This window comes from Secundilactobacillus kimchicus JCM 15530 (assembly GCF_001433995.1).
Taxonomy (GTDB): domain Bacteria; phylum Bacillota; class Bacilli; order Lactobacillales; family Lactobacillaceae; genus Secundilactobacillus; species Secundilactobacillus kimchicus.
This window is the reverse complement of record NZ_AZCX01000013.1, coordinates 1-57,671: the sequence shown is the minus strand read 5'-3', so window position 1 is coordinate 57,671 and position 57,671 is coordinate 1. Positions and strand designations below refer to the sequence as shown.

The window sequence follows — 57,671 nt, the reverse complement described above, 5'->3', positions numbered from 1 at the left end:
ACGCGAGGGCAACTTGACCAGTGTACGGTTCTCCAATGCCCGAATCCTTGGTCACTGCCAAAAAGCCGTCTCGACCGACTGCCTTGCCGACATCAATCTTATGGTTGGGATTCAGTGGTAAGTTGACGTGGGGGTTTTGAATGTATCCCTTCACCGTGCCCTTGGCGTTACCATCCACAACAAGTCCTCCGACTGGACCACCCCCGTTAATACGAACCGTCAGTTTTTCGTCACCCTTCATTACGGATTCTGATAAAAGTAACGTGGCCACTAGTGACCGCCCGAGAGCCGCAGAAGCAGCCGGCCAGGTATCATGTCGCTGTTGGGCCTCACCAACTAAGGCAGTCGCATCAACGGCATATGCTCGAAATTGTCCATCGTCTACGACACTTTTTATTAAATAATCAGCCATTCAAGTTTCTCCTTTATTTAAATCGTCTCAAGTCCGTCTGACATCATACCACAAAAATTGACGCCAACAGCCTGGATGCTACTTGGCTATTGGCAGAAAAAAAGTGTGAGCTCGCACTCACACTTTTTAGTCGTTAAGGTCGACCAAACGGATTACTATCATCAAAATGCGAACTGTCATCCGTATCATCCGGTGTCTCAGCTTCATCCGAGGCATCTGATGATGGCGTCTGATCGTCATCTTTTGAGGTCATCTGCCGTTGTCGTTCAGCCTCACGGCGTTCCAACTCACGCTTTGATTCCTCAAACGTGGCGGCTTTTTCGCTCGGAAATTCATTTTCCTTGTCATCGGATGGCATCTCGCCAGTTTCCCACAAACTTAGAATTTGCTTTTCATCGAGTGTTTCATACTTCAAGAGTGCTTCTGCAATCAACTGATGTTTATCGCGGTGCTCAGAGATAATCTGACGCGCTGTGTCGTGAGCTTCATTGATAATTCGCCGAACCTCGTCATCAATTTTAGCCGCAGTGGCTTCAGAGAAAGCTGGGCCTTGACCGTAAGCAGCGCCTGCAAACGGTTGGCTACCGGCACTTTCAAGGGCAACTGTCCCAATCTCGTCACTCATCCCGTACTGGGTTACCATAGCGCGAGCAATCTGAGTCGCCTGTTCAAAGTCATTAGAGGCGCCTGAAGATTCCGAATCGAAGACGATTTCTTCGGCAGTCCGACCACCCATTAAACCAGCGATCTGTTCCATAGCGTCCTTCTTGCTCATGAGCATTTGGTCCTCACGCGGTAACATAATCGCATAACCGCCAGCACGGCCACGAGGAACAATTGTCACCTTGTGGACAACCCGAGCGTCATTTAAGACCAGCCCCACGACCGTATGACCGGCTTCGTGGTAGGCAACGGTTTCCCGTTCAGTTTTACTGATAACACGATTTCGCTTAGCTGGTCCGGCAATGACCCGGTCCTCAGCTTCATCCAAATCGGTCGCATCAACTTGGGTCTTGTTTCGACGAGCAGCCAATAACGCCGCTTCGTTTAGCAAGTTTTCCAAATCAGCCCCAACGAACCCGGGCGTCTGTTTCGCAATTTCTCTTAGGTCAACATCGTTGGCCAATGGCTTGTTTTTAGCATGCACTTTCAAGATGGCTTCACGGCCATTCACGTCAGGGCGACCAACCAAGATCTTTCGGTCAAATCGACCAGCCCGTAACAGTGCGGGATCCAAAACATCAGATCGGTTCGTAGCGGCCATCACTATGACCCCTTCATTCCCCGTAAATCCGTCCATTTCGACCAACAATTGGTTCAAAGTTTGTTCCCGCTCGTCGTGGCCACCGCCCATGCCAGCGCCACGTTGGCGACCAACTGCATCGATTTCATCAATAAAGATGATTGAAGGGGCGTTCTTTTTAGCTTGTTCAAACAGGTCACGAACCCGGCTAGCACCAACCCCGACAAACATTTCAACGAAGTCCGAACCAGAAATTGAGAAGAATGGAACCCCGGCTTCACCCGCAACGGCTTTAGCCAACAGAGTTTTACCAGTTCCTGGAGGCCCCTCAAGCAGAACCCCCGACGGTATCCGGGCCCCTAAGGAAATAAACTTCCTAGGATCCTTCAAAAACTCGACAACTTCCACAAGTTCTTGTTTTTCTTCTTCCTCACCAGCAACATCGGAGAACCGAATTTTGTTTTCCTTGCTATCCGCTGGTTTCGCTTTGGATTTACCAAAGTTCATCACTCGGCCATTACCGCCACCTTGGCCAGCTTGACCCATCATCATGTAGAAGAAGAACACTAACAAAACAAGTGGCAAGACGTAGACTAAAATGTTTAACCAAAAGCCGCTTGATTCCTCTGCTTTGGTGTTCATCTTAATGTCATTCGCCTGTGCGAACTTGGTAATCTCGCTGACAGTTGAGTTGTTCTGTAAGACCATCGTCGAGAAGTTTTTAACCTCCGACGTCGTCTTATTGCCCGGAATCAACCCACTCGTCGTTGTTGTCTTCTGTGCTTGACGATAAGACCCAGTAATTTTGTAGACGCCGTTACTTGGCTGAACTGAAAAGTCCTTAATCTTATCGTTCTTCAAGTCTGAGACAAACTCGCTTGATTGAATTTCCTTTGATTGTGAACTCGAATTGTTGCCTTGGAAGAAGTAGAAAACCCCCATGATTAACAAAAAGAGCACAATATAAAATAGACTGTTGCGAAAAAGTCCATTTCTCCGATTGTTCATTTAGTGCCTCCTTACTCACAGTCCCCCACAACAAGGGCCGCTACGGGAATATCCCGGCTTGATAAAATTTAGTCTATCACATCTGACTATGTTTGACCAATTATTTATTCGCTATAAACATCCGGTTTTAAAACGCCAACATAGGGTAGGTTTCGATAGAATTCTTGATAGTCCAACCCGTAGCCGACAACAAATTCATTAGGCACGTTAAACCCGACATAATCGGCCTTTGCCGTGACCTTCCGGCCCTCCGGTTTATCAAGTAATGTACAAACTTTAGCAGAAGCGACGTGGTGGGCATTGAGATAATTGAGCATGTATTGCAACGTTAGGCCCGTATCGATGATATCTTCGACGATAATCACATGACGGCCGCTAATATCCGTCTCAATTTCCCGGTTTAACGTAATGCTACCGGTCGACGCCACGCCCCCATGGTAACTAGAAACGTCCAAAAAGTCGACCTCGGTCATGATATCCATCTCTTTGATGAGATCCACCATAAATAAAATGGCACCTTTCAGAACGCCAACAACCACGGGCTTTTTCCCTTCATAATCCCTTGAAATCTGCGCGCCGAGTCGCCGGCAGGCCTCTTGAATGTCTTCTTGGCTAAACAAAACGCGCTCGATATCGTTATTCATCAGCTTCTCCTTTACCCTTTTGTTTAAATTGGATTTGAAAAATTGATTGACTCGGTTCAATGGGTCGCGCTGATCGTTGAACTCCTAAAACCCATAATACTTCACCATTTGCAGTGGTCACAACCGGTATTGTTGACCGGGTTTCGACAGGTAAGTGCCGGTCAATCCAGAGCCGCCGAAGGGTTTTATGCCCCCCCGTTTTAAGCGTAATCTGATCGTCAGCCACCCCCGCCCGAACCACGAGTGGAAAATCACTAGGTGCTAAACTCACCGTCATTGTGTCGCGGGCTGATTCCTTCCAACCACTATCGACTTTTAGAACTACCCTGACCGCGCTGTTCATTAACCGAGTCCATTGCTTAGATACTACCATATTTTGTTGGTCAAAATCGGTCTTTTTACCAAGTTTTAACCCCTTGGAAAGATAAAAAGAGTTGTACCGTTTTACAAATTGCCAGCCTGCAGTTAAGCTCAACTGTCCTTGTGGCCGATCCCGATTTCTTAATAACTGGCCCATCTCAGTGAGTTGATCGTTCTTAACCACTAATTGATGACGCATAAGTAACTCTCGTAGAACCGCCCGTTGCTTGGTCATCGATAGCATAGACCAATTAGCTACTCGCCCCTGGTCCTGATCGTTAAAAATCTGCGGCCAATCAGCAGCAACCGCTTCTTGAGCAACTGCCATCGTTTCAGCCAACTGCTTTTGATAATCCAAAATATGCGCCTTAACCTGCGGATTAATTTTTTCCAGAGCGGGAATTAATTCGGTTCGAAGCTCGTTTCGAACCGTCGTCGGCTCGTGATTTGTGGCATCCTCATACCATTTAAGTCCCGCTTTTTTAGCCGCCGCTAATAACGTCTGCTTGGGTTCTGACAAAAAGGGACGGACCAACTGACCGTCGCCAAATGGTCGCTGACGATCAATCCCGCAAAGTTGACTCAAATCGCCCCCACGAATCAGTTTCATCAAAATGGTCTCTACTTGATCGTCCGCATGGTGGGCGGTAACAAGAACTTTAGCCTGGTGGCGACGCATCACCTGGTCAAAAAATCGGTACCGAAAATCACGGGCAGCCGCTTCAATTCCCGTTTTAGGATGGTCAGCCAGTGACCACACCCCCGTTTCAAGGGTCAGGTGGTGGCGATGACAATAAGCTGCCAAAAAAGCTTGCTCCTCGGTGCTTTGAGCTCGTAACTGGTGGTTGACATGGGCCACAATCAACCGTGGCCGAACAGTGTCTGGTAGCTGTTGCAAGCTCGTTAACAGCATCATTGAATCAACTCCCGTTGACACCGCTACGATAACCGGCGCCCCCGCCGACCACCATCCCGCTGTCAAAACAGTTTGTGTTAAGCGCTGTAAAAGTGTCATTTTAATCACCTAAAAAGGGCCGCGCAACCCGCGCGACCCCTCCCCTTTAACTTCTAGCTACGTCGACCGCCACGGCCGCCGCGTTTTCCCTCGGTGTTTCGTTTCAAGGTGGCTAATCGGTCTTCACTTTCTTTTAAGAAACCCGACATTAGATCGTCGAAACTCTCCTTATGGTTGGCCGAATGACTACCAGAATTGCCACGTGAATTATTACTACCACGCGAATGAGAAGCATTACTACCACGGTGGTCATTGTGATGTTCCGTTCGGGGTCGTTTTTCAGTCTGAGCAGGCTTGTCTTGAGCCTGACGAATCGACAGTGCAATTTTACCGTCGTCGCCAATGGACAATACCTTAACCGTCACCTCGTCACCAAGGCTTAACACATCGTGAATGTCTTTAACAAAGCCGTCAGAGACTTGACTGATGTGTACCAACCCGGTTTTGTGGTCACCTAAATCAATAAATGCGCCAAAGTTTGTAATTCCGGAAACTTTACCAGGAACTTTCGTCCCAACCTCGATTGCCATAAAAAAGAATTTCCTCCTTCAAATATGTACCTTACAGTATAGCACATCTCCAAAAAATCTTAGTGATTTCTCCAACGAATTTTTAATCTTAACGTCACTTTTCTCTATAACTCAACGGAAACTCCACGATTTACCAAAAAAGTTAGGCGCAACGACGCCTAACTTCGTGACCTCTAAATGGACTTGATTATTTGACCGACACATCCGTCGTTTTATCCGACGGTAAGCTATAAATGGTTTCGTTTGATTTTGAATAGTAATATTTCGCCCGAATCAGTTTATCTAAGTAATCCCGATCGTTTAATAACGCCACTTTCTGGGTCAGTGCTTTATTGTCAGCTTTAGCCTCAGTTAAGTTTTTTTGAGATTGGGTAATGGCCTGCCGGGTGTCGCCCAACGCCATTTTGGTCCGCACAATTTGAACGCCAAAAATTAAAACAAAAACTAAAAAAAAGCCACCAATTATCAGCGCCCGTTTTTTTCGTCGGGCTGTTAACACGGTCTTTTTCTGGTGTGATTGCCGCACTCGTTTTGTATAGTCGTTGTCTAATTGCGTAATTTTCCCCGGTTTTGCCATGCCAACCCCTCCAAATTATTCTTGGTTTTAGTATAGCAATCCGGCTGGAGCCTGTCATTACATTTTACAACTCATTAAAAACTTGTCACCAAACCGTAATATTTTTTTAGCCACCAATCTAGCTGTTAAATGAACCGCCTCAATTTCAAGCATCGGCCACTAATAAAACCAGCGTCAGACTTGGCGCGAACGCCAATCTACCGCTGGTTTAATTGATTCTATATTTAGAAAGACCAAGTCTTAGCGCTCGCTAAAATCTTGTTCATAATCCTCACTGATGATTTTGTACATGTTTTCAGCATCCTGCTTTTTAGTGGTATCTAATAGCTGCAGGACCTGAACCGTCAGCGTCTTGTTACCGAACTTAATCACCAATGTATCATTAGCGCGAACGTCCGTTGACGACTTAGCTTGCCGATCGTTAACTAAAATCCGACCCTTATCCGCAATTTCTTTAGCAACCGTTCGGCGCTTAATAATTCGTGACACCTTCAAAAACTTATCTAATCGCATAATTTCCTCCGTTCGTCTACCGGTGTAGACGCTTCAATAAGGTGGGCACGTATGGCACCATCAACCATTCCCGGGGTGTGAGTAAGTCACTTTTCACAGCTAGCCAAATAAATAGGGCCACGCCGACCGGAATACCAACGACAATCACCACCAACGCGTCAAGGCGACCCGAGTTAAAGGGGGGCAGCCCTAAACTTTGAACAAGTGTCACGGCCAGGCGGACCCCTAAAAGCATGCCACCGCTCGTCACAATCAATTTCGTGATAAACGGCCGGTCAAGCAAAGCGGACTTGAGCGCTGGAACCCGTTGTAATAATAACGTGGTCATGGCTGCTAGTGCAAGGACCGTCGCCCAACTGGCGCCGGCAATTCCGAAATGAACGACCATGTAGTGGTTCAAAAAAGCTTTAACAACCAAACCGATACTTAGGGCAATCACGGTCTCTCGGTAATGATTCATACTTTGTAAAATACTATTTAAAATCGTAATCAACGTCGCAAAAATGACACTTAAGGCATACACGTCAAGTGCGGCCGAACCGCTCGTATCCCCGAATAAGACTTGATTAATCTGAGGCATCAATGCCATCATGCCAACGGCCGCAGCAGTTGCGATAACAAGACTGATGCGCAGCACTGTCTTGGCTAATCGTTCAAACTGCAATTGACGTCCCCGGCCCAAAGCTTCAGTCAACGAGGGCAGTAACGACGATGCAAAAGCTGATGCAACCACTAGCCCCAACTGAACGAGCGGCTGGCCCCGGTCAAAAACACCCTTTAACGCTTTAGCCGCCATGGCGGGTAAGCCCCCATCAACCAGCCCCCGCATGACTGAAAACGAGTCCACCAGCTGTAGCAACACCATCATTGACGCCAGTAGACTAATTGCGCCACCTTCAATTAGCACCCGTTTCGCAATGACAGTGTTACTAAACTGCTGAACGGGGGCTGCTTGTGAGACAACTTTTTTAACCACACTCCGACGCCAGTAATAGATCATGACAGCACTTGCAAACACCGCAGCGACGGGAGCACTACTCATCGCCCAACTGCCCATTCGATAGACGTTCCAATGCAACTTCATCGCAATAAACGCCACGGATAATATCACACTAACCCGGACCACTTGTTCAATTAACTGTGAAACGGCTGTTGGAACCATATCAAAGTGGCCCTGAAAGAACCCCCGACTAACAGACAGAATTGGAGCAAACAAAAACATCCAGCTCACTGATTGAATAATCGGCGTCAATCCAAGGTCGCCCATGCCGCGAGCGATTGTCGCCGAAAACAATTGGAGTAGTAAAAAGGCTCCAACTGAAAACCCGCTCAGTAACCAGGTCACCTGCTGCAATAAGGCACGCTGTTCCCCCGGATTGGTCGTTTCAGCAACCAGTTTTGAAATAAACATTGGTAGCCCACTGAGGGCAATCGTCATCCCAATCCCGTAAATCGGGTAGACCTGTTGGTAAACGTAAAACCCAGTATTGCTGACCATGTTTTGAAAAGGGACCCGGTAGACTGCACTTAGAATTTTGGCAATGAGGGAGGCGATGGATAACAGTGCGGCTCCCTGCATCACATGGCTTATACTTCGTCTTTTCATGAGTCACCTACTCGACCGAAAGCTCGGTCACCATGTCGCTTAAACCATTAACAAACAACGTCACTTCAGCCAACCAATCTTCGGCTGTCATCTTCGGTTGAATCACTAACCGAACAACTAGTCGGTCATTTTCAACGCCTACCGTGGCTTTAAGGCGCGTTTTAGACAGTGCCTTGAAAACATCTTCCCCACTGAATCGGTCCGTTCCCTTAGCCGAAAAGGCCACGATTACTTTGTCGTGATTCCGGTGGATTTTGCTAATCAGAGCCGTATCCGCCTGCACTTTTACCTGACTCACAGCTAACAAGTTAGCGACCTCTTGCGGATAGTCGCCAAATCGATCCATTAAATCATCTTGAATTTCAACCATATCATCATGCGATTCAATTTGACGGATTCGTTTGTACATCTCAATTTTTTGTTGCTGATCAGCGATATAATCGTCTGGTAAATAAGCCTCCAGCCCGAGTTCAACGGTTGCATCTGTCTTCGGCTTTGCTTTCTTCCCCTGCTTAGTTGCCACGGCATCCGTCAGCATCTGGGTATAGAGATCATACCCCACCGAATCGATAAATCCGTGTTGTTGTTTACCCAACAGATTACCAGCCCCGCGAATGGAAAGATCGCGCATCGCAATTTTAAAGCCGGATCCTAACTCCGTAAAGTCTTTAATGGCTTCAAGGCGCTTTTCACTCACCTCGGTCAACACCTTATTAGGTTGGTACATGAAGTACGCATAAGCTACTCGGTTACTCCGACCAATTCGACCCCGGAGTTGATAGAGTTGTGACAGCCCCATCCGGTCAGCATTCTCAATAAACATGGTGTTCACATTTGCAATGTCGATCCCCGTCTCAATGATGGTTGTCGTCACCAAAACATCGTAAGTGCCTTGAACAAAATCATACAAGACGCCTTCCAACTGGGCTTCGGTCATCTGACCGTGAATATACCCAATTTCAGCATCAGGGACCAATAGTTTCAACTGATCGACCGTTTTTTCGATGTCATCTACTCGGTTGTGCAGGTAAAAGACCTGACCGCCACGGGCCATTTCTCTGTGAATGCCATCTTGAATGGCGCCCGCATTTTGTTCCATCACGTAAGTCTGTATCGGAAACCGGTTAGCCGGTGGCGTTTCAATCACTGACAAGTCCCGCACGCCAAGCATTGACATGTGCAATGTCCGTGGTATCGGGGTTGCCGTCAGCGTCAAGACATCGACCTGCGACTTCAATTGTTTGAGACGCTCCTTATGCTTAACGCCGAACCGTTGTTCTTCATCAACGAGCAAGAGGCCTAAATCATTGAACGCAATGTCCTTCGACAACAATCGATGGGTCCCCACCACAATGTCTACACTACCGTCCTTTAACCCCGCAACAGTTTGCTTCACTTCGGCGGTGGTTTGGAACCGTGACAAGATGGCCACGTTGATCGGGTACCCATCAAATCGCGTCGCCATTGTGTCATAGTGCTGTTGCGCTAAGATAGTTGTCGGCACGAGAAAAGCCACTTGTTTGCCGGCCTCCACTGCTTTAAAGGCTGCCCGTAGCGCCACTTCTGTTTTCCCGTAGCCAACGTCACCAACCAACAAGCGATCCATTGGCCGGGAACGCTCCATATCATGTTTTATTTCTTCGATACTCCGCAATTGATCCGGTGTTTCAGTGTACGGAAACGCGTTATCAAACTCGTTTTGATAGTCGTCGTCTTTTGGAAAAGCAAATCCCTTTTCTGCTTCCCGCGCCGCGTAAAGCGCCACCAGATCATCTGCAATATCCTCAATTTTGGCGGCAACTTTTTTCTTTGTTTTCTCCCAGTCGGCGCCCCCCAAGCGATTCACGTGAGGCGTCTTATCTTCTGAAGAAACGTATTTTTGGATAAGATTGAGCTGGGTCACCGGGATAAAAAGCTTTGCATTCTTCTGGTAGGCAATCGTCATATAATCCTGATGGACCCCGTCGACCGCCATCGTTTGCATGCCTTCGAACCGGCCAATCCCGTGATTAACGTGGACCACATAATCGCCCGGCTTTAAGTCGGTATAACTCTTCAACCGTTCAGCATTGGCTAACGTCTGACGGCGCTTGTGATGCTTGGCGACCTTCTTGAACATTTCTGTTTCCGTCACAACAACAAGATTGGCTGCCGGTAATTCAAATCCGGCTTGAAGTTGACCAGAAATTAGCTGAACCGCGCCCGGCTGCAGATTACCATCCTTGGTCAACACGCTAGTGATGCCGAAATCGGTGAGCGTTTGGCCCACCTTATTTAATCGTTCGGTATTGGCCACCATCATCACAACCGTCTGTTGCGTCGTCTGCCAGCGCTTAACCTCCTGCTTTAACAGCGGCATCTGGCCAAAGAACTGTTGCATTGTCCGGGTCACAAAGTTGACAATCTGGCTGAATCGCATATTACCCATTCCTTTTTGAAAAAGGGCGAAAAAGGCCTGAGCATGCTGGTCTTTCTTTAATACTCGCAGAAAGTCCAAGCCAAACACCTGATTGGCAAAAACCTGATGAACCGCCAACTTATCAGTCGCCCAGTTGGCTTCATCTTCTTCCAATTGGTGGTTTGCTTCCCGAATACGCGGGTAGTCGTCAATGAGCAGTAGACCGCTCTCATCGAGATAATCCAATAACGTGTGGTGATCAAACAGATAGTCCTGAAAGAGCAGCAGTTCGGAATTCACGCCACCGTGTTGCAGATCTTCTAGTAACGGTGTGACCGTATTTTCAAGTTGTTCAAAATCAGCTTCTGACAGTCCCGCTTTTTGTTCGGTCAACGCCGCATTGAGTCGGCTAACCGCTGCCGTTCGCTGGTCATCATCAAGCAACAAATCCGTCACCGGTAAAATGGTCACCGATTCAATATTTTCAACGCTCCGCTGCGTGCTAGCATCAAAGAATCGAAGGGAGTCGATTTCCGTATCAAAAAAATCCACCCGAACTGGGTAGCTTAAATCCAACGGGTAAATATCTAAAATAGCGCCCCGAACCGCAAAGTCTCCCGGCGTATCCACTAACTTTTGCCGGTGGTACCCCATCTTTTGGAGGCTCACTATTAGGTCGTCCAACTCAATGTCCATTCCGGTTGTCAGTTGGATACGCGCAGCATCAAAATCAGTGGGAACTGGCAGCTGACGTCGAATCCCCGATACCGAGGTCACAACAACCACGGGTTGGTCGGATCTAAGAGCGCTTAGTGCTTGAATCCGTTGAGCCAAAAAATCTGGTGAACTCGTCGCCACTTCGGCTGCTAAAAGTTCCTCTACTGGAAATTCGTATAATTGATTATTATCTAGGACGTTGCTCAAATCGTCAACGAGCTGGTCAGCATGAAACATGGTATCCGTCACAAAAACAATCGACTGCGCCAGCGCCTGATCAGCAAGGAGTGACTTGATCAAAAGGGTTCTTGCAGACCCTGCGATCCCAGTGACAAGTTGGCGTGAGGCTGGTCGTAGTCCCTGAGCCAACTCTTGGTAGGCCGCCGTTTGCGTTATAAAATCGGTTAATTGCATCGCCCTTTTCTCCCTTCTAGTGCCGTCGTAACTAGTTGTACTGATTCATCAAGTCCGAAAATTGTGCACCAGCCACCCAGTCACCGAGGGCCGAAACGGCCTTATCTCGAACCTGGTTAAACGTTGCTTGCTGATCAGTATCAAACTTTCCTAAAACGTACTTAACCACACTTTGCCGCGCCGGATGAGCAATGCCCACCTTTAAGCGCCCAAAATTACTATCGCCCAACGCTTCAATGATGCTCTTAATCCCGTTATGCCCACCAGCAGATCCCTTATCTCGTAAGCGCAGTCGCCCTAGTGGCAGGTCCATATCGTCTTGAATCACCATCAAATCATCAATTTCAAGCTTATAGAAATCCATCAGCGGGCCAACCGCTCTGCCAGATTCGTTCATAAACGTGGTCGGTTTAACAAGCAGTACTTTTTCACCGTTCATTGTGCCGTTCGCTAGCTTAGCGTCCATTTTGCGGGTGGTAAACTCGAACCCGTTTTCAGCAGCAAATGAATCTAAGACCATAAATCCCGTATTGTGCCGGGTTTCTTTATATTGTGGGCCAATATTACCCAATCCAACAATCATCTTCATTATTATCAAAACTCCAAACTAACAATTTAATCGGTATTTTCTTTAAAACATGCAAAAGAGCTGAACGGTATGAACCTCCGTTCAGCATGACTATTTTTTACGACTCTTAATCCTAAAAAGTATAGCACAAAGCGCCCGGCCATGCATCATTAGAGCTTGATTTGAATTTCCTTTAAATCCGGCTTTCGGCTAGGCACAATTAAATTTTTCATGATACAATTAGAGCGGTTTCAAATATCACTTATAAAGGAGTGGCTGTCTTGTCAAAATTTAACCAAAAAGTTGTTTTAGTGGGTGACGGTGCCGTTGGTTCCGCTTACGCATTTGCTTTAATGCAACAAGGTTTAGCCGAAGAATTAGTGATCGTGGACGTTGTTAAGGAACGGACTGAAGGCGACGCATTGGACCTCGAAGATGCGCAAGCTTTCACCGCCCCTAAAGTAGTTCGTTCAGGTGACTACAGTGATGCAAAGGATGCCGACTTGGTTGTGATTACAGCCGGTGCCCCTCAAAAACCGGGTGAGACCCGTCTGGATCTCGTGAACAAAAACTTAAAGATTTTGTCTTCAATCGTTAAGCCAATCGTGGACTCCGGTTTTGATGGCATCTTTGTCGTTGCTGCTAACCCCGTTGACATCTTGACTTACGCAACTTGGAAGTTTAGTGGCTTCCCTAAGGAAAAAGTGATTGGTTCAGGAACTTCTCTGGACACCTCACGGCTTCGCGTTGCATTAGGCAAGAAGTTTAACGTTGACCCACGGAACGTTGAGGCTTACATTCTTGGCGAACACGGGGATTCAGAATTTGCCGCTTATGCCGAAGCAACAATTGGCTCTAAGCCACTATTAACCATTGCTAAGGAACAAGGGGTTTCTGACGATGAACTCGCAACCATCGAAGATGAAACACGTCACAAAGCTTACGAAATCATCAACCGGAAGGGCGCCACTTACTATGGTGTGGCTACCGCATTAATGCGGATTACCCGGGCAATACTGCGTGATGAAAACGCCGTATTACCAGTTGGGGCTGCCTTGAATGGTGAATATGGTTTGGACGACATCTTTATTGGCACACCGGCTATTATTAACGCTGATGGACTTGCCGGAGTCATTGAAATTCCACTGTCAGACAGTGAAAAAGACCAAATGGCAAAATCAGCTGAAACGCTTAAGCAAGTCACTAAAGACGGCTTGGCCGCCCTCGACTAATCTCACCACCGACTCAACTTTTAAAGCTCACGGCAAATGCCGTGAGCTATTTTAATTTATCCGAACAAAAGTTTGCAGAAGCCGTCAGAATGCTGTAATCTTAATCAGTGTTAACCTAATCTAATCGGGGGATTCTTATGAAACGATCAACAAAAACAATTCTCGGCCTTGTCTTGTTCTTGGCTGCGGCTTACGGCATTCGGAGTGCCCATTATAATAGCCATTTTTTAAGCGATACCGTCATTGGTGGCGTCCATGTCGGTGGTAAAACGACAACCGAAGCCGCTCAGATGTTGAAGGGTCACTTAGCTGATGAACGATACACCGTGGTCGAAAATCACAAAAAGATTGCGACATTCACTTCTCGGCAAGCTGGTGTGCATACGCCAACCCAAACTGAGTTGTCACACGTCATGGCCCAACAAAATAATTGGGCATGGCCATTGCATTTGACCACGGCGACCGCCAGCACACATGGCGTCGATAGTGCCAATGTCAACCAGGCTCGGTTCAACAATGTTGCCCGCCAAATTGTGGCCACTGCAAGTCAGGCGCCGCGAACGACTTCTAAAAACGCGCATTTAACCTATCGCAACGGCCAGTTCACTGTCACGAAGCCCGTTTACGGCACAGCCGTTACGCTGACCAGTACCAAACAAGCGTTAATGCAGGCATTGGAAGCAGACACCCAGCAACTTCAACTCAGCAACGCCTATGTTAAGCCAAGCGTCACGGCTAAAAGTGCCAGTTTGAGTCGGGCCGAGGCCAACGCGCAAAAAATCGCGGGTCACACGCTGACCTTTAAACTTGCTGGCAAAGCACACCCTGTCAGCACGAAACGCGTCGCAAGTTGGTTGACCACTAAAAATGGCCAATTGGCCCTTAAAACCGGCGCTGTCACCAAATACGTTAGCGCCTTAAGTAAAAAGTACGGCACCGTCTCAAAAACCCGCCGCTTCAAAACGACAAATAGCGGGACTGTCGCTGTTCCAGCTGGTCTATACGGCTGGAGCATCAAGGTTGCTGCGACAGTTAAGCGTCTGAAGCCCGCTGTTCTCACCACCATGCGGACCCAAAACGTCACTCAGACCCCAACCATTCAGGGAACCGGTTACCATAAAAATGGCGCCGATATTGGAAAAACCTACGTTGAGGTCTCCAAGGCCAAACAACACATGTGGATTTACAAAAATGGTCAATTAGTCATTTCAACGGCCGTCGTTACTGGTAAGCCGCCGAAGGGCACAACGCCTTCTGGGGTTTACGTCGTCTGGAGCAAGCAGCGCAATGCAACGTTACGCGGGCTCAACGATGACGGGTCTAAGTACGCATCCAAGGTGAGTTACTGGATGCCCGTTGATAATACCGGCGTCGGCATTCACGATTCTCCATGGCAACCCCAATACGGTGGCACTTGGTATAAGAGTCACGGTTCTCACGGTTGCGTGAATACCCCGCCAGCCGTTATGAAACACGTTTTCGCGACTGTTGCGCTCAACACACCAGTTGTCATCTACTAGCTTGATTAAAAAGTTCCGAACCTGATTGAGATAAAATCAGGTTCGGAACTTTTTTTGCTAGCCGCACGCGTTCGATCACGCAGAAAAGCGATGGGCCTGATAAGTACCAAGTCCACCGCTCTTTTCATCGCGCATTCATTTTAATCTTCAGCCATTGTTTTGGCGAGCAACCCAACGTAGGCGTTGGCGCCGGCCTCTTCCAAGTGAATGTGGTCTGGCGCAAACCACTTCGTGTGGCCCTTACTTAAGGTGTGCCAATCAACAACGTGAACGTTGTCGTTATCCTTGGCTGTTCGATCAATTAACGTGTTCGTTTGATGCTCCCATTTTTGGGTGGGAACGTGTGTATTGATCCAGTAAACCTGCCGTTTGGGACCCACAACCTTCAAAAACTTTGCAACATCCGCTTTTTCCGGTGGTCCGTTCGTGCCGAGGTTAACCACGACGTTTTGGGCCAGACTCCCCTGAGCCTTCAACGTTCTAGCAATCCCCGGTAGTTCATAAAACTGACGGCCAACTTGACCATTCACGTGAACTCGGGGAAATACCTGCTTTAATTCTGGAATGATGTCAACCATCACCGAATCACCGATTGCTGTGACAGGCGCCACATGTGCCAGAGCCGTGGCTTGCGCTGGTATTTGATACTTTGCGGCCACTTTTTTCTCATAGGGCGTCAATTTTACCGGTTTCGGTTTCGGCTTTGGTTTCGGCTTAACCGTCTTTGTTGTATGGGGCGTTAACCAACCCGAAATAGTGCCCCGGCCAACCGTTGCAGCCCCAATCAGCACAACCAAAATAATCGCGCCAATCCAAAAACTAGACCGGCGCATCAAAGGCGGCTTTTGTTTTGTATGTTCTCCCATTACAATTCCTACTTCCCTCTAGACTAGGTTCATTTTACCACCTAACTCCCAGAGAATTAAGCGAAAATACCTCCCAACGCCCCTTAATGACCAGATTTGTGATATGATATTGGTAGTTTATTAGAGAGTTCTAATTTTTAGGAGGTACCACTCACCATGCTGTTGAAATCCTTAGTCAAGCCAAAAGAACGCCTTGTCACTGTGCGCGAGGACGTCACCTTAGAGGATGCTTTGAAGGTGCTAGAAGACTCTGGCTACCGGTGTGTTCCCATCTTAGACGAAACGGGGACCATGTTTCGGGGCAACATTTATAAGATGCACATCTACCGCCACAAATCACGGGGTGGTGATATGCAATTGCCCGTTACAACCCTATTAAAAAATGCAACAAAGTTTGTTTCCGTTAACGCGGCCTTTTTTAACGTTTTCTTCTCTATCAAAGATTTACCGTTCATTGCCGTTTTAGATGCTAACAATAAATTTTACGGGATTTTAACGCATACTCGTCTTTTGGATATGCTATCCCAATCCTGGAACGTCAATGTCGGTTCATACGTTCTGACGGTTGTTTCCCCAGGCGATCGCGGTGACTTAGCCGCCATTGCCAAAGTGATCACGAAGTATACGAACATCGCCAGCGTTATTAGCCTGGATGCTCAAGAGGGCGAACTTGTCCATCGAATTATGTTCACACTACCAGCAGACGTCGATGAAGAAAAACGCGATCGGATCGTTAAAGCCCTTCATCGAAAGGGGTACCAAGTCCCTGAAATCGAAGATCTAAACCACGAAGTTTAGTGAAAAAACACCGACCACGTTTAGTTTCGTGATCGGTGTTTTATTTATGTAACTAGGCGTGTTTCTTATGCTTATTATCGTTTCGGGCTGACCCCTTGTTAAGCCCAATACTGACTAGTAACGCTGTATCAACCTTGCGCATTGTTGTGTCATCAAGATGCGCCACCCGGTCTTTAAGTCGTTGCTTGTCAATCGTTCGAATTTGTTCTGTTAAAATAACCGAATCTTTTTCGATCCCCGCGTGCTTCGCTGCTATCCCAACATGAGTTGGCATTTTGGGCTTTGAAATCCGAGCCGTAATCGCAGCGACAATCACGGTTGGACTGTAGTGATTCCCAATGTTGTTTTGAATAATTAACACCGGTCGCATGCCCCCCTGTTCAGAGCCGACGACCGGCGATAAATCAGCGTAGTAAATATCACCACGCTTGATGTCGCTTTTTGCCATCCACGATCACCCCCGATCAATTGATAGGCCAGACGAGATTAGCTGATTTAGCCACGTAGTTGCAGCCTCCTCTTCAACGGGTGCATACTCGCGTACAATTGAAATGTTCAGGCTACCCATTTCCTGATATCCCGCAATCAACGACTCGATAGCGACAATGTCGTCTCGTCTAAGTTCCAGACTCGAGCGTGACCGCAAGGAAGCTAAGAATTGAATGCCACCAAACGTTTCGGTTAATTGACGCTTGCGATTTCTTGAAATGGTGCGTTTCACCACATTGTAACTTCTCATAATTTGACCTCTAAATAACGTCCTATGTTGCCATTATTTTAGCATATTTTTATAAAACATAACAGTTTGTCACATTAATTGCGGTAATCCCGTGGTAAGCGAGCAGTAAAGCCACAAGCAATTTCGTAATGAATGGTGTCACAGTAAGTGGCCACGTCCTGAAGAGAAATGCGCTGCCCTTGATCTGTTCCGACCATGGTGACCTTCGTTCCGACTGGATATTCTCGTGGGAGTCGAATCATTAATTGGTCCATGCAGATCCGCCCCACAATCTCGCAGAACTGGCCATCAACTAATACATGAAATCCCTGTAAGCGGCGCTCGTAACCGTCTGCATACCCAATCGGCAACGTCCCAATCCATTCATCTTCGCTTGCAGTATAAGTGGCGCCATAACTAATAGAGCGGCCTGCTGCAATCTTCTTTACATACACTAACTGACTCGTTAAGCTCATTGCGGGATGCAATTGATATGGAACCGTCAATTCGCCCCCTGAAGGATTAAGCCCGTAGCCAGCTACGCCATAACGAATTATATTACCGTTGCAAACGGCATGCCAAATACTAGTGGCTGAATTGGAAACGTGGACATACCGAGGCCGCTTCTCAAGAACCGCCATAAAAGCGTGCCAGCGTGCCAACTGCTCTTCAAAATAAGCTGTATCTGCAGAGTCGGCCGTCGCAAAGTGGGTAAAGATCCCTTCAAAATCAAAAGCGGGGTCTTCGGTCATGAGCGTAACAGCCGCCCCCAAATCAGCGGGATCTTGAAGGCCAATGCGGCCCATCCCCGTATCGAGGGCCATATGAACGTGCAGGGGCTCTTCTACGCCAGCCTTTGCCAGTGTGTCCTTTGCTTGTCGTAACCACTCGACATCGCCCACCGTTGCCGAAATTTGATGGCCGGTCATGATTGCAGCATGCTGAGGTGCTGTAATTCCTAACACTAAAATCGGCACTGTGAATCCAGCGGTTCTAAGTTCAAGCGCTTCATCTAAGATTGCAACACACAGCCCAGTGGCCCCGGCTTTAATGGCGGCCTGAGCCGTCTCAACAGCGCCGTGACCGTACCCGTTAGCCTTCACGACCATAAACAATTCGGTCCTATCATCCAACCGGTCAACCGCCTCTTTAACGTTTTGGTAAATGGCCGACCGATCAATGATCAATCGACTAGGACGCGTTTTTCCAACTGCCATTATCTTTCTAACCCCTCTCTAAAACAACCTGTGCTGCCACCATCTGACCAGTATGGGAGATGGACACGAACGCTTTACCATCAAATGGATGGGTCGTAAAAACCGGTTTTCCAGCCGCATCATCCAATACTTCAATATCTTGAAATCCGACCGTTTTACCGATCCCGGTTCCCAACGCCTTACTATAAGCTTCCTTCACGGACCAGCGACCGGCCAAAAAAGCGGCCGCTCGAGTCTCTTGGAGGCTCTCATAAACGGCTTTTTCCTTAGCGGTCAACAATTTATCAATAAACTGACGCTGGCTTGCATTGACCTCTGCAACGCGTGAAATCTCTTCAATATCGATCCCAATCCCATAAATCACGATGAGATCCTCCGTTCTGTTAGTCTTCAACCTTTTTACAATAGAGGACTGACCGCAATGCGTCAAGGGGGCTCGGTGCATTTTACCGACCCTTTAATAATTATCAGCCAACGAGACTAAAAAAGGCCAACCTGGTGTTTACCAAGTTGGCCTTTTGACAACGGGTGTTTAACCCTTTGAACGAATCGTAAATTGGCGCTTATTGCTACCTGATTTATGATCTGATGAACGGTGATCAGAATGCCGATCACTGCGGTGGTTACCACCGCTGCGACGATCACGGCTACCGTTCTTACTGTTGTAGCGACGGTTTCCGCCGTGGTTGTTACCGCGATGGTTATTGTTACCACCGTGACGACCACCACGTCTTGGAAGTGGCCGTTCTGGTGTAATCTTAACGGGAACCTGACTAGAATCGTCCTTGGTCACATCGTTGAGCAAGGCAGCGACCAGGTCAACTGCCTCGTAGTTTTCCAGCAAGCTGTTGGCCATATCTTCGTACTTAGACGTATCCGTCTTCTTAACGAGATTTTGAACCGTTTCTTCAGCGTTGCTTAGTTGGCCGACAAAGGCTTCTTCAGCCGAAGGCGGCTTCAATGGCAGCATCCGCACTTTGGTCAACTTTTCAATTTCACGCAAGTAATCCATTTCATTTGGCGTCACGAAAGTTAATGAAACCCCATGATGCCCGGCCCGGCCTGTCCGGCCAACCCGGTGAACATAACTGTCCGGATCTTGTGGAATATCGTAATTATAAACGTGAGAAACTTCTTCCACGTCAATCCCACGGGCAGCCACGTCCGTTGCCACTAAAATGTCCAAACGACCGTGTTTAAATTGATTTAAGATTTGACTCCGACGCTTTTGCGTCAAGTCACCATGAATCCCAGCAGCATTGTAGCCGCGGGCTTCAAGGCCCCGTGAGATTTCATCAACCCGACGTTTTGTCCGGGTGAAGACAATCGTTAAGTCTGGCGATTGAACGTCAAACAAACGGGTCATAATATCAAACTTTTCATAGTCTTTAGCTCGTACGTAGTATTGGTCAATTAAATCAGTGGTTAATTCCTTAGCCTTGATTTTCACGTGAGTTGGGTCCTTCATAAACTGAACCCCAACACGCTTGATTTCAGGTGGCATCGTCGCAGAGAACAACAACGTTTGCCGGGTGTCTGGCAATGCTTTGATGATGGATTCAATATCGTCTAAGAAACCCATGTTAAGCATTTCGTCAGCTTCATCCAAAACCAACGTCTTCACGTGATCAAGTTTAACGGTCCCACGATTCATATGATCGAGTAACCGGCCTGGTGTCCCAACTAAAACTTGAGGATGGCTCTTCAAGTTATTAATTTGACGGCGAATGTCCGCCCCACCATAAACAACTTGAACTTTGGCCCGTTCGTCACGCCCTAACAGATACATCTGTTCTTGCGTTTGAATCGCTAATTCCCGGGTTGGTGAGATCACCAACGCTTGGATGTTAGGGTCACTCTTGTCGATCATTTCGAGGATTGGTAGCGAGAAGGCAGCGGTTTTACCGGTCCCAGTTTGGGCCTGTCCAATCACGTCCTTACCCTCTAATACCAACGGAATTGTTTCTGCTTGAATCGGGGTTGCTTCTTCATAACCGCTCCGCTTAATCGCTTTGAGCAGGTTATCCGATAACCCAAGTTCTGTAAACTTCAAATAAGTTTCCTCCTAATGGATTGTCCAGGATATCAACTCGAAGAAATCCGTCTCCTGCTGCGTTGACACCCCATTTACAGCTGTGCCGTAAAAAAACATAACTGTAATAATATACCGCAAACAACAAAAATAAGCAACCAATCCGTTTGATTAGTTGCCCATTTCTCATTTAAGCCGTTAGTGCTGTTAGCACGTTTTCTAAATGAATGCCATGGCTACCCTTGATCAACAAAAGGTCGCCCGACTTAATATCTTGTTTTAACTGAGCAATAAGCGCAGATTGCTCGTCTTGGGCATAGTGGAATAAATCGGTGCTATCGTATTTCACTTCTAATGCGTCATAGAGGGCCTTCATATGCTCCCCAACCAGATAAACGCGACTCACCAAGGCGGGGTCGAAGCAGTCTGCAAGCTCGGCGTGCAAGCTATCGGCGGCAACGCCTAATTCCAACATATCCCCTAATACAACCGCCCGCTGGCCCGTTGTGGCGGCTGTTGAAAAAGCCTTCATGACTTCCTTAACGGCAGTTGGGTTTGAATTATAAACATCACTTAAAATCTGTTCGCCCGCTGAACCTGTCACCCATTCAGTCCGGTTTTTAGTCAAATCCATATTCCAAAGGGCGGTGGCAGCAGCTTCTGGCGCAATGGCTAGCACGTGACCAACTGCAAGCGCAGCCAAGGCGTTATCGACGTTATAGTCCCCTGGCATCGGCAATTTAAAGGTCAAATCGCCCCACAGGTTCGTTTTAAAGCTGGTTGTTGTTTTGGTTGATTGCACCTCGTGCGCATACAAATCGTTGTCGGCTTGTTGGCCAAACGTGACTTGTTGTTGGTCCACCGTCTGAGCACGGACCGTGAGCAAGGGCTCATCACCGTCGTAGATAAACGTCCCATCCGCCTTTAAGCTCTGAATGATTTCCATCTTAGCATCAGCAATCTTATCTCGGGTCCCGAAGAATTCGATGTGAGCTTCACCAATCATGGTGATGACCGCAATATCAGGCGCGGTCAGCTGACTCAAAAAAGTGAGCTGCCCCGGTCGATCCATCCCCATTTCAACCACTAACATCTCCGTGTTACTCTCCATGGCTAAAATGGTAATTGGAACCCCGATTTCGTTATTAAAATTATCTTTTGTTTTCGTCACATTAAACCGCGAAGCCAAAATGGCGGCCACCATGTCTTTAGTGGTCGTCTTTCCGTTTGAACCAGTGACCGCGACGACTTTCGGATTGATTTTTCGAAGATAGTGGCGGCTCAAGTCTTGTAACGCAACCAACGGATCGTCGACAACTAACACCGGAAAATCCGTCGGTGTGTCCGATCGATCACGTTTCCAAAAAGCGGCAACTGCCCCATTAGTTCTGGCTTGAGCCAAAAACTCATGACCATCTCTCATGCCGGCTAGCGGCACGAATAGCGCACCGCTTTCTAGTTCTCGAGTATCAAAAGCAACACTAGTAACCACCGTGTCTGCCCATTTTGTGACGTCGTTTGTTGCCCCAACCGCCGTTGCAATTTCTGCAAGCGTCATTTTCATGCAAATTAACCCCTAATCCAATCGATGTCTAACTGATTAAAAATTGTCACCGCTTATTATAACACGACTTTTCGGAATTCCCGGGTCAATTATAAATCCTCGGCATCATTTTCAAACGGGACCGGGTCCAAAATAGTGAGGGACCACCGCTTGTCGTCAACGTCATAATTCAGAGTGGCTACCCGGTCAGCGGTGGCAAACATGTCTTGCTGATCACGCCACCAGTTGGAATGCTCGGGATGCTGCTGCACCAGAACTGGGATCTGATAGCGCCGACTGCTTTCGTGAAATTCATTAAAGGCAATGATTGCCCCTTCACTAAAAATGCTCGCTAATTGCTTTAACACGTCATTGGAAACATCATTGACCGCTAATCCCCGGTTAAAAACCACCCACCGGTTACTATGAATGGCCCGCAGATGACGTTTCATTGACACGTCTAGCACGTGATAAAAGTTGCGCAAATTGCGGTAGTAAATTTTTGTTAACCACCGAGAGACAGATAGATAGGTAAATTCATTTTGTAATTTGGCGTACAACGGAATGTGAAGATGGGTTTTCATATGAGCCATATATAAGAGTTCCGCGATCTCACTTGGCATCATCAAATCTAAGTCCTCAGGGTCGTGGTAGTCCAGCCACATCTTATCTTGAACACTACTGTTCAGCAAAAATTCGCGCACAAAAGACTGACCGTTGACCGTTTGAAACCGGGTGTGATTATTGAATTGGTTTCCTTCTGTTTGGTCATTAATCAGGACCAATCGGGTGGGAATCTCCGAAATACCGTTCACAAAATCAGCATCTGAGATACCATACGAGATCACTAAATTCGTCACCTGTTCCCAATTAATGTAGATAAAATTGCCTTGAATCATTTCCCGTCCCGCTCTCCGTAGATTTCACCTTCATTGTACTACGAATCCCGTCTAAAAGGGGGGTCATCTTCTACCGGTTGCCCCTCAAATCCTGAATTTGTTTTGCCTTGAAATTTCTCACCGAAAGTGGTTCTTGACGGCTTTCCATCAGTTCTCTAATATGGACGGTAGTCATCACACTAAGGAGGAGCTTATGACCAACGTTTTATTTGTATGTCTTGGCAATATTTGCCGGTCACCGATGGCCGAAGCCATCTTCAGAGACCTCATCAAAACCCGTGGTTTGACCAATCAAATCGCCATTGACTCGTGTGCCACAAGCGCCGAGGAAGCCGGTAATCCGCCTCATTCTGGCGCTCAAGCGGTAATGAAGGCTCATCACCTTGATTACGGTGACATGCGATCAAGGCCCATTACTGAATCAGATTTCAAATGGGCTGATTGGATTATCACGATGGACAATCAAAACGTCTTTAATCTGAAACGGCTTGCTCCATCGGCGACTGACGCTGCTAAAATTCATTTATGCCTTGATATCGTTCCAGGCATGGCTGGCCAGGAGATCCCTGATCCTTGGTATACCCACCGCTTCAATGAGACCTACGCCTCACTTGCCGAAGCGTTACCGCTATGGCTCGATAAAATTCAAGCCAACTAGTTAGTTGCCAGTGCTTACTGAAAACAGGCCCGATTAAGGCAAACCAAAAGGTGGTCATCCGTTGATTAATGGATGACCACCTTTTTAAGCCCTAAGTCCGGCAATTAACGATTATTAAAGCCCCCGGCCAGCTGTTTTTGAATGGACTGGGCAACTTTTTTAAAGGGTTGTTGCTCAACCAAGCGACCACGCAACATTAACCGGCCGGCCCCCGTCGCATCACAGGTAATTAACGTAATAATGGGGGCCTTCGTTTGATTGACAACATCCACTCTGGTGGCGGCAATAAAGGTCCGCTGATAGAGCCGGTACGTATAAACGGATTTCATATCCGTCACATAGACGCGATCACCGACCTTGGATTTGAAATACAACGGTGAAAATAAAATATCTTTTCGCGTCATATGGTGTCCAGCCAACGGATAGTTCCCCTTGCCCATTTTTTGATCCGGTCGCATTGTTCCAGCGGCTAAGGCTAACGTTGTGTTGGCCACCCCTTTTGCAATGGGCAAATGCACGTTGGCCTTCGGTACTAGAATTGACCCAATCACGTGAATCTGACTGGCATTCAACCGCGCTTGCGCCACTGTTTGGAAATCTAATGATTTGACCTGTTTAAAGTCAAAGGACGCCTTTTTTTGATTATTTTTAGCAACACTGGCGGCCGTAATTTTAGGTTGGTAAGAACTGACCAGCCAATTTTTAATTTGTTGGTTAAATATGAGGCCCAACGAGATTAATAGCAAGACTAAGAACCCCGCCCGGATAAGCCACCGGCTAACCGGATTTCGATTGTTTTTTGACATACTCTTCCTCGCATTAGTAGTGACGAACTGGCTAAGACGTGCTACTCTTATTTTTTAGCAACTTTATTGTACTCGTTTTAACCAAACAAAGAAAGAAGATACCACTTTGACTCATTCTGACTCAGATCAGCCCAAGCCCAGAATGCCAATCTGGCGGCGAAATTTGTTTGTCCTGTGGTTTGGGACGTTCATGGCCGGCCTCGCATTCAGCGAGGTCATGCCGTTTCTATCGTTATACGTTGACACGCTGGGCGACTTTACCCGTGACCAATTGAATCTATACTCTGGCATCACGTTTTCCGCAACCTACCTTGTTACGGCTATCGCCAGTCCCATCTGGGGTCGCCTCGCTGACCGAAAAGGCCGGAAACTCATGCTTATTCGGGCCTCTTTGGGGATGGCCGTTGTCATGGCCCTCATGGGGGCCGTCACCGACGTCTGGCAACTCATGGCGCTCCGGTTTATTCAGGGCATTTTTTCGGGCTACATCAGTAACGCCAACGCCTTAATGGCGACCCAGGTGCCCAAGGACAAGAGCGGCCAAGCGCTGGGCACATTGGCCACCGGATTTGTTGGGGGCTCACTATTTGGTCCCATGCTTGGTGGCACGCTCGCCCAATTATTCAGTTACCGGGTCACGTTTTTCATTACCGGAGCCCTACTACTTTCCGTCTTCATTTTAAGTTACTACTTTGTCGAAGAAACGTTTGAACCCGTAACAAAGGAAAATATGTTATCGGGGAAGGAAGTCATCGGTGCCATTCGTCATCCCAAGCTAATCATTGGCATGTTTGTGACCACGCTGATTATCCAAGCATCGAACACCTCAATTTCGCCAATTCTAGCCTTATACGTTCGCGAAATTATGCCACGCGGCGCCGCTGTCACCTTTTTTGCCGGCATTGTCGCGGCCATTCCCGGCGTTGCCACCCTTTTTGCCGCCCCACGGCTTGGTCGATTAGGCGATCGGATTGGAACGGAGCGAGTGTTGTCGATTGGTTTTATTTTTGCCATCCTTGTCTATATTCCGATGGCCTTTGTAACGAATGTCTGGCAGCTCATGTTTCTGCGGTTTTTAATTGGTATTTCTAACGCCACCATGCTACCGGCAGTGCAAACCATCCTCTCAAAAAATACCCCACCGCAGGTCACTGGTCGCATTTTCAGCTACAACCAATCGTTTCAAGCAATTGGTAGCGTGCTGGGACCGATGCTGGGATCCGTCGTTTCCACCACCTTTGATTACCGTGGCGTGTTCATCTCAACGGCGATCCTCGTCTTAATCAATTTTTTGATGGTCTGGCATAATACCTCACAACTACGTCAAAAACATTCAAAATAAACCAAAAAAGTCAGGTCCACCCGCGATGGGACGTACCTGACTTTTTTAGTTGATCAATAAAAAAAGACCCGCATACCGGGTCCAATACTGATTAGTCTTGTGATAAACCGTACTTTTTGTTGAAACGGTCCACAGCGCCATCGGCTTGGGTAAACTTTTGCTTACCAGTGTAGAATGGGTGTGAATCTGAAGAAATTTCAACCCGGATTAATGGGTAAGTGTTGCCATCTTCCCATTCAACCGTTTCTTCTGAGGTTGCAGTTGAACCAGAGATGAACTTGAAACCAGTACTTGAATCTTGGAATACAACTTGGTGGTATTCTGGATGGATACCTTGCTTCATAATTAATTCGCTCCTTTGCCCTGCATCATTTGCTGATTCAGAGATTGATAATTCGTCAACTCAAACAATATACCATTTTTATTGACAGTTTTCAACGTCTTTCTATTTCTCGACCATCGTCTTCACATGATCGTCTTCAATTGCGACCTCGGCGTTCAAGTCACTCAATTTTTTGACGATGCTCCCATAGCCACGCAAAATATTTTCAGCATTAATAATGGTTGTGGTCCCTGACGCCATCATCGCTGCAATCATGAGTGACGCTCCGGCCCGGATTTCGCCAGCATCAACGGTAGCCCCACTTAACATCTCGGTATGATCAATCACAATCATATCGTTTTCGCTCCGAATATGCGCACCCATCTTCTGTAGTTCCGACACGTGCTTAATGCGTTGCGGATAGATTGTATCAACAATCACGCTACTGCCATCAGCTTTAAGTAATAACGGTGTGATTGGCTGCTGCAAGTCCGTCGCAAATCCAGGAAATGGCATTGTCTTAATTTGGATAGCCTTTAGATCCAAGGCCTTCGGAACGTAAACCGAATCTTCCCCAATTTCTAACGGGACGCCCATTTCAATTAACTTTGCCGTAAACGACTCCAGATGTTCGGGAATAATATTGTTGATTTGAATCCCATCCCCTGCTGCCGCAGCGAGTGACAAAAACGTCCCCGCTTCAATGCGATCAGGAATGATGGTATGAACGTTGGTCGCCCGCAAAACGGGGACGCCTTCAATCCGAATGACATCGGTTCCGGCGCCCCGAATGTGGGCCCCCATGTTATTCAAGAAGGTTGCTAGATCTATGATCTCCGGCTCTTTTGCCGCGTTTTCAATCGTTGTTAAACCGTCCGCTTTGACCGCCGCCAAAATGGTATTCATCGTAGCACCAACCGATACAACGTCCAAGAAAATCCGGGCGCCTGTTAGGCCTTTTTCACCAGTTGAGATGTGAACAGTTCCCTTTTCCTCAAAAACATCCGCACCAAGCGCTTTAAACGCCTTGATATGCTGATCAATTGGCCGTGGCCCAATATTGTCCCCACCAGGAAAAGTCACAGTAGCCGACCCAAAGCGCCCCAAAAGGGCCCCCATAAAGTAATAGGATGCCCGGAGGCTCTTGATGGCCTGGCTCGGCATTGGGGCCTGGATAATCTCGGTTGGATCAATGCTTAAAACGCCATCTTCAAATAATGAATGAACGTTCATCGACTGAAGAATCAACATCAAGTTATGAACATCCAAGATGTCTGGTACCATATCAAATTTTACTGGCGTATCGGCCAGAATGGCGGCCGGAATTAACGCGACCGTACTATTTTTTGCCCCACCGATGGTGACGGATCCGGATAACCGCTGACCACCGTGGATAATCATCTTTTTCATGACAACTTTTCCTTACTATCAATAATCAAACTGCAGTGTAATCTCTACTAATAATAAATAAAGGTGGACCAAATTACAATAGTTTCCGGTGCTTTCCTAAAAATGTAATAATTAGTGTCACACCTTTGGCTGGGTCCAACTCACAAAAAAAGCCTTGGAGACTGTGAAAGTCATTCCAAGGCTTTGTTGTCGCCGCTATATCACTAGTTGGTTATTCGCCAGCTGTCATGGTCGTTGCATCATGTTGTACGTTGGCTGCTGCCACAAAAGCCTTAAATAAGCCTTCTGGGCGGTTTGGCCGGGAGAGAAACTCAGGGTGGTATTGGGCAGCCACGAAGAATTTATTCGTTGGTAACTCAATCACTTCAACCAAGTGGTTATCTGGTGATGTCCCTGAGAACACCAAACCGTGATCTTCCATTTCTTGACGGTAAGCATTGTTAAACTCATAACGGTGACGATGACGTTCATCAACCTGTTCAACGTTTCCGTACGCTGCTGCCGCAACTGAACCCGGCTTTAGCTTGCATGGGTACAAGCCCAGTCGCTGGGTCCCACCCATATCCGAAATATCGGCTTGATCCGCCATCAAATCAATGATCTTATGCGGCGTAGAACCGTTCATTTCCGTCGAGTTGGCATCGGTATAACCCAAAACATCGCGGGCAAATTCGACACTTGCCATTTGCATCCCAAGGCACACCCCAAGGAATGGCACGTCATTTTCCCGTGCAAATTGAATTGCAACAATCATACCCTCAATGCCACGATCACCAAAGCCACCAGGAACAATCACACCGTCGGCCCCTTTTAGGACATCCGCTACGTTGTCACGGGTCACTTTCTCAGCATCAATCATTTCAAGGTCAATATCCGCATCAACCGGATAACCAGCATGCTTCAAGGCTTCCGCCACTGAAATGTAGGCGTCATGTAAGCCGACATACTTTCCAACCAGAGCGATCTTGATGGTCTTTTTCAGGTTTGTCACCTTTTGAACTAATTGACGCCATTCGGTCATATCTGCCTGTGGTGCTTCAACGTGTAAATGATCCAGAACTAACTGGTCCATCTTTTGGTCTTGCAGTCGTAACGGAATGTCGTAAATGGTTTCAACATCCATTGATTCAACGACAGCTTCTGGCTTAACATCACAGAAAAGCGCAATCTTTTGCCGCATTGCATCAGTGATGGGCTGTTCCGTCCGAAGCACTAAGATGTTGGGTTGAATTCCCAGTCCGCGTAGTTCCTTAACGCTGTGCTGGGTTGGTTTAGTTTTCATTTCACCGGCAGCCCGCAGGTATGGGACTAACGTTGTGTGAATGTAGACCACATTGTCATCGCCAACTTCAGCCTTCATCTGCCGAATTGCTTCCAAGAATGGCAAAGATTCAATGTCACCAACCGTCCCACCAATTTCAGTGATGACGATATCCGCGTTAGACGTCTTACCAGCCCGCATGATTTTTTCTTTGATCATCCCAGTGATGTGAGGAATCACTTGAACAGTAGCCCCAAGGTAGTCACCATGGCGTTCTTTTTCGAGCACTTCGGAATAAATCTTACCCGTCGTGACATTCGAATACTTGTTTAAATCGTTATCGATAAACCGTTCGTAATGACCAAGATCCAAGTCTGTTTCGGTACCGTCGTTCGTCACAAAGACCTCACCGTGTTGGTAAGGGTTCATCGTCCCAGGGTCGACATTGATGTATGGATCAAATTTTTGAATCGTTACGTTCAACCCACGGTTCTTCAACAAGCGTCCTAGAGATGCAGCAACAATTCCTTTTCCTAGCGACGACACAACGCCGCCAGTCACAAAAATATATTTGGTCATTGGATAGCTCCTCATCAGTTTTTATTTCGGGGTGGCCAGTAAAAATAAAAAGAGCTCCCTATTCTATAGAATAGGGAGCTTTCAAATCCGAACGTTGTCCTTGCAGTTGCAAGGAGCCCAAAAAATATAATAACCGTTTTTGGGGAGCACGTCAAGAAACAAGTTCGATTTTACTTATCCACTTTTGGATTAGCATCAGAATTGTCGTCATCATCGTCGTCGTTGAGATCGTCATCATCGTCGTCGTTGAGATCATCATCATCGTCGTCATCAAACTCTGAAAGTTGACCTTCGATACCATCTGGCATCTCATCATCTTCATCGTCATCAACGTCGGTGCCGTCGTCAATGTCAGCTAAATCAGCCGAGTACTTTCCGATGTTGTCATCGCTCTTAGTATCATCGTCATCTTCATCGTCATCGTAATCTTCATCATCAACGTCGACTTGATCTTGGTCTTCAGGATCATCATCGTCGTAGTCAATCACGTCGTCATCGTCAGAACTATCTGCCAAGAACGCGTTAACTTTCTTACGCTTCTTAGGACGTGGGTGTTCTTCGTCTTCTTCGCCGTGAATCGTTGCTTCGTCAATCGATTCAAACGGGTACCAAGTTCGCAGACCCCATGAGTTATCCCCCAAGGAGATAAAGCTACCGTCGATGTTTAAATCCGTATAGAATTGTGACAACCGATCACGGATTTCCTTGTCAGAGTCGCCGAGGAATTCCTGCACAGCGTTTGCCAAATCAACGAAGGACATGGCGTCCCCACGTTGTGACAAAATAGCGTGAGCAACCTCAATCATTGATAATTCTTTTTTGTTTTGGCCTTCAAAGACTTTAAGTTCCAAACTGGCGCACGTCCTTTCCACAGTCTACCAACCACTATACTCGATTAGACAGTAAATTGCAATCGAATCTCATAATTTCCCAGTAGTTGTTCGCCTGCATACAAGAGATAATCCACTGCTAGCCGGCCACCAAACGGTCGGTCATGAAATGATACTTTAAGGCTTGGCGTCACGGTTTCAACCGGTACAACGCCATACGGTGTGCGGTAGTTGGCCGCCACACGTTTACCAGCACTAAAATGCATGCGTAAGCGATTTTCACCGCTGCGGGTCAACGAAACGTCGCCGTCTGCCAGAAATTTAATGGTCACAGGAACAGCTTCTTGTTGATCCCCATTTTGAGGCTCTTGGTAACGCAAATAAATGGTTTGACCGATTTGAATCATTTGGCCTTCGACATCCAATAAGTAGTCGGACGTCTCACCATCCTGGGTCGTGTGCGTCTCTAAGTGAATGCCAACAGGAATCCCAGTTGTCAGATCCTCCATGTCAGTCCTTCCTTTCATTCCTAATTACTCAAATTATTATACCGCTTTTATCGTAAAATGCGCATCAAATTGCCTATTTGTCCCCTCGTGACGTCCCGTTGTTTTTCCGCTATAATTAAGGAAATGTGGATTAATGTTAGGGGTGAGTTCTTTGAATAATAGATTTCCATTCTCCACAGTCCAACTGCTTGATACGCCCCTTTCGCGGCAGGATCAATTAGCCTCGTTTGGCTTAACAAACAGCCTACTAACCGTGACTGGGACAACCCAACAAGCCCTTTTACACTTTTGGACGTTGCCACCAACCCTAATTTTAGGACTTAAAGATAAGCATTTGCCTGACTTATCAGCAGCGCTCCAATCAATTACTAAAAACGGTTACGATTATTTTTTGCGAAATTCTGGCGGTTTGTGCGTTGTTAGTGATGGTGGCATCTTGAACGTCTCACTCTTTTTACCCCAGGCCCAAACCCGGCTCCCGATAGACGCCGCGTACGAGATCATGAAATCCCTGATCAGTCGCGCCTTTCCGCAGCTGACCATTGCCAGTTACGAAATTACCCATTCGTATTGCCCGGGTGACTTTGATTTGAGCGTTGATGGCCGCAAGTTTGCCGGCATTTCACAACGCCGTACGCCTGGCGGCCTTGTGGTCATGGCTTACATCAGTGTGACCGGCGACCAGCAGTTTCGCGGCGCACTCGTCCGTGACTTTTACCAAATTGGCCTAGCGGGACAACCTAATCAGTGGGATTTCCCAGTCGTCTGGCCAGAAAGCATGGCTAACCTGGACACGCTCCTAGCCCAACCGTTAACCATCGCCACCGCGAAAAAGGCGATTCTCAAGGCCTTGGTGGCCAACGACGTGACGCTCGATTCAAAAACGTTACCAGTAATGATCAAAACTGAATCCTTTAACCATCAGTACCAAAACGAACTTCAGCGCATGGTGAAACGTCAGCGCGCGCTGTAATCAAGGAGGCCATTGGTTTGGCATATCGAAACGAACGGTTACCTCGTGAAAAAGTATTTCGCGATCCCGTCCACAATTATATTTATATTCAACACCGGGTCATTTTAGACCTGATCAACACTAAGGAATTTCAGCGACTACGTCGAATCAAACAGCTTGGGACTGCCAGCATGGTGTTTCACGGTGCCGAACACACCCGTTTCACTCACTCGTTAGGCGTCTACGAAATCACGCGACGAATCTGCGATAACTTCCAAAGAAATTACCCCACTCAAACGCCGGGGGATGGTCTCTGGGATGATTCCGAACGCCTCGTTGCACTGTGCGCTGCCCTCCTTCACGACATTGGACATGGACCGTATTCTCACACGTTTGAACACATTTTCAAAACAAACCACGAAGCCATTACGGCTAACATTTTGACCTCACCGGAAACCGAGGTTAATGCCGTCCTCCGGGCTGTCAGTCCAGAATTTCCACAACAGGTTGCTTCCGTTATTGAAAAAACCTACCCGAATCCCCAGGTCGTTCAAATGATTTCTAGTCAAATCGACGCCGATCGAATGGATTACCTGCTCCGGGATGCTTATCACACTGGTACCAAATACGGGACCTTTGACCTAACCCGAATTTTGCGCGTGATGCGCCCTTATCACGATGGCATTGCGTTTGAAATGAACGGGATGCACGCTGTTGAAGATTACATTGTCAGCCGTTTCCAAATGTATCAGCAAATTTACTTTCACCCCGTTTCAAGAGCGATGGAAGTGATTTTAAGCCACCTGCTAGAGCGTGCCCGTGAAGTTTATGAAGGGCCTGTCAAAACAACCGAAATTGCGGCCCCCTACCTGCTATTCCCATTTTTCCGACACGAATTCGACCTGGCCGATTATCTGCTTCTCGACGACGGAACACTGACGACGTACTTCGCCCATTGGCGAGCCGCCAACGACCCAATTTTAAGCGACTTGGCACACCGCTTTTTGGACCGAAAACCACTGAAATCTGTCCAATACGATGAGCAAACCGAACCACTGATTGCCCACTTGCGGCAGTTGATTGGCAAGGCCGGGTTCAACGTCGATTTTTACACGGCGACAAATAACAGCTACGACCTCCCTTACGACGCTTACGATCCTGAAATGAAAAAATCACTGACTCAGGTTGAACTGATGCAAGATGACGGCCACCTTGTGGAACTGTCGTCCGTCAGTGCTTTAGTCAATGCCATCACCGGCAAATTTTCGGGCGATCAGCGGTTCTTTTTCCCTAAGGAAATGCTCTCAAAACAAAGTGAAACAGTCGAATTATTCGACCCAATCTATCATGAATTTCAACGATACTTACACAACGACCAACTCATTCAACCACAAGGAGATTAACCATGGCAATCAAACTAATTGCAATTGACATTGACGGCACCCTCGTAAAAGACGACAAAACCCTAGCCCAACAGACCGTTGATACCGTTCAACAGGCCCTTCAACAGGGTATCAAAATCGTGCTCTGTACTGGTCGGCCGTTAACGGGGGTGCGCGACTATCTCGACCAACTCGGGATTGACGGTGACGATCAATACGTCGTCACTTTCAACGGGGCCATGGCCCAAACGACGGCGGGTAAGATATTGGCACACCATACTTTGACATTAGACGAATACATTGATCTCGAAGCTTACGCCCGTAAAATGGGCATCCACTTTCATATGGAAACTTCCGATTACCTATATACGGCTAACCGAGACATTAGTCCTTACACCATCGCTGAGAGTTTCTTAGTGCGGATGCCCATTCGTTATCGGAGTACGGATGAAATCACTGATGAGTTCACAATTTCCAAGGGCATGTTTATTGACGAGCCCAGTAAAATTGACGCGTTAATCAAGGCCTTTTCGCCAGAGCTGGCTTCCCGCTTCTACCTGGTCAGAAGTGAACCCTACTTCTACGAAGCAATGAATAAGGAAGCGTCGAAAGGAAATGCCATTGCGGATCTTGGTCGGCTATTGGACATTCATCAATCGGAAATCATGGCCATTGGGGATCAGGGCAATGATTTAAGTATGGTCCAATACGCCGGGGTTGGGGTCGCCATGGGGAATGCAATCGCTGACGTTAAAGCCGCGGCCCAACACATCACGAAAACAAATGAGGAGAATGGTGTGGCTTACGCGATTTCAGAGTGGGCGCTTTAGGGCTGACCTCATCATCGTTCTTCAAGGACGTCAAAATCGTTAGAGTAATTAAATAAGGGGCGACTTGGAATTCCAAGTCGCCCCTTATTTTGATGTTATTTGACCGTGATCGTTGCTTGGTTCAACTAGCCTCAAGCGTTCGTCACGCTTATTCAAAGCTATTTAAACACTAAGGTCACAAGGATGCTAAGTCCAATTAAAGTCACCCCGACGGCTAAACAAAACCTAGCGGGTTGATTCACAATGATGGGCCCGTTTTTCACACTCGCAACCTGGTCCACTGGGATTTTTTTTGTTTCAAGGGTCTCTTCCCCCTTCTGGCGTCGGCGATGCCACCCCGCCAGAAGGTGGGCCTTTTCGAGAATGAAACCGGCTGCGCCAACCAAAAATGCCAATCCAATCATGAACCAGGCGTTACCAACTGACTGCCAATCGACCCAAATCAAAGCCAGTAAGCCAGCCAATATCACCACGCTAAGCGTCGTCAGTAGTATCCAATATCGCCTTACTGTTTTCACGATTCATCCTCCCAATATGTCCGTATTAGTATAGCACAGACAAACTGGGAATTCTAAGCCCGTTAGGCCCGCACACCACCGTCGACCGTAAATTCGCTGCCAATCGCGTATTTTGATTCGTCACTGCCGAGGTAAACGCAGATTTCACCAATGTCCTTTGGTTCACCCATGTGACCGGCTGGAATGGTCGGAAGAATCTGAGGCTTAGCCGCTTCTGGAACAATCGCCGTATCAATCCATCCCGGGTGCACCGAGTTCACCCGGATATTAATTCCCCGCCGGGCTAACGAAGTTGCGGCTGCCCGGGTCAGCAGCCGAGTACCGCCCTTCGTTGCCGAATAGTCTGGGGCTAGAGGCAACCCCATCAACCCTGCGACGGAAGAAACATTGATAATGGAACCCGTGGCCTCATTAGTGTCTTTCATTGCCTTGATAGCCGCTTTCATCCCCAAAAAATTCCCGGTTAAATTAACGTCTACCGTTCGCTGCCAATCAGCGAGGCTCTCATCTTCAATCGCCACACCAGCACCACCAATGCCCGCGTTGTTAACCAAAATATCTAATTTTTTAAACTTTTCGAGAGTGCCAGCGATGACTTTTTGCCAGTCTTCCTCCTTAGAAACATCCTGTTGAATGAACAAGGCATTATCAGCGCCAAACTGGGCCACCGCTTGCTCGCCAGCCGTCACATTGTGATTGGCTGTTAAGACGACCTTCGCGCCTTCGCGAACGTAGCATTCTGCAATCCCTAGGCCAATACCAGCTACGCCACCCGTGATGATTGCCACTTTCCCTTTTAACCGATCCGTCATAGTTGTAACCTCCAGTTGTGAATTTAATAACTTGATTCATTATAACACCGCTCATGGTGCGCGTTCAAAGAACTCGCCGCCGCTTAATTAGCGGTGCACACCAAAAAGTCGCGACCTTTGAGAGTGCCTCAAAGGTCGCGACTTGATAACAGTTCTGGAGGTCTAAACTACTGAACACTTAAGCTTTTTCACGGTGGAATCGATTGTGGAACAGCGGGCTAACTGGTTTGTTTTCGTTAATTCGCTTAATAGCGTCACCAATCAGCGGACCAACTGAGATTTGTCGGATTTTACCAATTTGCTTTTCCTTAGGCAATTGAATTGAGTCCGTCACAACCACTTCTTTTAAGACCGAATTTTGAATTCGATCGATCGCTGGTCCTGATAAAACAGGATGCGTACAACTGGCGTAAACTTCGGTCGCACCAGCGTCAATTAATGCCTGCGCGCCCAGTGTAATCGTCCCGGCCGTATCAATCATGTCATCAATCATAATACAACGCTTACCCTTAACGTCACCAATGATGTTCATCACTTCCGCCACGTTAGCTTTAGGCCGCCGCTTGTCAATAATGGCAATTGGGGCTTTTAAGAATTCTGCTAAAGCTCGGGCCCGGGTGACACCACCATGGTCCGGCGACACAACAACGGCGTCTTGATCCAAATGGTTAGTGATGAAGTAATCAGCCAATAACGGCGCCCCCATCATGTGGTCCACTGGGACATCGAAAAAGCCTTGAATTTGAGCGGCATGCAGATCCAGCGCAACAACCCGGTTAACCCCGGCCCGCTCAAGCATATTAGCGACCAACTTGGCCGTGATTGGTTCCCGTGACCGGGCTTTTCTATCCTGACGCGCATAGCCGTAGTAAGGAATCACCACGTTAATGGTTTCCGCACTTGCTCGGCGCAACGCGTCAACCATAATGAGCAGTTCCATCAAATTGTCATTAACGGGCGCTGAGGTTGATTGAATCACGTAAACGTGGTCTCCACGAATACTTTGTTCGATATTGATTCGAATTTCGCCATCGCTGAATCGATCAACCGAGGTCTTTCCAAGTTCGACCCCGACCTCTTCAGCAATCTTTTCGGCTAGCGGCTTGTTCGAATTCAGGGCAAAAATCTTTAATTTTGAATCATAGTATTTTTCAGACATGGCACCCTCCACAAGGCATATTTCACTACGTTTATTTTATGCTATCAAAACATCGTCTGGCAAGCTCATTTTTTAAGAACTGGCTTAATCTTCCTCGGGTTGGTACGGCAGTTTCTTAAAGTACCCTGGCTTGTTAGTCTGGCGGGCTCTAGCAATCGCCATATCATACTGGTTAACCTGATTGGTAATGGTCGATCCAGCCGCGATAAACGAGTGATCGGCGACTTTTAACGGGGCCACTAAATTAGAGTTGCTACCGATAAAGGCATCGTCTCCGACCGTTGTCTCATGTTTGTTGGCACCGTCGTAGTTCACAAAGACGACCCCACACCCCACGTTGATTCGCTTTCCTAAGTGGGCGTTACCAACGTACGTCAAATGACCAACTTTAGTGCCCTCATCAATGGTGCTCTTCTTCACTTCCACAAAGTTGCCCAGGTGAACCTTTGGCCCAATCATTGAATCAGGACGAAGATGACTCATCGGACCAATATCGCTTCCTGCTTGCATCTCGGAGGATTCCAAGAACGATGACGTCACGGTGACCCCGTCGTGTAAAACGGTATCGTGGAGCTCTGAGTGGGCACCGATTAAGCAATCTGACCCAATCGTCGTCCGTCCCTTTAAAAGCACACCAGGTTCGATAATTGTGTCATTGCCAATCTTAACGTCAACATCAATGTACGTATCGTCCGGGTTAATCAAGGTCACACCGTTTCGCATGTGGGCTTCGTTAATCCGTCGTTGCATGACACGGGTCGCCTTTGATAAGGCAACTCGATCGTTAACACCCATGGACTCATTAAAGTCCGTCATCCGATAGGCCGCGACAATCTCGCCCTGCTCCTTCAGAATTTGAATCACATCGGTCAAGTAGTACTCACCCTGCGCATTTTCGTTGTTTGTTTCGTGCAGCGCCTTGAATAGGGCTTGGTTATCAAAAACGTACACGCCGGTGTTGATTTCATCGATCTCCTGTTCAGCAGGGGTCGCATCTTTTTGTTCGACAATTTTTTCGACAATTCCAAGGTCGTTTCTGACAATTCGACCATAACCAGTCGGATCTGGTGCCTTAGACGTCAAGACCGTTGCAACCGCCTTTTTTGCCTCGTGGTATTTGAACAAATTTTCAAACGTTTCCGCCTTAAACAATGGTGTATCGCCACTGACGACGAGCGTTGTGCCCGCTTCGTCTTTTAGCAGCGGTTCGGTTTGTAAAACCGCATGTCCCGTCCCGAGTTGTTGTTTTTGTAACACATATTCCGTTCGGTCGCCCAGGGTTTCTTCGACTTGTTCCGCCCCATAGCCAACCACCGTCACCACTCGGTCCATGTGCGTTTTTTCCACTTGGGTTAGGACGTGATCCACCATTGACCGTCCGCAGACTTGGTGCAGGACTTTATATAACTTAGACTTCATCCGCGTTCCTTTACCGGCCGCAAGAATGATCGTAAACCGTTTCGACATGACTCGAAAACTCCTATTCGCTTATTAGATTAACCCGCTCTGGGGTATAAATTTTTTGAGTATAATTTCCTGGTGCAACATGAATCTGATTGTCCGTGGCTGAGACTTTCAGCAACGATGTGTAATCAGGTACGACCCGATTGCCTTCAAACGCCCCTTCGGCTAATACAGAGACCCCGGCTAAAACAGCATCAAATTCTGCCAGCAAAGACCGCATGCCGCCAATCGTGCCGCCGCCCTTCATAAAGTCATCGACGAGCAAGACCCGTGAGCCAGCAGCGAGACTTCGTTTAGCTAATGCCATCTTTTCAATTCGTTGCCGGGACTCCGACACAAAGTTCACGCTAACCGTCGATCCTTCACTAATCTGAGAATCGTGACGAACAATCGCAAACGGCACGTTCAAAAATTCGGCCACACTTTGGGCAATGGGAATGCCTTTCGTGGCGATCGTTAAAACGGCATCTACCGGAGTATCAACGTATTCGGTCGCCATTAACCGACCTATTTGTCGGAGGGTCGTTGGCTGGCCCAGGAGGTCAGACATATAGACGAAACCACCCGGTAAGTACCGGTCGGCTTGAGATAATTCAGTAACCATGTCAGCTACCAGCGCGTCGGCTTCATCCTGACCCATATACGGAATCAATCGCGCGCCACCAGCAGCTCCCGGCACCGTTTCGAGTAACCCGGTTCCCCGGGCTTTGAAGGTGCGCTTTAAAATGGTCAAATCCTCACTGATCGAAGATTTGGCCGATTCATACCGCTTTGAAAAAAAAGTTAAAGACACAAGTTGATGCGGCCGCTCCAATAAGTAACGGGTCATATCAATCAGCCGATCGCTTCTACGAACTTTCACACTACTTCCCCCTGGGATACACAATCAGATTTAGTACCTCCATTTTAGCATAATTGTTCGGGTTTTAAGCACATTTCGATGATTCTCATGCGATTGTCAGTTGATTTTTAGCTAAATTTTTTCGAGGACAACATACCCGTTACTTTTCAAAATGCATTTGGACCAAACAAAAACCAGTGGTCCATTTGGAACCACTGGTTTTAATAAGCGTCGATCAATTCGCAACGCCCTATTTTAGTTTTTTGCCCAGTCAACGGCTAAAGCAATAAAGTAAATGCCTGCTTCGATAGCAGCAATAAAGAAACTAACTGGCCAGTTTGTCACGTAGCTTAAATATAATCCGGTCCAAACCCCGACTAGGGCGAAGATAACGGCTAATCCGGCCATTTTGCCGACGGTATGCACAAAGTATTTTGCTGCAGCCGCCGGTAACGTGAGCAGTATAAAAATCAGTAACGAGCCCACAATCTGAGCGGCAACACTAACTGAAAATGCCAATAAGATCAAAAAAATAACGGACAGCGTTCGGGTCCATAAGCCTTCAACGCGAGCCCCGATGGGATCAAAGGAATCAAACTTCAAAAACCGGTAAATCACCACTAATGTCAGTAACACGCCAGCAGATAACGCCATCATCTGGATGACATTCGCCCGGCTAATGCCAATCACACTCCCAAATAAAATACCGGTCGCGTAACTTGCGTTAGTATCTGCCAGAGACAAAAACAGGATACCAAGGCCAATGGCCAGCGCCGAGACGGCCGAGATGGCATTTTCACGGCGGGACGACTTCGCGCCAAGCTCGCCAACACCAATCGAACTAATCGTGGTAAACAAAAGCATCCCGTTCAACGGTTGCCAACCCATAAAAATACCAAAAGCGGCGCCGGCAAACCCAATTTCAGAAAGCGTGTGGGTCAGAAAAGACATGTTCCGGGCAATGACGAAAACGCCCATAATTCCTGAAATGATGGCAATTAACGTCCCCGCCATATAGGCGTTTTGCATAAATGGATAACTAAGCATTGTTCATCTTCGCCACCTTTTCGTCTGATAATGCCGAAATTGGCCCTGCTTCATAAGTACCAGGAGTCAAAAACAGGTACTGGTCTGAATAGTGCCGCGCAAGCGGAATATCGTGCGTGACAAAAATCACCGTTAAGCCTAACCGCTGATTCAAGCTTTTAACCAGATCCAGTAACTCCGTCTTAGCGACCGGATCCAAACTGGCGGTCGATTCATCTAAAATCAATAAGTTTGGGTTATCCAACAAGGCTTGCGCTAAGTAGGCTTTCTGTTTTTCACCACCGGAGGCTTGACCCAAAGGGCGGTCACTCACCCCGGTTAACTTCGTTTCGGTTAATAACTCTCCAACTCGTTGACGCTCCTTTTTAGTTAGCCAAGGGGTCCTGAATCCGGCAAAGTTTAACCCAATAAAATCCCGGATTGATAATGGATATTCCGGATCAATATTTCGAAACTGTGGGACGTAACCAATTTCAACGCTGTTGCGATTCGGTAAAAACCGGACCCGCCCGTTGCTTGGCTTCAGCTCTTGTAGGACCATTTTCATCAAGGTGGTCTTTCCCACCCCGTTTTCACCAACGATACTCAAAAAGGCCCCCTTCTCGAGCGTATAGGAGAGGTTCTCAATTACTGTCTTATCTGGAAATGCAAACGAGACATTGTCCAGTTGTAAAATTGGTTCACTCAATTTGCAAACGCCCCTTTTCCGAAAAAAAAGTAGCACACTGGCTACTTGTAAATCGTAATCATTACTAACTCATTCTACCGGAATTTTCCGCAATGTCAATCGGCATTTAACGTCTGATTTAAAAATTGCTGTAATTTTGCCCGATACGGCCCATTATTTTGAGCAAACGCCTTGACGTGGGGGGCCTTATCTTCAACGTAAACTTCAGCCGAGCCCCCAACTGCGTTCAATAAGAGCTCTAACTGATCAAATGGAACCACGGTATCTTGACGGCCATGAATGAATAAAATTGGCACCTTCGCCTTGGCCAGTTGTAGAGTGACATCCTGCTTCAAAAAACGAGTCCCCGTCATCAACTGCGAAATCCGATCGGCAATTGGCACAAATGGAAAGGCGGGAAGGTGATAATCATGGTGAACAACGTGCTGTGCCATTTTATAAACAGAAGCAAACCCTGAATCCGCCACTACGGCTTTCACGTTGTCAGGAATTGGCTCACCCGCCGTCGCAAGGACCGTTGCGGCGCCCATACTAATCCCAAATAAAACAATTTTGACCGAATCGCCAAGTTCACTGACCAGACTCTCAATCCACTGCACATAATCTTTTCGATCCGGCCAGCCAAAGCCGATCACGTGCCCGTCGCTATCACCGTGAGCCCGAGCATCCGGCATCAACACATGGTACCCCCAGTCGTGAAACAGACGGGCATACGGAATCATTTGCTCCCGGGAATGGCCGATGCCATGCGCCAAAATTACCGCCTGATGACTTGGCATTTTTGGCGCGATGTATGACGCCCGTAACGTTAACCCATCCGCCGTCACAATTCGCCGTTCCGTTGGGAGTTGTTTCAAATACCACGCGTTATCTGCGTCGGTGTTTTCACTAATGGCCAATTGCTGACCCTTTTGCTTTAACTGTGGACTCATATGAGTGGCTGCCCGATAGGCTAAAGCGCTAATCGCTGTCGCGCCGACCACGGTCGCGGCGCCAGCAATCAACATGCCATCGACCAACCCTAACCTGTGCTGCTTCGTCATGAACATCCTCCTTATAATGAACGAACTAAGTAGGCTTCCGAACAAAACCCACGAATACTGTTATAGACCCGGTGAGCGCGACTTTGTTGGCGAAAAAGGGCAAATACCGTTGGCCCCGTCCCACTCATAACCGCATGATCAGCTCCATAATGCCGCATCCGCTCCTTAATCTGGTGAATTTCGGGATAGCGGGTCATCGACACCTTCTCTAGGGCGTTACCCATGTGCTTATCCAATAATGCAAAATCGTCCTGCGCAACGCCCTCCAGAACCTGATCAATGTTAGGATGAGCAAGCGTTGCATAATCGATCTGGCGAAGGATATTGGGAGTCGAAACGCTAACATGTGGTTTGGCCAACACCAACCATGACGGCTTGAGCGGCGGGTTTAAAACGGCAACGTTCTCGCCTCGTCCGGTGACGTGGGCCGTTTTCCCGTATACGCAATACGGCACATCAGAATCAACTTTTAACCCCAGCCGAGCCAGTTCGGCCAGTGATAATCCTAAATGCCAAAGGTGGTTGAGCGCGCGCAAAACAGCGGCTGCATCAGATGAACCACCGCCCAACCCTGCCGCAACCGGAATATGCTTATCAATTTCAATCAAGGCGCCCCGGTTCACGTGATAGGTCGTCTGTAACAACACCGCTGCTTGATAAGCTAAGTTGCGGTGATCATTTGGCAAAAAGCCCGTATTCGACAGAACTTCAATTGTTGTTTCCGGTCTATCGGTCACCGCGACGTAATCAGCAAGGTCAATTGAAGTCATGACCATATTCCACTCAGGCATCCCATCCGGGTGACGAAAGGGGGTGTCGAGTCCCAAGTTGATTTTTGCGGCTGCCTTTTCAATAACCTTCATAATTGTCACCTAAATTCTCGTTATTGTCGCCTCTCCATTACTGGTCAAATGACTGACCGAAAGATATTACGTTTATTATACTCGAAGGTGATACAAAATAACAAACTGTCGCGTTTATGTATACAGTATTCGGTATGTTAATTGTTTTGAGATGACCGTACAAAAAAAGACCCGTACCCCCATCAGTGGCTACAGATCTCCTACTCCTATGATTCATCCTTATCCATTTCAAAGTCAATTTCGATATTTTTCGTCAAAATATCCGTATAACTATATGAAACGCGTTCAAATGAATTTTCATCCTGGTCCAAATCAACAACGAAAACAGCCGGATACGTTTCCTTCAACACCCCGTGCCGCTCCGTGGTCTTTTTACGCCCTGCCTGGGCGACTACCATCAATTCTTCCCCGATCCGATGATCGAGATTATCCTTAATCGTTGCTAAAGTTGTTGGCATGACCTCACCCCTTGTGTGAAACATTATAACAGCGTTTCACATAAACGTCAAATTATACCACAAAGCTTCCCGTTCAACAATACCCATTGAAAAGTTTAAAGAAGCCCCTCTGAATGCAGGCTATTAGTGAGTTCAATGAACTGATCAATCGTTAACTTCTCAGCCCGAATAGCGGGTGAAATCCGATTTTTTTCAAGTACATTTGTCAAACGATCCTTGACGTCAGGCTCTTTTCCAAACATTGACAACAAATTATTCCAAAAACTTTTTCGCCGATGGAGAAAACAGCCCTTCACAAATTTAAAAAAGGCACCCTCATCAAAGGGCTTCGTTTCAAACACTGGGGCCTTAGTCATGGTGACAATGGCTGAGTCCACGTTTGGTTGCGGCGTGAAAACAGTTCGTGGTACTGGAAAGGCCACCTGTGGTGTTGATCGGTACTGCACGGCAATTGATAATGATCCGTAAGCCTTAGTCCCCGGAACAGCCACTAACCGATCGGCCACTTCACGTTGCATCATCACGGTAATTCCGCTAAATGAAATATCACTTTGTAAAACGGCCATTAAAATTGGCGTCGTAATGTAGTAGGGCAAATTGGCCACCAATTTTAACGGGCGGCTCATATCAAGTCCGGCCGCTAAAACTTGAGGCAAGTTAACCTGCAAAAAGTCCTGGTTAAGAATCTTAACGTTATCGTACTGTGACAACGTTTCATCTAAAACCGGAATCAAATTTTGATCGATTTCGAACGCCAAAACTTGATGACTGTTCTTGGCTAAAAATTCAGTTAAGGCGCCAATACCAGGGCCAATTTCAATCACATTATCCTGCTCGCTTAATTCTGCTGCGCTCACAATGTGTTGCAAAACATTGGGATCAGTCAAAAAATTTTGGCCCAAACTCTTTTTGGCAGACAACCCATACCGGTTAATAATGGCCTGAGTCCGCGCCGGACTTGCAATTAATGGTGTACTCATCGTTTAACCTCTCTCGTCAATTTTGGCAACGGCAGCTTGAAAATCGGCACGACTAATTTGAAACATTTTTAATCGTCGTTTTAACTGCTTGCCGTTCACATAACCAATGTGTAGTAACTCTCCGAGTGCTTCTCGGCGAGCTTTAGCAGCGGCCCCTCCCACAAGACCAGCGGCAATCAAGTCCGCTTGGGAGATCACCTCAGGCTGGTCGGTGGCTTCTGTATAAACGTGGCTTAGCGCCGCTATAATTGCCTCGGGACTGGCATGTTCAACACCCAAGGAACCACCAGCTTTGCTTGGCACGCCATCTGCTTTCTCTAAAAACGCATGCTTAGCATTCGGAACGGCTTCAGCCACAATTTTGCGAATTTTTTCACCCGAAAAATCGGGGTCTGTAAAAATAATGATCCCCCGCTTTTCGGCGACCTCTTCAATAAGTGCCAGCGTGTCTTCCGGGACGGCAGACCCACGAGTTTCAATGGTATCTGCGTTAACCGCCTTAGCAATTTGTTTCGTATCGTCTTTTCCTTCAACGACGATAACTTCTTTAATGGTTTTCATTCAGGCTCCTCAATGTTATAGAACAAGTGCGCATTGTGCCAGGTTGCCGCCGCAATTTCTTCGGCACTGGTTTCCCGTAACTTAGCAATGGCAGCCACCGTGTAGCGGGTGAAGCCCGGTTCATTTTGTTCGCCTCGGTGGGGCTCTGGTGTTAGGTAAGGCGCGTCGGTTTCCACCATCATTTTATCTAATGGGGTCGCGCGGACGGCATCGTGAACCTCATGGGCGTTCTTAAAACTGGCGACACCGCTATAGGAAATCATCATCCCAAGGTCTAAAAACTTAGCTAACCACTCTGGGTCACCGTTAAAACTGTGCATAACGCCGCCAACCGACTGAATCCCGGCATTCTTTAAAATGGTATAGGTATCCTCAAAAGCATCTCGATTATGCACGAGAATTGGTTTCCCCGCAGCTTTAGCAACCTCTATCTGCCGCTCAAACACCCGTCGCTGAACATCTTTTGGGGATGAATCCCAGTGATAATCCAGTCCAATTTCACCAAGTGCCACCACGCGATCGTCTTGTAATTGTTGTACCAAAACGCGCTCAGTTTCGTCGTTGTAAAATTTCGCATCTTCTGGGTGCCAGCCGACCGCCGCGTACAATTCGGGATACTGATGCGCTAATGCAACTGCTTGAGCATTCATCTCAGTATTTGACCCCACGATGGTCATTTCAACGACGTCCAGCTCGCGCGCCTGTTTTATAAACTTGGGAACATCGTTAATAAATTCGGAACTGTTCAAATGAGTATGTGAATCGTAAATTTTCATCATGACCTCCAACTCGTTTAAAAGAGCCCCTGCTACCATTCAATAGCGCCGGGGCTCAGGTGATTTTATTCGACTAACGAACCGTTTTGAATCTCACTTGGAACCGTAATTAGCGTCACTTTACCCGATGCATCCTCGGATGATAGTAACATTCCTTGGCTCACTTGTCCCTTCATTTTTCGGGGTTTCAAGTTGGCCACAATAATGACTTTTTGACCTAACAGATCCTTTGGTTCTGGGTAATATTCGGCAATTCCTGATAAGATCTGACGATCATCATCATCACCGGCATCCAACCGGAATTGCAAGAGTTTGTCGGCCCCAGCAACCTTTTGAACGTCGACAACTTCCGCAACCTTCAACTCAATCTTTTCAAAAGCATCAAACCGAATCTCATTTTTCGTCAGATTAAGCGGTGTCTCTTCCGGATTCCAAATCCCTGATGTCGCTTGTTTCTTGGCTTCTTCCATAGCGGCTCGGCCCTTTTTCTTGTCAGAAGTCGTCATTTGGTCAGCAATAAATTGAACTTCTTCGGCTTGATCACGACGTGGAAAAATTGGCGTCCCTTTTTCGACAACTTGACTATTGGCCGGTAATTCATCGATTCGCAGGTCAAGTAGGTTAATCGTTTCGTCAAATGAAAGCCCAAGTTGGCTTAAAATAGCCTTTGGCGCATGCGTCATGACCGGACTAAGTAAGTAGGCAATCACTCGCAAACTGGCTGCCAGGTGGACCATGACAGCAGCTAATTGATCTGCATCCGTATCGTTTTCGCCCTTTGCGAGAACCCACGGCTGCGTTTCGTCAATGTACTTGTTCGTCCGGGAGATTAACTTCCAGACCTCGGCCAAAGCGTCAGCAAAATGCAGGTCGTCCATGAAGTTGTGGTAGTTCTTAATCGTCGTCTCCGCCACTGCTTCGAGGTCCGCATCAAACGCCGTCACGTTACTTACAAAGGCTGGTATTTGACCACCCTCGTACTTGTTGATCATCGCAACCGTCCGGTTCAATAAGTTTCCTAAATCATTTGCCAAATCATAGTTTAACCGATCAACAAAGTCCTCAGGCGTAAAGGTTCCATCGTTACCGTAAGGCATCGCCCGCATGAGGTAGTACCGAACCGAATCCAATCCGTAACGGTCGACTAGTGTCTCGGGATAAATGACATTTCCCTTCGACTTCGACATTTTTCCGTCTTTCATTAACAACCAACCGTGACCGAAGACCTGCTTGGGAAGTGGCAACCCAAGGGCATGTAAAATGATTGGCCAGTAAATCGTATGGAACCGAACGATTTCTTTCCCCACCATCTGAACATCAGCTGGCCAGTACTTTTGCATCAATGACTCGTCGTCGCTCATATACCCAAGAGCCGTAATATAGTTGCTCAGGGCATCGATCCAAACGTAAACGACGTGCTCTGGGTCCGATTTTACTGGCACCCCCCACTTAAATGTGGTCCGTGAAACCGCTAAGTCTTCCAACCCCGGCTTGATAAAGTTATTAATCATCTCGTTCATCCGCGCAGCAGGTTGAATAAAGTCTGGATGGGCATGGTAGTAATCTAACAACCAATCAGCGTACTTGCTCATCTTAAAGAAGTACGACTTTTCCTTCACCAGTTCAACTTCGTGGCCACTTGGGGCTTTCCCGCCCGTGACGTTGCCGTCATCATCACGGAAAACTTCAGCCAATTGGGTCTCGGTAAAGTATTCTTCATCATCAACTGAATACCAACCTTCGTACTCGCCAAGGTAAATGTCGCCTTGATCGAGTAACTTTTGAAAGATCTTTTGAACGGCCGCTTCGTGAGCATCGTCCGTCGTCCGAATAAACTTATCGTTAGAAATTTCAAGCGTTTGCCACAGCTGCTTAATACCAGCGGCCATTTTATCAACGTAAGCTTGTGGTTCGATCCCGAGAGCGTCCGCTTTTTCTTCAATTTTCAAGCCGTGCTCGTCAGTTCCCGTTAAAAAGAAAACATCATAGCCGGTCTCGCGTTTGTACCGCGCCACCGTATCGCATGCAATGGTGGTGTACGAGTTTCCAATATGCAATTTCCCAGATGGGTAGTAAATTGGTGTCGTGATGTAATAGGTTGGTTTTTCTGTTGCCATGAAACATTGGCCCCTTTCACAAATGAGTGATTTTTAAAATTTTTATGTGTAAAGTCTAAATCAGTATAGCATAAATTCATCCGCTACCGCGCTTTTCTTCGGCGTTAAAACAGGTTTAGCTGCTGTGGACCAAGGCCATCCCAAGTCACGCCCAACAAGTCTCGAAGTGCCAGTGCATTAGGTGCCGCATCGCCACCGGAGTTGTTATTGAAAATCACGCAGACTTCCTTTGCATTATCGGCTAACGTTCTGACCTGGGTGGCTAACTCCTGCAACTCCGCTTCGTTGTACCGATACAACGTCCGCTTTTTTCGCCAGTCCGGTCCCTGATTGAACCACCCGTCCTCGTTTCGACCGTGAAGTCGAACAATCGCCAGCTGCGGAGTTGTAACTTGGGGGACGAACGGCAACCCGTCATTTAACCGGTGGGGCTCATCCACAATCACGTGGGTCATTTTCAGCCCTTTAAGGTAGGCCATCACCGATTCTATAACCGTATCAGCATACCAACTGGGGTGCCGAAATTCCACCGCAATTGGCAGTTTAGGCAGTTGCTGACGAATTTGTAACAGCCAGTCAATATTTTCCGTCGTCCGTCGAAAGAACGGTGGAAATTGAAACAAAATAGCCTTCAATTGATGGGCCGACACAAGCGGCTCAATCATCTGCCGGTAGGCCACAAAAGCGGCCTGACGCGCTGCATCATCCTTTTCATCATGGCCTAAATCGTGCTTAGTCATCAACTGATTCGCCTTAATCACAAATTGAAAATTGTTAGGCACCTCACGCTGCCACTTAATCACCATTTGAGAATCACGAATTCCGTAAAACGGCGTATCAACTTCAACCACTGGCAAGACGGCGGCATAATCACTCAGCGTCGTCTGGGCCTTTGTCCCGCCCACAAGAGCCGGATGTTCGCGCCACGTTGTTAACCCAATCGTAATCATTTTGCCACCTCACTTATAACGTTTAAAACGATCAATCAACTCCTGTAACTCACCGTTGCTGAAGTCACTAGCGGCGGCCATCAAGGCACGTCCCTGTTTAAAGTCACCTCGTTGAATAAACGTGAGGGTTAGGTCAATCAATCCTAAAAAAATGACAACCATCATCGCGTTATCTTGCGATAAAGTTCGCCCAAAAAGGGTCACAAACCCACCACTCACTAAAAAGAGCTTCACAAAGCTATACATCATTAAAAAATCAGCGATAGCTTGTAACCCAATCATCAACTGTAAATGGCGAATTAACTTTTTAAACGCAATAATCAGCTCATCTTCAGACATAACTTCTCCTAATGGTTGTTCAGGAATTGATCAATCCGCCGTTCCGGCAAGATCCACGGCAGTAAATTAATAAACGCAAAGATGGCGATCATGAGTGGCCAGAAAAGACCAAGCACGAGGCCCACCACGTTAGCCAGCATCGAAAACCACGGTTTGTAATACCGCTGGCCCAAGACTGCCGAGACTGCGGCATCCTCTGGATGCGCAGCAATAATTGTTCGAATGAGTAAATAAAAGCTCAGGTTAACGAATAAAAAGTCGATGCCCATCACAAACTCTGGCGCAAAGGCCATGACATGGTTTCCCGCCCAAGCACTCGAAAACGGAATTAAACTAATCGTTAACAAGAAAAAATTGTTGGCCCATAAAACGGGACCCTGGATCTTTTCGGTAATTTGAAACAGATGGTGATGATTATTCCAGTAAACCGCAATGGCCAAGAAGCTGAGCAAATACATGACTAACTTATCACGAAGTGGCCACAGCGCTGCAAAAGTAGCGCCTTCTGGCTCTGGAATCTCCAATACTAAAATCGTGATGATAATGGCCATTACCCCATCGGTAAAAGCTTCTAGACGTCCTTTTTCCATGTATTATCCCCCGATGACACCTTTAAGTCGCGGTAGAAGTCTGCCGCATCGGCTTGAATCATTTCCGGTTCAAAGGTGAAATTCAATTTTTCCTGATTGATGACGATCACGGTGGCCTGTGGGTTTCGGTAATCCAGCAAGCCCGCAAACGGATACACTCGCATCGACGTTCCCGTAATCACCACCAAATCGGCCTGACTCATTGCGTTTACGGCATGAGCCACATTAGCCTCATTAAGCCCCTCCTCGTAGAGCACAACGTCCGGTCGTAGCCGGCCGCCGCAACCCACGTGAGTCGGACTTTTTAGATAATCGCGCCAGTCGACCTCACGACCGCATTTTTGGCAATAAACCCGGTAAAGCGATCCGTGAAATTCAATCAAGTGGGTTGCGCCCGCTTTCCGGTACAATCCGTCGATATTTTGCGTAATAATCGTGGCCCGATTAAGCCGGGTCAACGTAGCTTGCTTCTCGTGAATCACGTTGGGCAATGCTTCTGGCTTATACAAATTATCAACAACATAGTGATAAAAAACGTCAGGTTCCTTAACCAGCGCTGTATGACTCAGGTAATATTCGGCATTTTTGTGTGTTGTATACAATCCTTGTTTGGACCGATAATCCGGAATTCCCGATGGGGTCGACACGCCGGCCCCCGTTAAAAAGACAATGTGCTTGGCGTTATCAAACTGAGATTGAACCCTTTCATCCATAAAACTCGTCTCCTTTTTCACGACCGCGACATTAATCAATTTTCCAAACCTGCGCAAAGTTTCCGACCATCCGTCTTAAGTTCCACTTACTCTGGGCACCCAGTAGCGCTCAGTTGTCTAAGTAAACTATCCGTTTTGGTTTGCACTGCCATCCCGCAATATATACGGCATTTCCAATTGGTGGAACAGCTCCTCAACACTCAAACTATAAATCGCCTTAAAGAAGTCTGGCGTATCATCCTTTGGCGCCGGCGCCGCAATGACAAATGAATTTTGACCATCCGCCCGGTTAATCCCGACATAGGCCCGCCGTTTAGTCGCCGGGTCAATCATCTCCGAATGGAAGAGTTCAAAAATTTGGCGTACCTCCAGCCGTAATTGGCGTTTTGACAAAACGCTTGTAATCGTTGTGAACTCTTGGTTATGAAGCGGAGGTAACTGCCAGGCTTCAAGTTGGTTGTCAAACCCTTTAAATAACTTAACAATGCTTCGCCGCATGGTAAACGGCGAACTAACGGGCTTTTCCATTAGCATCGTGTACAGCTTGCTAGCGGCAGCGAAGGCTTTTGGATAATCTGCTTGCAGTTGATCAACGGCTTGCTGATTGCCCGTACCATAAAAAATCAAGGCATCCAAAACGGTCATTAATCGCAGCGTCATCCGATCGTCACCGGCTTCTGGTTCGGGATCGATAGTGGCTTGGACCCCTTTTAGATACATCGCTTCAACTTCGGGAGTAATCAATCCATGCCGCCGTTGTTCACTCACAACGACTTGGTGGGCCACAATGTCGTAGAGTTCAGTTCCCATCATCATCAACTGCTGGTTCAATTCATCGTTACCGCTTGATAACGCAAAGTATGCTTGTGGAAAGCCCCGCAGTGTCATCAATAGATGAAGAAGCTCGTGAGAAGCCGTATAGTTGGGCGCGCTTAAGTCGCTAATTTGAACGGTGATTTGCTTCTTATCTTGTACCGTTTGAGCTTGATCATGCCGCACATAGCCACTTTGTAAGTCGCCAATAAACTGGACTTCAACCTTGCCATCAAACAGGTCGTCAACCGCGTTAATGAGTGACTGGACGCTGTCATTTAATTCAATATTTTGCATCGTATTAGTCATCCTTTTCCATTCGAAATTCTTGTAGCGCTCGTTTAGCCGCTGCTTCACTCGGATCTTTTTTTCCGGTTAAAGATGTCGTGACGGCACTGATCTCAGCAGGAGTTTCTGCGCCCACTGACATGGCCAGAGACCGTAGTTGCATCTTCATATGTCCCTGCTGGATTCCCGTTGTGACAAGGGCTTTAAGGGCCGCTAAATTTTGAACGAGGCCGACCGCGACAACAATGGCCATTAACTGCGACACATCGCTAATTTGAGCCATTCGTTGATTGACCTGTGCTACCGGTAAAACTCGCGTCGCACCGCCCGCTGTTCCAACAGGAAGTGGCAACGTCAACGTGCCAACTAACTGATCATCAGTAACTTGCCATTGGCTCAGCCCGCGGTACTGCCCGTTAGTCACAGCATAAGCGTGAGCGGCACTCTCAATTGCCCGCCAGTCGTTACCCATTGCTAGGACAACCGCGTCCACCCCATTCATGATGCCCTTATTGTGGGTCACAGCCCGATATGGGTCAAGTTGCGCAACTTGGCTAGCTGCGCTAATCCGGTCAGCAACCGTTTTGCCAGCCATTTGCGACGTTGCCAAGTGGTTAACTGGAATCGAAACGGTCGCCGTCGCCAAACTTTGGTCCGCTGCGTTCGATAAAATACTAAAGAGCGTGTTGGGATGTAACTGACTCTGAACAACCCCTGCCACTGCTTCAAGCATCGTATTCATCATGTTGGCCCCCATCGCAGCCTGCACATCCACGAATAAGTCGATGGAAACAAATCCATCACCCAGATTCCGGACCCGCAAGCGGCGTGGCCCCCCACCCCGTGCTATCAGTGACGGGTGGGCCGCAGCCGCAACATCAAGTAGCTGTTGTCGATGCAGTGCTACCCAATCATCAACAGACGCAAAAACACTAACATTTTGCAACACAATTTGGCCCATCAGAAGTCGCGATTCGACGGTGGCCGTGACACCACCCGCATCACTAGCCAGCTTTGCCCCGTTACTTGCAGCCGCAATAACGGAAGGTTCTTCAGTGACCATCGGCACAACGACGGTTCGACCATTGAGAGTTAAATTCACGGCCACCCCTTCTGGCAACTGATAAGCCGTCACGTAATTTTCAATTAGGGCTTTAGCGTCCCCCGTCTCAGCCCGGTATTTTAAAAGTTGCAACTCTGTCTCGTCCAAGTGGGCCGCGTCAGCAATTATCGCCCGACGCTGGTCTTCAGAACGTTGGTAGAAATGTGAAAATTTGTTATCCATAATTATCCTCATCAATCAGACTGGTGGAGGTATGCGTTAATTAGCCCCTCACGCACACCACTTTCCGAAAAAATCACCCGGTCAGTGTCTAACATTTGTAATAGTAACACGAGAGGTAAGATCCCCCCGACAATGATGTCTGCCCGATCGGGTTCTAACCCCGAAATCAAACGTCGATCATGTAAGTTCTTTCGTAATAGGTCGCCATATAGATTAAAGACAGCATTAGTTGTTAACTGGTAGCCGTGAATTTGTTCCACGTGCAAAATCTGCTGACGTCGCCGGCTCATCCTGGCAAGCGACCGGTTCGCACCGCCCAACAGCACAAAGGGTTTATTAAAGGCTTCTTTTAGCCACCAAATATCCATGAGGCGGCGGCGCAAGAAGACCTGGGCCTCAAATAAATCGGCTGCCGAAACGTCGTCGTTTAAATGGAATTGTTCTGATAAATTAACCGCTCCAAACGGGATACTGATCAAGTTATTTTCTTGCCCCGCCCGAATATCGACCAACTCCATACTGGCACCGCCGATGTCCAACATCAGCGCTTCTTCAACGTGAAGCCGGTTGACCACCCCCAGGTAGTCGTAATAGGCTTCTTCATCGCCAGACAACACTTCAAATGCCAAACCGGCTTCTTGTTTCGCTCGCGCCAAAAAGATGTCTTGGTTCACTGCTTGCCGAACAGCAGCCGTTGTAATGGCCTTAACGGTTAAGTTGGGCAGTGCTTCATAGTGCTGTCGAAACGCCTTTAATGCTGTTAACGTTCGTTTGATGGCCGGTTCTTGCAGCCGTTTTTCGTCGCCCATTCCCTCTGACAACCGGGTATCTTCTTTAAAGCGGGCGATTTCCTGATAAGTCCCGTTATCTCGAATTTCATTAATCACCATTCTAACCGAGTTTGAACCGAGGTCCACAATCACCAAATTTTGCATGAAACCGGCCACCTTTCAGTTATCCGAAGTAGTTCACGCCAACGGCATCGCGCACTTCTTTAAGTGTTTGGTTGGCCACTTCATTCGCCTTTTCGCTCCCGTTTTGCAAGATCTTGTAAACGCCTGCCATATCCTCCGCATAGTGCTCACGTCGCTCGCGAATTGGGGTCAAAACGGCTTGTAACACGTCGTTAAGATAGCGTTTAATTTTGACGTCGCCAAGTCCGCCATGCTCGTATTCTGCTTTCAATTCTGCAACTTTCGCCTTATCGTCATCAAAAATATCAAGATAAGTGAAAACCGTGTTCCCCTCAACGTGGCCTGGATCTTCCACATGAACGTGGGTTGGGTCCGTGTACATTGACATGACTTTCTTTTGAATAGTGTCCGCATCATCTGCTAGGTAAATGGCATTGCCTAGGGATTTACTCATCTTGGCATTGCCGTCTAATCCAGGAATTCTGCCCAGCCCTTCCTCAGGGAAGTATCCCTCAGGTTCAACCAGTACATCACCGTAGATATTATTGAAGCTGCGAACGATTTCACGGGTTTGTTCAAGCATTGGTTCCTGATCTTCACCAACTGGCACGGTCGTGGCCTTGAACGCTGTAATGTCAGCTGCTTGACTAACTGGGTAGGTAAAGAAGCCAGCTGGGACACTCTGACCAAATTTCTTTTGCTTGATTTCACTCTTAACCGTTGGGTTTCGTTCCAACCGAGAAACGGTGACAAGGTTCAAGTAAAACATCGTCAGCTCGCTCAAAGCCGGAATCTGAGACTGAACCAAAATAGTGGACTTTGCTGGGTCAATACCGACTGCTAGGTAATCTAACGCCACCTGCGTTAAACTGTGCCGGATTTTTTCTGGATCACGAGCATTATCCGTCAGCGCTTGGAGGTCAGCGATCATAATGTAAGCCTCGTAATCACCTGAGTTTTGAAGTTTCACCCGGTTTTGCAACGAACCAACAAAGTGGCCGATGTGTAATTGACCAGTTGGTCGGTCACCCGTTAAAATAATTTTTTTGTTTGTCATTGTTTTTCCATCCTTTCAAAAAACGTCCTATTGCGTAATGCAATAGGACGTCAACCGCGGTACCACCTAATTGTGACAAAGTCACCACTCATATTGCCGATAAGGGGGCCCCCGGAATTCTTTTTTGCCAGCTCCAAACAAGCAACCATGATTGGTTTCAGCAAGTCCAATCTCTCTGCGGCGGCGCTTAACGCACTAGCGAATTATTAGTTTTATGATTGCTTACATTTTAAAGGTTTTCGCGGCTGCTGTCAAAAATCACCGGAATTGACTTTCGCGGCATTTGCCACTAGAATTGTTAAGCATTAAAAACGGAGGTGGGTCGAATGGCCACAGAAGAATACAAGCTCGAACAAGACCGCGTGAACTGGGTGGTCTCGCAAATCAAAGCTAAGATCCAATCAGTCTCGGCCGAATACGACAAGGCCCACGCTGAAATGAAACTGGTCCAGCAAAACTATAGTGCCAACACATCAGTAAACTACATTGAAGTTGATGACCGAATCGAAACGTCAGCTGAGCTTCAACAACAACGGGCACTTGCATCACGGTTAATTGAAAATGAATCCATCATTAAAAGCCAACTTGAAACTTACGAAACGTTACAACAGTCCCCATACTTTGGTCGCATTGATATTTCAGATCCTGGAGAAGCCGAGACGGAACAACTTTATATTGGAACCGCCTCGTTAACAGATAACGATGAAAACTTCCTCGTATATGATTGGCGCGCGCCTATTTCTTCTATTTATTATAATGGCACGCTAGGAGAAGTCAGCTATGAAACGCCGGCTGGTCAGCAAACAACTGAACTGAAAAAGAAACGGCAATTTTTGATTCAAAATGGCCACATTGAAAGTATGTTTGATACCAACGAAACGGTTGGCGATGAAATGCTCCAACACGTGTTGGGCCAACAAAACGACGAAACGATGCAAAACATCGTCGCAACCATCCAACGCGAACAAAACGATATCATTCGTGATACCAGAAGTGACCTCCTTGTTGTCCAAGGTGTGGCCGGTTCCGGAAAAACCTCAGCCATTCTGCAACGGATTGCGTTTCTTCTCTACCACAGCCGAAAGGAGCTGGAAGCGGACCAGATTGTCCTTTTTTCACCAAATAAACTTTTTAGCCACTATATCTCAGATGTTCTGCCCAGTTTAGGAGAACGCAATATGCGCCAAGTGACTCTGGCCGAATTTCTAAGCCAGCGGCTCCAGGGCTTGAACGTTGAGACCCTGTTTGATCGATATGAGCAATCCGTTGATTTATCAGCCGAGCAACAAGCCGTCCGCGATTTTCAGGAATCCGCCACCTATATGGCCGCAATTAATGACTACTGCCAACAGTTAAAGCCGGCAGATTTTCAGTTCAATGCCATTTTATTTGACGGCCGGGTCTTCTTCAGTCGAGAGGAGATTGAAGCCATCTATCAAAAGCTACCCGATGTTCACCCTGCTGAGCGATTCTTACGAACCAAAAACGTGCTGATTAAGCGGCTCAAACGGCGGATTGCATCAGAAGCTAAAGCCAAATGGGTCAGTGATACAATTGACCAGCTATCTGACGAAGCTTATCATGACCTACTCGGTGGCAAACGACGACATGATTTCCAACAGCTTGATGACGAGGTCGCCTTTATCGCGCGCAAAATCGTAACTCGCCGATTGCGAACCGTTTATGACGCGATTTACAACAACTATTTTTTGGATCCCTACCGACAATACAGTGCCTTTATGGCGCAGCTCAAACTACCGGCGAGCGTGTCGTCCTCAACTTTTGCTGAACGACGCCAGGCGTTTAATGACGCCATCGAATTTCACAACTGTCCGTTAGTCGATGCTGCCCCGTTGCTTTACCTCCGAGATCTCTTAACCGGGGGCGGGCAGAACTTCGCAATGAAACACCTCTTTGTAGACGAAATGCAAGACTATTCCATTGCCCAGCTTCAATACCTTCACCAGGCGTTCCCAAAAGCCCACATGACGTTTTTAGGTGATAGTCAACAGGCCCTTTTTCGGAGTGTCCAGCGGCCTGAAGATCTCCTAAATGAGCTTAAAGCTGCCTTTAACGTTCACCGACCTAGATTGCTTAAGCTCAATCGATCTTACCGGTCAACGTATCCCATTACAACCTTTGCTAAGGCCCTTTTACCAGACGGCAACGATATCGAAGCCTTTAACCGGGATGGGGACGTGCCTAAAATTCTGATTAGTGCTGACGAAGCCGCCGCCATTAAGTCCATCAACCGGGAGCTGACGCGTGCGACAGCGACTCAGGGAACGGCAGCAATCCTGACCAAAGATTTAGATCAAGCCCATGATGTTTACCAAAAACTGCGCCACCTTAGACAAGATGTGACACTGCTAACAGACACTGACCGGTCGCTACCTAAGGGTGTCTTGGTTCTGCCAGTTTACCTTGCCAAAGGATTAGAGTTCGATACGGTGATTTGCTGGAACGTATCAGAAACTAATTTTAACGATGATCGATTGCTTGGCACCCTCTACACGATGGCTTCAAGAGCCATGCACGACCTGGTCATTGTGAGCATCGGCGCCGCCTCACCACTAATTACTAAACGCGAACTACCCGTTGGAAGCCTGCAAATCGAGCATGAACTATCTAATTAAATCACAGCATTCTCACAACAGATTGGTTTCGGCCAGTCTGTTTTTTTGCTTTTAAAACGTGCTAGAATGAAACCATCTTCACAATATTAGCAAATTGGAGGCTGGCGAATGTTTAAGCACTTATCACAGTCCGGAGAAGTTCACAGTCGAAAAACCGTGTATCAGGGCCGGGTCTTCGCAGTTCAAAAACTCACCATCACGACACCAGATGGTTTGGCAGTTGAACGGGATTTAATTAAAACTGGCCCCACCGTCACCATCTTGGCCATTTCTGACCAAGGACGAGTGGTGATAACTAGTGAGTACCGGGTTGGGGTTAACCATAATTCAGTATCGCTTCCAGCCGGATTAGTTAACCCAGCAGAAACCCTCGAGCATGCTGCAATCCGGGAATTACATGAGGAAACGGGATATGAAGCTACCCGAGCCACGTTGATGACAACCATTACAAGCTCTGAAGGCTTTATGGATCAAACGGCCGCTTTAATGTTGCTGCATTTTGACGAAAGAAAGCGGCAAGCTCCCCACTTTGATACCGATGAGTTTGTGACAGCTGAATTAGTCCCCTATGAAACGGTGATTGACTGGGTTAAAACTGGTCGAATCAATACTGCCCAAGCGTTGAGTGCACTTGGCTACTATGAGTTATTTCTAAAGCAAAAGGGTCACCAGAAATGATAACTTCTGGTGACCCTTTTCGGTTTTTGATACCGGAGGTGGGGTTCGAACCCACACGTCCTCAACGGACACTGGATTTTGAGTCCAGCGCGTCTGCCAGTTCCGCCACTCCGGCATAACTTAAATCAATATTTAATATCATATCGTAAATTCACCATTTCCACAACTACTTTTTGTAGTTCAAGCAAAATTCAGACATTTTTTAGTGATTGACCGACAAAAGCCGTTGATCGGATTTGAACCGATGACCTCTTCCTTACCATGGAAGTGCTCTACCTTCTGAGCTACAGCGGCATTTTGAAATTAAAAAAAGCCTCCGATTTTCATCGAAGACTTATCTCGCGTGGCAACGTCCTACCCTCGCAGGGGG

General features: G+C 47.4%; 56 protein-coding genes and 2 tRNA genes (1 of these 58 running past the window's edge). 10 read left to right on the top strand and 48 right to left on the bottom strand.

The features are described 5' to 3' along the window. The 10 genes from hslO to pth form a co-directional block, all read right to left on the bottom strand. A protein-coding gene (hslO, locus tag FC96_RS11700) for an Hsp33 family molecular chaperone HslO (protein ID WP_056943130.1) crosses the window boundary here: on the bottom strand, window positions 1-412 show its 5' end (the start). 479 nt of this gene lie to the left of the window's left edge; the window shows 412 of its 891 coding nt (coding positions 1-412); the start codon lies at window positions 410-412; the stop codon falls past the left edge of the window. A gap of 133 nt (window positions 413-545) precedes the next feature. Next, complete coding sequence (gene ftsH / locus FC96_RS11695; protein ID WP_056943129.1) at window positions 546-2,663, bottom strand: ATP-dependent zinc metalloprotease FtsH; 2,118 nt, start codon at window positions 2,661-2,663, stop codon at window positions 546-548. Window positions 2,664-2,767: 104 nt separating this feature from the next. Beyond that, complete coding sequence (gene hpt / locus FC96_RS11690; protein WP_056943128.1) at window positions 2,768-3,307, bottom strand: hypoxanthine phosphoribosyltransferase; 540 nt, start codon at window positions 3,305-3,307, stop codon at window positions 2,768-2,770. After that, window positions 3,300-4,682, bottom strand: coding sequence for a tRNA lysidine(34) synthetase TilS (gene tilS / locus FC96_RS11685; protein ID WP_156403232.1), 1,383 nt, complete (start codon window positions 4,680-4,682; stop codon window positions 3,300-3,302). Before tilS ends, hpt begins: the two co-directional genes overlap by 8 nt. Window positions 4,683-4,735: 53 nt before the next feature. Continuing rightward, a complete protein-coding gene (locus tag FC96_RS11680) occupies window positions 4,736-5,212 on the bottom strand; it encodes a S1 domain-containing RNA-binding protein (protein WP_055679770.1) in 477 nt (158 codons plus the stop codon). Between the two features lie 187 nt (window positions 5,213-5,399). Continuing rightward, the gene (locus FC96_RS11675; protein WP_056943126.1) at window positions 5,400-5,789 is read right to left on the bottom strand and encodes an FtsB family cell division protein; all 390 of its coding nucleotides are present in this window, start codon (window positions 5,787-5,789) and stop codon (window positions 5,400-5,402) included. Window positions 5,790-6,029: 240 nt separating this feature from the next. Continuing rightward, a complete protein-coding gene (locus FC96_RS11670) occupies window positions 6,030-6,302 on the bottom strand; it encodes an RNA-binding S4 domain-containing protein (RefSeq protein WP_055679769.1) in 273 nt (90 codons plus the stop codon). Window positions 6,303-6,318: 16 nt separating this feature from the next. After that, window positions 6,319-7,908, bottom strand: coding sequence for a polysaccharide biosynthesis protein (locus FC96_RS11665; RefSeq protein ID WP_056943125.1), 1,590 nt, complete (start codon window positions 7,906-7,908; stop codon window positions 6,319-6,321). Between the two features lie 7 nt (window positions 7,909-7,915). Then, entirely contained in the window at window positions 7,916-11,437 is a 3,522-nt protein-coding gene (gene mfd / locus FC96_RS11660; protein ID WP_056943124.1) for a transcription-repair coupling factor, read from the bottom strand. A 31-nt stretch (window positions 11,438-11,468) separates the two neighbouring features. Further along, on the bottom strand, window positions 11,469-12,026 hold the full coding sequence (gene pth, locus FC96_RS11655) for an aminoacyl-tRNA hydrolase (RefSeq protein ID WP_056943123.1): 558 nt from the start codon (window positions 12,024-12,026) through the stop codon (window positions 11,469-11,471). A 260-nt stretch (window positions 12,027-12,286) separates the two neighbouring features. On the opposite strand from pth, the gene FC96_RS11650 reads away from it, so the two are divergent. Next, a complete protein-coding gene (locus FC96_RS11650; protein ID WP_056943122.1) occupies window positions 12,287-13,237 on the top strand; it encodes an L-lactate dehydrogenase in 951 nt (316 codons plus the stop codon). A gap of 137 nt (window positions 13,238-13,374) precedes the next feature. After that, window positions 13,375-14,757 (top strand): L,D-transpeptidase family protein, encoded by a 1,383-nt coding sequence (locus FC96_RS11645; protein ID WP_056943121.1) that lies wholly within the window; start codon window positions 13,375-13,377, stop codon window positions 14,755-14,757. Between the two features lie 140 nt (window positions 14,758-14,897). Here FC96_RS11645 and FC96_RS11640 read toward each other — a convergent pair whose 3' ends face one another. Next, window positions 14,898-15,623, bottom strand: a complete 726-nt coding sequence (locus FC96_RS11640) for an SGNH/GDSL hydrolase family protein (RefSeq protein WP_056943120.1) — start codon at window positions 15,621-15,623, stop codon at window positions 14,898-14,900. 156 nt (window positions 15,624-15,779) lie between these two features. Here FC96_RS11640 and cbpA point away from each other — a divergent pair, with 156 nt between their 5' ends. Next, window positions 15,780-16,421 (top strand): cyclic di-AMP binding protein CbpA, encoded by a 642-nt coding sequence (cbpA, locus tag FC96_RS11635; protein WP_056943119.1) that lies wholly within the window; start codon window positions 15,780-15,782, stop codon window positions 16,419-16,421. 52 nt (window positions 16,422-16,473) lie between these two features. On the opposite strand, the gene FC96_RS11630 is transcribed toward cbpA, so the two are convergent. From FC96_RS11630 to FC96_RS11600, 7 genes are all read right to left on the bottom strand, one after another. Continuing rightward, window positions 16,474-16,869: a type II toxin-antitoxin system PemK/MazF family toxin gene (locus tag FC96_RS11630; protein WP_055679763.1), complete on the bottom strand. Its 396-nt coding sequence runs from the start codon at window positions 16,867-16,869 to the stop codon at window positions 16,474-16,476. A 6-nt stretch (window positions 16,870-16,875) separates the two neighbouring features. Then, window positions 16,876-17,160: a hypothetical protein gene (locus FC96_RS11625; protein ID WP_055679762.1), complete on the bottom strand. Its 285-nt coding sequence runs from the start codon at window positions 17,158-17,160 to the stop codon at window positions 16,876-16,878. A 74-nt stretch (window positions 17,161-17,234) separates the two neighbouring features. Then, window positions 17,235-18,356 (bottom strand): alanine racemase, encoded by a 1,122-nt coding sequence (gene alr, locus FC96_RS11620; protein ID WP_055679761.1) that lies wholly within the window; start codon window positions 18,354-18,356, stop codon window positions 17,235-17,237. Window positions 18,357-18,363: 7 nt separating this feature from the next. Continuing rightward, window positions 18,364-18,720, bottom strand: coding sequence for a holo-ACP synthase (acpS, locus tag FC96_RS11615; protein WP_056943118.1), 357 nt, complete (start codon window positions 18,718-18,720; stop codon window positions 18,364-18,366). A 168-nt stretch (window positions 18,721-18,888) separates the two neighbouring features. Continuing rightward, window positions 18,889-20,409 (bottom strand): degradosome RNA helicase CshA, encoded by a 1,521-nt coding sequence (gene cshA / locus FC96_RS11610; RefSeq protein WP_056943117.1) that lies wholly within the window; start codon window positions 20,407-20,409, stop codon window positions 18,889-18,891. Between the two features lie 169 nt (window positions 20,410-20,578). Beyond that, window positions 20,579-21,952 (bottom strand): UDP-N-acetylmuramoyl-tripeptide--D-alanyl-D-alanine ligase, encoded by a 1,374-nt coding sequence (locus FC96_RS11605; RefSeq protein WP_056943116.1) that lies wholly within the window; start codon window positions 21,950-21,952, stop codon window positions 20,579-20,581. Between the two features lie 89 nt (window positions 21,953-22,041). Then, window positions 22,042-22,830 carry a hypothetical protein gene (locus FC96_RS11600; protein WP_055679760.1) on the bottom strand — a complete coding sequence of 263 codons (789 nt, stop codon included), beginning with the start codon at window positions 22,828-22,830 and terminating at the stop codon, window positions 22,042-22,044. Between the two features lie 193 nt (window positions 22,831-23,023). On the opposite strand from FC96_RS11600, the gene FC96_RS11595 reads away from it, so the two are divergent. Beyond that, the gene (locus FC96_RS11595; RefSeq protein WP_055679759.1) at window positions 23,024-23,488 is read left to right on the top strand and encodes a low molecular weight protein-tyrosine-phosphatase; all 465 of its coding nucleotides are present in this window, start codon (window positions 23,024-23,026) and stop codon (window positions 23,486-23,488) included. A 104-nt stretch (window positions 23,489-23,592) separates the two neighbouring features. Here FC96_RS11595 and FC96_RS11590 read toward each other — a convergent pair whose 3' ends face one another. Continuing rightward, window positions 23,593-24,294, bottom strand: coding sequence for a class A sortase (locus FC96_RS11590; RefSeq protein WP_056943115.1), 702 nt, complete (start codon window positions 24,292-24,294; stop codon window positions 23,593-23,595). Window positions 24,295-24,436: 142 nt separating this feature from the next. On the opposite strand from FC96_RS11590, the gene FC96_RS11585 reads away from it, so the two are divergent. Beyond that, entirely contained in the window at window positions 24,437-25,636 is a 1,200-nt protein-coding gene (locus FC96_RS11585; protein WP_056943134.1) for a multidrug efflux MFS transporter, read from the top strand. Between the two features lie 91 nt (window positions 25,637-25,727). On the opposite strand, the gene FC96_RS11580 is transcribed toward FC96_RS11585, so the two are convergent. From FC96_RS11580 to FC96_RS11560, 5 genes are all read right to left on the bottom strand, one after another. After that, window positions 25,728-25,979 (bottom strand): type B 50S ribosomal protein L31, encoded by a 252-nt coding sequence (locus FC96_RS11580; RefSeq protein WP_055679758.1) that lies wholly within the window; start codon window positions 25,977-25,979, stop codon window positions 25,728-25,730. Between the two features lie 102 nt (window positions 25,980-26,081). Next, the gene (locus FC96_RS11575; protein ID WP_056943114.1) at window positions 26,082-27,368 is read right to left on the bottom strand and encodes a UDP-N-acetylglucosamine 1-carboxyvinyltransferase; all 1,287 of its coding nucleotides are present in this window, start codon (window positions 27,366-27,368) and stop codon (window positions 26,082-26,084) included. A gap of 211 nt (window positions 27,369-27,579) precedes the next feature. Continuing rightward, window positions 27,580-29,208: a CTP synthase gene (locus FC96_RS11570; RefSeq protein ID WP_056943113.1), complete on the bottom strand. Its 1,629-nt coding sequence runs from the start codon at window positions 29,206-29,208 to the stop codon at window positions 27,580-27,582. A 170-nt stretch (window positions 29,209-29,378) separates the two neighbouring features. Further along, entirely contained in the window at window positions 29,379-30,059 is a 681-nt protein-coding gene (rpoE, locus tag FC96_RS11565; RefSeq protein ID WP_056943112.1) for a DNA-directed RNA polymerase subunit delta, read from the bottom strand. Window positions 30,060-30,103: 44 nt separating this feature from the next. Then, window positions 30,104-30,547: a YwiB family protein gene (locus FC96_RS11560; RefSeq protein WP_055679757.1), complete on the bottom strand. Its 444-nt coding sequence runs from the start codon at window positions 30,545-30,547 to the stop codon at window positions 30,104-30,106. 151 nt (window positions 30,548-30,698) lie between these two features. On the opposite strand from FC96_RS11560, the gene FC96_RS11555 reads away from it, so the two are divergent. Genes FC96_RS11555 through yidA form a run of 3 tightly spaced genes read left to right on the top strand, consistent with a single transcriptional unit; the run spans window position 30,699 to window position 33,711 of the window. After that, window positions 30,699-31,520, top strand: coding sequence for a lipoate--protein ligase family protein (locus FC96_RS11555; protein ID WP_235804763.1), 822 nt, complete (start codon window positions 30,699-30,701; stop codon window positions 31,518-31,520). 17 nt (window positions 31,521-31,537) lie between these two features. Then, window positions 31,538-32,902 (top strand): HD domain-containing protein, encoded by a 1,365-nt coding sequence (locus FC96_RS11550; protein WP_056943111.1) that lies wholly within the window; start codon window positions 31,538-31,540, stop codon window positions 32,900-32,902. A 2-nt stretch (window positions 32,903-32,904) separates the two neighbouring features. Then, the gene (yidA, locus tag FC96_RS11545) at window positions 32,905-33,711 is read left to right on the top strand and encodes a sugar-phosphatase (protein WP_055679756.1); all 807 of its coding nucleotides are present in this window, start codon (window positions 32,905-32,907) and stop codon (window positions 33,709-33,711) included. A gap of 158 nt (window positions 33,712-33,869) precedes the next feature. Here the strand turns inward: yidA and FC96_RS11540 are convergent, their stop codons facing one another. From FC96_RS11540 to trpS, 22 genes are all read right to left on the bottom strand, one after another. Then, entirely contained in the window at window positions 33,870-34,229 is a 360-nt protein-coding gene (locus FC96_RS11540; RefSeq protein ID WP_056943110.1) for a DUF3899 domain-containing protein, read from the bottom strand. A gap of 62 nt (window positions 34,230-34,291) precedes the next feature. Further along, window positions 34,292-35,041, bottom strand: a complete 750-nt coding sequence (locus FC96_RS11535) for a glucose 1-dehydrogenase (RefSeq protein WP_056943109.1) — start codon at window positions 35,039-35,041, stop codon at window positions 34,292-34,294. A 178-nt stretch (window positions 35,042-35,219) separates the two neighbouring features. After that, entirely contained in the window at window positions 35,220-36,200 is a 981-nt protein-coding gene (locus FC96_RS11530; protein ID WP_055679754.1) for a ribose-phosphate diphosphokinase, read from the bottom strand. An 84-nt stretch (window positions 36,201-36,284) separates the two neighbouring features. Continuing rightward, window positions 36,285-37,667 (bottom strand): bifunctional UDP-N-acetylglucosamine diphosphorylase/glucosamine-1-phosphate N-acetyltransferase GlmU, encoded by a 1,383-nt coding sequence (glmU, locus tag FC96_RS11525; RefSeq protein WP_056943108.1) that lies wholly within the window; start codon window positions 37,665-37,667, stop codon window positions 36,285-36,287. A 13-nt stretch (window positions 37,668-37,680) separates the two neighbouring features. Beyond that, complete coding sequence (purR, locus tag FC96_RS11520; protein WP_056943107.1) at window positions 37,681-38,526, bottom strand: pur operon repressor; 846 nt, start codon at window positions 38,524-38,526, stop codon at window positions 37,681-37,683. A 234-nt stretch (window positions 38,527-38,760) separates the two neighbouring features. Continuing rightward, window positions 38,761-39,552: a metal ABC transporter permease gene (locus FC96_RS11515; protein WP_056943106.1), complete on the bottom strand. Its 792-nt coding sequence runs from the start codon at window positions 39,550-39,552 to the stop codon at window positions 38,761-38,763. Beyond that, window positions 39,545-40,240: a metal ABC transporter ATP-binding protein gene (locus FC96_RS11510; protein WP_055679753.1), complete on the bottom strand. Its 696-nt coding sequence runs from the start codon at window positions 40,238-40,240 to the stop codon at window positions 39,545-39,547. Before FC96_RS11510 ends, FC96_RS11515 begins: the two co-directional genes overlap by 8 nt. Window positions 40,241-40,335: 95 nt before the next feature. Next, window positions 40,336-41,283: an alpha/beta hydrolase gene (locus FC96_RS11505; protein WP_056943105.1), complete on the bottom strand. Its 948-nt coding sequence runs from the start codon at window positions 41,281-41,283 to the stop codon at window positions 40,336-40,338. Window positions 41,284-41,294: 11 nt separating this feature from the next. Beyond that, on the bottom strand, window positions 41,295-42,146 hold the full coding sequence (gene ispE / locus FC96_RS11500; RefSeq protein ID WP_055679751.1) for a 4-(cytidine 5'-diphospho)-2-C-methyl-D-erythritol kinase: 852 nt from the start codon (window positions 42,144-42,146) through the stop codon (window positions 41,295-41,297). Window positions 42,147-42,352: 206 nt separating this feature from the next. Further along, entirely contained in the window at window positions 42,353-42,604 is a 252-nt protein-coding gene (locus tag FC96_RS11495; RefSeq protein WP_055679750.1) for a Veg family protein, read from the bottom strand. Window positions 42,605-42,699: 95 nt separating this feature from the next. Continuing rightward, window positions 42,700-43,584, bottom strand: a complete 885-nt coding sequence (gene rsmA, locus FC96_RS11490) for a 16S rRNA (adenine(1518)-N(6)/adenine(1519)-N(6))-dimethyltransferase RsmA (RefSeq protein WP_056943104.1) — start codon at window positions 43,582-43,584, stop codon at window positions 42,700-42,702. Window positions 43,585-43,587: 3 nt separating this feature from the next. After that, window positions 43,588-44,145, bottom strand: coding sequence for a ribonuclease M5 (gene rnmV / locus FC96_RS11485; protein WP_056943103.1), 558 nt, complete (start codon window positions 44,143-44,145; stop codon window positions 43,588-43,590). Beyond that, window positions 44,142-44,921 carry a TatD family hydrolase gene (locus FC96_RS11480; protein WP_056943102.1) on the bottom strand — a complete coding sequence of 260 codons (780 nt, stop codon included), beginning with the start codon at window positions 44,919-44,921 and terminating at the stop codon, window positions 44,142-44,144. The genes rnmV and FC96_RS11480 overlap by 4 nt, the downstream gene beginning before the upstream one ends. 65 nt (window positions 44,922-44,986) lie before the next feature. Continuing rightward, window positions 44,987-47,038 (bottom strand): methionine--tRNA ligase, encoded by a 2,052-nt coding sequence (gene metG / locus FC96_RS11475; RefSeq protein ID WP_056943101.1) that lies wholly within the window; start codon window positions 47,036-47,038, stop codon window positions 44,987-44,989. Between the two features lie 104 nt (window positions 47,039-47,142). Continuing rightward, complete coding sequence (locus FC96_RS11470) at window positions 47,143-47,988, bottom strand: DUF72 domain-containing protein (protein WP_056943100.1); 846 nt, start codon at window positions 47,986-47,988, stop codon at window positions 47,143-47,145. 9 nt (window positions 47,989-47,997) lie between these two features. Next, a complete protein-coding gene (locus FC96_RS11465) occupies window positions 47,998-48,327 on the bottom strand; it encodes a hypothetical protein (protein WP_056943099.1) in 330 nt (109 codons plus the stop codon). A gap of 8 nt (window positions 48,328-48,335) precedes the next feature. Further along, complete coding sequence (locus FC96_RS11460; protein ID WP_056943098.1) at window positions 48,336-48,917, bottom strand: TMEM175 family protein; 582 nt, start codon at window positions 48,915-48,917, stop codon at window positions 48,336-48,338. Further along, entirely contained in the window at window positions 48,899-49,630 is a 732-nt protein-coding gene (locus FC96_RS11455) for an NAD-dependent protein deacylase (protein ID WP_056943097.1), read from the bottom strand. The genes FC96_RS11460 and FC96_RS11455 overlap by 19 nt, the downstream gene beginning before the upstream one ends. A 126-nt stretch (window positions 49,631-49,756) precedes the next feature. Beyond that, a complete protein-coding gene (locus tag FC96_RS11450) occupies window positions 49,757-50,740 on the bottom strand; it encodes an IpaB/EvcA family protein (RefSeq protein WP_420835114.1) in 984 nt (327 codons plus the stop codon). A 4-nt stretch (window positions 50,741-50,744) separates the two neighbouring features. Continuing rightward, the gene (locus FC96_RS11445) at window positions 50,745-52,016 is read right to left on the bottom strand and encodes a hydroxymethylglutaryl-CoA reductase, degradative (protein ID WP_056943096.1); all 1,272 of its coding nucleotides are present in this window, start codon (window positions 52,014-52,016) and stop codon (window positions 50,745-50,747) included. An 11-nt stretch (window positions 52,017-52,027) separates the two neighbouring features. Next, the gene (locus tag FC96_RS11440) at window positions 52,028-52,951 is read right to left on the bottom strand and encodes a Ppx/GppA family phosphatase (RefSeq protein ID WP_056943095.1); all 924 of its coding nucleotides are present in this window, start codon (window positions 52,949-52,951) and stop codon (window positions 52,028-52,030) included. A 19-nt stretch (window positions 52,952-52,970) separates the two neighbouring features. Continuing rightward, window positions 52,971-53,987: a tryptophan--tRNA ligase gene (trpS, locus tag FC96_RS11435; protein ID WP_056943094.1), complete on the bottom strand. Its 1,017-nt coding sequence runs from the start codon at window positions 53,985-53,987 to the stop codon at window positions 52,971-52,973. 326 nt (window positions 53,988-54,313) lie between these two features. Here trpS and helD point away from each other — a divergent pair, with 326 nt between their 5' ends. Beyond that, window positions 54,314-56,623, top strand: coding sequence for an RNA polymerase recycling motor HelD (gene helD / locus FC96_RS11430; protein WP_056943093.1), 2,310 nt, complete (start codon window positions 54,314-54,316; stop codon window positions 56,621-56,623). Window positions 56,624-56,731: 108 nt separating this feature from the next. After that, a complete protein-coding gene (locus FC96_RS11425; protein ID WP_056943092.1) occupies window positions 56,732-57,301 on the top strand; it encodes an NUDIX hydrolase in 570 nt (189 codons plus the stop codon). Window positions 57,302-57,331: 30 nt separating this feature from the next. On the opposite strand, the gene FC96_RS11420 is transcribed toward FC96_RS11425, so the two are convergent. Beyond that, window positions 57,332-57,416, bottom strand: a tRNA-Leu gene (locus FC96_RS11420). Between the two features lie 106 nt (window positions 57,417-57,522). Continuing rightward, window positions 57,523-57,595: transfer RNA gene (locus FC96_RS11415), tRNA-Thr, on the bottom strand. Between the last annotated feature and the right edge of the window lie 76 nt (window positions 57,596-57,671).

Excerpts from the sequence above, each read along its gene's own strand:
- ftsH (WP_056943129.1), bottom strand. The coding sequence starts at position 2,663 with ATGAACAATCGGAGAAATGGACTTTTTCGCAACAGTCTATTTTATATT.
- hpt (WP_056943128.1), bottom strand. The coding sequence starts at position 3,307 with ATGAATAACGATATCGAGCGCGTTTTGTTTAGCCAAGAAGACATTCAA.
- tilS (WP_156403232.1), bottom strand. The coding sequence starts at position 4,682 with ATGACACTTTTACAGCGCTTAACACAAACTGTTTTGACAGCGGGATGG.
- FC96_RS11680 (WP_055679770.1), bottom strand. The coding sequence starts at position 5,212 with ATGGCAATCGAGGTTGGGACGAAAGTTCCTGGTAAAGTTTCCGGAATT.
- FC96_RS11675 (WP_056943126.1), bottom strand. The coding sequence starts at position 5,789 with ATGGCAAAACCGGGGAAAATTACGCAATTAGACAACGACTATACAAAA.
- FC96_RS11670 (WP_055679769.1), bottom strand. The coding sequence starts at position 6,302 with ATGCGATTAGATAAGTTTTTGAAGGTGTCACGAATTATTAAGCGCCGA.
- FC96_RS11665 (WP_056943125.1), bottom strand. The coding sequence starts at position 7,908 with ATGAAAAGACGAAGTATAAGCCATGTGATGCAGGGAGCCGCACTGTTA.
- mfd (WP_056943124.1), bottom strand. The coding sequence starts at position 11,437 with ATGCAATTAACCGATTTTATAACGCAAACGGCGGCCTACCAAGAGTTG.
- pth (WP_056943123.1), bottom strand. The coding sequence starts at position 12,026 with ATGAAGATGATTGTTGGATTGGGTAATATTGGCCCACAATATAAAGAA.
- FC96_RS11645 (WP_056943121.1), top strand. The coding sequence starts at position 13,375 with ATGAAACGATCAACAAAAACAATTCTCGGCCTTGTCTTGTTCTTGGCT.
- FC96_RS11640 (WP_056943120.1), bottom strand. The coding sequence starts at position 15,623 with ATGGGAGAACATACAAAACAAAAGCCGCCTTTGATGCGCCGGTCTAGT.
- cbpA (WP_056943119.1), top strand. The coding sequence starts at position 15,780 with ATGCTGTTGAAATCCTTAGTCAAGCCAAAAGAACGCCTTGTCACTGTG.
- FC96_RS11630 (WP_055679763.1), bottom strand. The coding sequence starts at position 16,869 with ATGGCAAAAAGCGACATCAAGCGTGGTGATATTTACTACGCTGATTTA.
- FC96_RS11625 (WP_055679762.1), bottom strand. The coding sequence starts at position 17,160 with ATGAGAAGTTACAATGTGGTGAAACGCACCATTTCAAGAAATCGCAAG.
- alr (WP_055679761.1), bottom strand. The coding sequence starts at position 18,356 with ATGGCAGTTGGAAAAACGCGTCCTAGTCGATTGATCATTGATCGGTCG.
- FC96_RS11605 (WP_056943116.1), bottom strand. The coding sequence starts at position 21,952 with ATGAAAATGACGCTTGCAGAAATTGCAACGGCGGTTGGGGCAACAAAC.
- FC96_RS11600 (WP_055679760.1), bottom strand. The coding sequence starts at position 22,830 with ATGATTCAAGGCAATTTTATCTACATTAATTGGGAACAGGTGACGAAT.
- FC96_RS11595 (WP_055679759.1), top strand. The coding sequence starts at position 23,024 with ATGACCAACGTTTTATTTGTATGTCTTGGCAATATTTGCCGGTCACCG.
- FC96_RS11590 (WP_056943115.1), bottom strand. The coding sequence starts at position 24,294 with ATGTCAAAAAACAATCGAAATCCGGTTAGCCGGTGGCTTATCCGGGCG.
- FC96_RS11585 (WP_056943134.1), top strand. The coding sequence starts at position 24,437 with ATGCCAATCTGGCGGCGAAATTTGTTTGTCCTGTGGTTTGGGACGTTC.
- FC96_RS11580 (WP_055679758.1), bottom strand. The coding sequence starts at position 25,979 with ATGAAGCAAGGTATCCATCCAGAATACCACCAAGTTGTATTCCAAGAT.
- FC96_RS11575 (WP_056943114.1), bottom strand. The coding sequence starts at position 27,368 with ATGAAAAAGATGATTATCCACGGTGGTCAGCGGTTATCCGGATCCGTC.
- FC96_RS11570 (WP_056943113.1), bottom strand. The coding sequence starts at position 29,208 with ATGACCAAATATATTTTTGTGACTGGCGGCGTTGTGTCGTCGCTAGGA.
- FC96_RS11560 (WP_055679757.1), bottom strand. The coding sequence starts at position 30,547 with ATGGAGGATCTGACAACTGGGATTCCTGTTGGCATTCACTTAGAGACG.
- yidA (WP_055679756.1), top strand. The coding sequence starts at position 32,905 with ATGGCAATCAAACTAATTGCAATTGACATTGACGGCACCCTCGTAAAA.
- FC96_RS11535 (WP_056943109.1), bottom strand. The coding sequence starts at position 35,041 with ATGACGGATCGGTTAAAAGGGAAAGTGGCAATCATCACGGGTGGCGTA.
- FC96_RS11530 (WP_055679754.1), bottom strand. The coding sequence starts at position 36,200 with ATGTCTGAAAAATACTATGATTCAAAATTAAAGATTTTTGCCCTGAAT.
- glmU (WP_056943108.1), bottom strand. The coding sequence starts at position 37,667 with ATGTCGAAACGGTTTACGATCATTCTTGCGGCCGGTAAAGGAACGCGG.
- FC96_RS11515 (WP_056943106.1), bottom strand. The coding sequence starts at position 39,552 with ATGCTTAGTTATCCATTTATGCAAAACGCCTATATGGCGGGGACGTTA.
- FC96_RS11505 (WP_056943105.1), bottom strand. The coding sequence starts at position 41,283 with ATGACGAAGCAGCACAGGTTAGGGTTGGTCGATGGCATGTTGATTGCT.
- ispE (WP_055679751.1), bottom strand. The coding sequence starts at position 42,146 with ATGAAGGTTATTGAAAAGGCAGCCGCAAAAATCAACTTGGGACTCGAC.
- FC96_RS11495 (WP_055679750.1), bottom strand. The coding sequence starts at position 42,604 with ATGCCAACAACTTTAGCAACGATTAAGGATAATCTCGATCATCGGATC.
- rsmA (WP_056943104.1), bottom strand. The coding sequence starts at position 43,584 with ATGAGTACACCATTAATTGCAAGTCCGGCGCGGACTCAGGCCATTATT.
- rnmV (WP_056943103.1), bottom strand. The coding sequence starts at position 44,145 with ATGAAAACCATTAAAGAAGTTATCGTCGTTGAAGGAAAAGACGATACG.
- FC96_RS11480 (WP_056943102.1), bottom strand. The coding sequence starts at position 44,921 with ATGAAAATTTACGATTCACATACTCATTTGAACAGTTCCGAATTTATT.
- metG (WP_056943101.1), bottom strand. The coding sequence starts at position 47,038 with ATGGCAACAGAAAAACCAACCTATTACATCACGACACCAATTTACTAC.
- FC96_RS11470 (WP_056943100.1), bottom strand. The coding sequence starts at position 47,988 with ATGATTACGATTGGGTTAACAACGTGGCGCGAACATCCGGCTCTTGTG.
- FC96_RS11465 (WP_056943099.1), bottom strand. The coding sequence starts at position 48,327 with ATGTCTGAAGATGAGCTGATTATTGCGTTTAAAAAGTTAATTCGCCAT.
- FC96_RS11460 (WP_056943098.1), bottom strand. The coding sequence starts at position 48,917 with ATGGAAAAAGGACGTCTAGAAGCTTTTACCGATGGGGTAATGGCCATT.
- FC96_RS11455 (WP_056943097.1), bottom strand. The coding sequence starts at position 49,630 with ATGGATGAAAGGGTTCAATCTCAGTTTGATAACGCCAAGCACATTGTC.
- FC96_RS11450 (WP_420835114.1), bottom strand. The coding sequence starts at position 50,740 with ATGCAAAATATTGAATTAAATGACAGCGTCCAGTCACTCATTAACGCG.
- FC96_RS11445 (WP_056943096.1), bottom strand. The coding sequence starts at position 52,016 with ATGGATAACAAATTTTCACATTTCTACCAACGTTCTGAAGACCAGCGT.
- FC96_RS11440 (WP_056943095.1), bottom strand. The coding sequence starts at position 52,951 with ATGCAAAATTTGGTGATTGTGGACCTCGGTTCAAACTCGGTTAGAATG.
- trpS (WP_056943094.1), bottom strand. The coding sequence starts at position 53,987 with ATGACAAACAAAAAAATTATTTTAACGGGTGACCGACCAACTGGTCAA.
- helD (WP_056943093.1), top strand. The coding sequence starts at position 54,314 with ATGGCCACAGAAGAATACAAGCTCGAACAAGACCGCGTGAACTGGGTG.
- FC96_RS11425 (WP_056943092.1), top strand. The coding sequence starts at position 56,732 with ATGTTTAAGCACTTATCACAGTCCGGAGAAGTTCACAGTCGAAAAACC.